The organism is Halomonas korlensis (assembly GCF_900116705.1).
Taxonomy (GTDB): Bacteria; Pseudomonadota; Gammaproteobacteria; order Pseudomonadales; family Halomonadaceae; genus Halomonas; species Halomonas korlensis.
In genome coordinates, this window is sequence record NZ_FPBP01000006.1 from 167,784 (window position 1) to 211,660 (window position 43,877).

At 60.0% G+C, this 43,877-nt stretch carries 44 protein-coding genes and 3 pseudogenes; 31 read left to right on the plus strand and 16 right to left on the minus strand.

What is annotated here, in order from left to right; translation table 11 throughout:
- Positions 1–53 precede the first annotated feature (53 nt).
- On the plus strand, positions 54–1,364 hold the full coding sequence (locus BM341_RS10150) for an ATP-grasp domain-containing protein (RefSeq protein ID WP_089795526.1): 1,311 nt from the start codon (positions 54–56) through the stop codon (positions 1,362–1,364).
- Between the two features lie 113 nt (positions 1,365–1,477).
- The gene (locus BM341_RS10155) at positions 1,478–2,563 is read left to right on the plus strand and encodes a phospholipase D-like domain-containing protein (RefSeq protein ID WP_217646207.1); all 1,086 of its coding nucleotides are present in this window, start codon (positions 1,478–1,480) and stop codon (positions 2,561–2,563) included.
- A gap of 108 nt (positions 2,564–2,671) precedes the next feature.
- On the opposite strand, the gene BM341_RS10160 is transcribed toward BM341_RS10155, so the two are convergent.
- Positions 2,672–2,890, minus strand: a complete 219-nt coding sequence (locus tag BM341_RS10160; protein ID WP_089795530.1) for a DUF2795 domain-containing protein — start codon at positions 2,888–2,890, stop codon at positions 2,672–2,674.
- 305 nt (positions 2,891–3,195) lie between these two features.
- Between BM341_RS10160 and BM341_RS19650 the strand changes: the two genes are divergently transcribed.
- From BM341_RS19650 to BM341_RS19520, 4 genes and pseudogenes are all read left to right on the plus strand, one after another.
- On the plus strand, positions 3,196–3,324 hold the full coding sequence (locus BM341_RS19650) for a hypothetical protein (protein WP_281246494.1): 129 nt from the start codon (positions 3,196–3,198) through the stop codon (positions 3,322–3,324).
- Between the two features lie 180 nt (positions 3,325–3,504).
- The gene (locus tag BM341_RS10165) at positions 3,505–4,617 is read left to right on the plus strand and encodes a DUF3182 family protein (RefSeq protein ID WP_089795532.1); all 1,113 of its coding nucleotides are present in this window, start codon (positions 3,505–3,507) and stop codon (positions 4,615–4,617) included.
- Positions 4,618–4,633: 16 nt separating this feature from the next.
- On the plus strand, positions 4,634–5,371 hold the full coding sequence (locus tag BM341_RS10170) for an alpha/beta hydrolase family protein (protein ID WP_217646208.1): 738 nt from the start codon (positions 4,634–4,636) through the stop codon (positions 5,369–5,371).
- Between the two features lie 30 nt (positions 5,372–5,401).
- Positions 5,402–6,076 (plus strand): annotated as a pseudogene (locus BM341_RS19520) (substrate-binding periplasmic protein); the annotation flags it as partial.
- Between the two features lie 87 nt (positions 6,077–6,163).
- Here the strand turns inward: BM341_RS19520 and BM341_RS10180 are convergent.
- From BM341_RS10180 to arfB, 3 genes and pseudogenes are all read right to left on the minus strand, one after another.
- Positions 6,164–6,292, minus strand: a pseudogene (locus tag BM341_RS10180) (transposase); the annotation flags it as partial.
- Positions 6,293–6,635: 343 nt separating this feature from the next.
- Positions 6,636–6,725, minus strand: a pseudogene (locus BM341_RS19525) (transposase); the annotation flags it as partial.
- A 59-nt stretch (positions 6,726–6,784) separates the two neighbouring features.
- Entirely contained in the window at positions 6,785–7,195 is a 411-nt protein-coding gene (gene arfB, locus BM341_RS10190) for an alternative ribosome rescue aminoacyl-tRNA hydrolase ArfB (protein ID WP_089795538.1), read from the minus strand.
- A 193-nt stretch (positions 7,196–7,388) separates the two neighbouring features.
- Here arfB and BM341_RS10195 point away from each other — a divergent pair, with 193 nt between their 5' ends.
- Genes BM341_RS10195 through BM341_RS10230 form a run of 8 tightly spaced genes read left to right on the plus strand, consistent with a single transcriptional unit; the run spans position 7,389 to position 14,059 of the window.
- Positions 7,389–10,181, plus strand: a complete 2,793-nt coding sequence (locus BM341_RS10195) for a monovalent cation/H+ antiporter subunit A (RefSeq protein ID WP_089795540.1) — start codon at positions 7,389–7,391, stop codon at positions 10,179–10,181.
- Entirely contained in the window at positions 10,181–10,519 is a 339-nt protein-coding gene (locus BM341_RS10200) for a Na+/H+ antiporter subunit C (RefSeq protein WP_089795542.1), read from the plus strand. Before BM341_RS10195 ends, BM341_RS10200 begins: the two co-directional genes overlap by 1 nt.
- The gene (locus BM341_RS10205; protein ID WP_089795544.1) at positions 10,516–12,039 is read left to right on the plus strand and encodes a monovalent cation/H+ antiporter subunit D; all 1,524 of its coding nucleotides are present in this window, start codon (positions 10,516–10,518) and stop codon (positions 12,037–12,039) included. The genes BM341_RS10200 and BM341_RS10205 overlap by 4 nt, the downstream gene beginning before the upstream one ends.
- Positions 12,036–12,569: a Na+/H+ antiporter subunit E gene (locus BM341_RS10210; RefSeq protein ID WP_245784241.1), complete on the plus strand. Its 534-nt coding sequence runs from the start codon at positions 12,036–12,038 to the stop codon at positions 12,567–12,569. The genes BM341_RS10205 and BM341_RS10210 overlap by 4 nt, the downstream gene beginning before the upstream one ends.
- Complete coding sequence (locus BM341_RS10215; RefSeq protein WP_089795546.1) at positions 12,566–12,835, plus strand: K+/H+ antiporter subunit F; 270 nt, start codon at positions 12,566–12,568, stop codon at positions 12,833–12,835. The genes BM341_RS10210 and BM341_RS10215 overlap by 4 nt, the downstream gene beginning before the upstream one ends.
- Complete coding sequence (locus BM341_RS10220) at positions 12,832–13,176, plus strand: Na+/H+ antiporter subunit G (protein ID WP_245784242.1); 345 nt, start codon at positions 12,832–12,834, stop codon at positions 13,174–13,176. The genes BM341_RS10215 and BM341_RS10220 overlap by 4 nt, the downstream gene beginning before the upstream one ends.
- On the plus strand, positions 13,173–13,550 hold the full coding sequence (locus BM341_RS10225) for a hypothetical protein (RefSeq protein WP_089795550.1): 378 nt from the start codon (positions 13,173–13,175) through the stop codon (positions 13,548–13,550). Before BM341_RS10220 ends, BM341_RS10225 begins: the two co-directional genes overlap by 4 nt.
- Positions 13,547–14,059 carry a metallophosphoesterase family protein gene (locus BM341_RS10230; RefSeq protein ID WP_245784243.1) on the plus strand — a complete coding sequence of 171 codons (513 nt, stop codon included), beginning with the start codon at positions 13,547–13,549 and terminating at the stop codon, positions 14,057–14,059. Before BM341_RS10225 ends, BM341_RS10230 begins: the two co-directional genes overlap by 4 nt.
- 32 nt (positions 14,060–14,091) lie before the next feature.
- On the opposite strand, the gene BM341_RS10235 is transcribed toward BM341_RS10230, so the two are convergent.
- Together BM341_RS10235 and BM341_RS10240 are read right to left on the minus strand one after the other, a co-directional pair.
- The gene (locus tag BM341_RS10235; protein WP_089795553.1) at positions 14,092–14,865 is read right to left on the minus strand and encodes a DUF1499 domain-containing protein; all 774 of its coding nucleotides are present in this window, start codon (positions 14,863–14,865) and stop codon (positions 14,092–14,094) included.
- Positions 14,866–14,930: 65 nt separating this feature from the next.
- Entirely contained in the window at positions 14,931–15,629 is a 699-nt protein-coding gene (locus BM341_RS10240; RefSeq protein ID WP_089795555.1) for a pirin family protein, read from the minus strand.
- Between the two features lie 176 nt (positions 15,630–15,805).
- On the opposite strand from BM341_RS10240, the gene BM341_RS10245 reads away from it, so the two are divergent.
- From BM341_RS10245 to BM341_RS10290, 10 genes are all read left to right on the plus strand, one after another.
- Positions 15,806–16,234, plus strand: coding sequence for an NUDIX hydrolase (locus BM341_RS10245; RefSeq protein ID WP_089795557.1), 429 nt, complete (start codon positions 15,806–15,808; stop codon positions 16,232–16,234).
- 276 nt (positions 16,235–16,510) lie between these two features.
- The gene (nfsA, locus tag BM341_RS10250) at positions 16,511–17,242 is read left to right on the plus strand and encodes an oxygen-insensitive NADPH nitroreductase (protein ID WP_089795559.1); all 732 of its coding nucleotides are present in this window, start codon (positions 16,511–16,513) and stop codon (positions 17,240–17,242) included.
- Positions 17,243–17,294: 52 nt separating this feature from the next.
- Positions 17,295–18,188 carry a dihydrodipicolinate synthase family protein gene (locus tag BM341_RS10255; RefSeq protein WP_089795561.1) on the plus strand — a complete coding sequence of 298 codons (894 nt, stop codon included), beginning with the start codon at positions 17,295–17,297 and terminating at the stop codon, positions 18,186–18,188.
- Between the two features lie 84 nt (positions 18,189–18,272).
- Entirely contained in the window at positions 18,273–18,848 is a 576-nt protein-coding gene (locus tag BM341_RS10260; RefSeq protein ID WP_089795563.1) for a nucleoside deaminase, read from the plus strand.
- Between the two features lie 832 nt (positions 18,849–19,680).
- Positions 19,681–21,270 carry a cbb3-type cytochrome c oxidase subunit I gene (locus BM341_RS10265; RefSeq protein ID WP_089795565.1) on the plus strand — a complete coding sequence of 530 codons (1,590 nt, stop codon included), beginning with the start codon at positions 19,681–19,683 and terminating at the stop codon, positions 21,268–21,270.
- 3 nt (positions 21,271–21,273) lie between these two features.
- Entirely contained in the window at positions 21,274–21,897 is a 624-nt protein-coding gene (locus BM341_RS10270) for a cbb3-type cytochrome c oxidase subunit II (protein ID WP_089795567.1), read from the plus strand.
- Positions 21,894–22,550 carry a c-type cytochrome gene (locus tag BM341_RS10275; RefSeq protein ID WP_089795569.1) on the plus strand — a complete coding sequence of 219 codons (657 nt, stop codon included), beginning with the start codon at positions 21,894–21,896 and terminating at the stop codon, positions 22,548–22,550. The genes BM341_RS10270 and BM341_RS10275 overlap by 4 nt, the downstream gene beginning before the upstream one ends.
- Complete coding sequence (locus tag BM341_RS10280; protein ID WP_089795571.1) at positions 22,550–23,368, plus strand: c-type cytochrome; 819 nt, start codon at positions 22,550–22,552, stop codon at positions 23,366–23,368. The genes BM341_RS10275 and BM341_RS10280 overlap by 1 nt, the downstream gene beginning before the upstream one ends.
- Positions 23,365–24,510, plus strand: a complete 1,146-nt coding sequence (locus tag BM341_RS10285; RefSeq protein WP_089795573.1) for a c-type cytochrome — start codon at positions 23,365–23,367, stop codon at positions 24,508–24,510. The genes BM341_RS10280 and BM341_RS10285 overlap by 4 nt, the downstream gene beginning before the upstream one ends.
- Positions 24,511–24,515: 5 nt before the next feature.
- A complete protein-coding gene (locus BM341_RS10290) occupies positions 24,516–26,759 on the plus strand; it encodes a heavy metal translocating P-type ATPase (protein ID WP_175507845.1) in 2,244 nt (747 codons plus the stop codon).
- On the opposite strand, the gene BM341_RS10295 is transcribed toward BM341_RS10290, so the two are convergent.
- The 5 genes from BM341_RS10295 to dsbD all read right to left on the minus strand — a co-directional run bounded on the left by BM341_RS10295 (position 26,719) and on the right by dsbD (position 32,386).
- A complete protein-coding gene (locus BM341_RS10295; RefSeq protein ID WP_089795576.1) occupies positions 26,719–28,116 on the minus strand; it encodes an ATP-binding protein in 1,398 nt (465 codons plus the stop codon). The genes BM341_RS10290 and BM341_RS10295 overlap by 41 nt on opposite strands.
- On the minus strand, positions 28,113–28,799 hold the full coding sequence (locus BM341_RS10300) for a response regulator (RefSeq protein WP_089795578.1): 687 nt from the start codon (positions 28,797–28,799) through the stop codon (positions 28,113–28,115). The genes BM341_RS10295 and BM341_RS10300 overlap by 4 nt, the downstream gene beginning before the upstream one ends.
- A 115-nt stretch (positions 28,800–28,914) precedes the next feature.
- Entirely contained in the window at positions 28,915–29,670 is a 756-nt protein-coding gene (dsbG, locus tag BM341_RS10305) for a thiol:disulfide interchange protein DsbG (RefSeq protein ID WP_089795580.1), read from the minus strand.
- 29 nt (positions 29,671–29,699) lie between these two features.
- Entirely contained in the window at positions 29,700–30,521 is an 822-nt protein-coding gene (locus BM341_RS10310) for a TlpA family protein disulfide reductase (protein ID WP_089795582.1), read from the minus strand.
- Positions 30,518–32,386, minus strand: coding sequence for a protein-disulfide reductase DsbD (dsbD, locus tag BM341_RS10315; RefSeq protein WP_089795584.1), 1,869 nt, complete (start codon positions 32,384–32,386; stop codon positions 30,518–30,520). Before dsbD ends, BM341_RS10310 begins: the two co-directional genes overlap by 4 nt.
- Before the next feature lie 185 nt (positions 32,387–32,571).
- Here dsbD and BM341_RS10320 point away from each other — a divergent pair, with 185 nt between their 5' ends.
- Entirely contained in the window at positions 32,572–33,675 is a 1,104-nt protein-coding gene (locus BM341_RS10320) for a L,D-transpeptidase family protein (RefSeq protein ID WP_089795587.1), read from the plus strand.
- Positions 33,676–33,956: 281 nt separating this feature from the next.
- On the opposite strand, the gene BM341_RS10325 is transcribed toward BM341_RS10320, so the two are convergent.
- The gene (locus BM341_RS10325) at positions 33,957–35,348 is read right to left on the minus strand and encodes an MBL fold metallo-hydrolase (RefSeq protein ID WP_089795589.1); all 1,392 of its coding nucleotides are present in this window, start codon (positions 35,346–35,348) and stop codon (positions 33,957–33,959) included.
- 368 nt (positions 35,349–35,716) lie between these two features.
- Here BM341_RS10325 and BM341_RS10330 point away from each other — a divergent pair, with 368 nt between their 5' ends.
- Complete coding sequence (locus tag BM341_RS10330) at positions 35,717–35,941, plus strand: amphi-Trp domain-containing protein (protein WP_089795591.1); 225 nt, start codon at positions 35,717–35,719, stop codon at positions 35,939–35,941.
- 241 nt (positions 35,942–36,182) lie between these two features.
- The gene (locus BM341_RS10335) at positions 36,183–37,148 is read left to right on the plus strand and encodes a zinc-binding metallopeptidase family protein (protein WP_089795593.1); all 966 of its coding nucleotides are present in this window, start codon (positions 36,183–36,185) and stop codon (positions 37,146–37,148) included.
- A 111-nt stretch (positions 37,149–37,259) separates the two neighbouring features.
- Here BM341_RS10335 and BM341_RS10340 read toward each other — a convergent pair whose 3' ends face one another.
- Positions 37,260–39,119, minus strand: a complete 1,860-nt coding sequence (locus BM341_RS10340) for a PHA/PHB synthase family protein (RefSeq protein ID WP_089795595.1) — start codon at positions 39,117–39,119, stop codon at positions 37,260–37,262.
- A 232-nt stretch (positions 39,120–39,351) separates the two neighbouring features.
- Here BM341_RS10340 and nfo point away from each other — a divergent pair, with 232 nt between their 5' ends.
- Complete coding sequence (nfo, locus tag BM341_RS10345) at positions 39,352–40,206, plus strand: deoxyribonuclease IV (protein ID WP_089795596.1); 855 nt, start codon at positions 39,352–39,354, stop codon at positions 40,204–40,206.
- Between the two features lie 162 nt (positions 40,207–40,368).
- Here nfo and BM341_RS10350 read toward each other — a convergent pair whose 3' ends face one another.
- Entirely contained in the window at positions 40,369–40,857 is a 489-nt protein-coding gene (locus tag BM341_RS10350; RefSeq protein WP_089795598.1) for an AAC(3)-I family aminoglycoside N-acetyltransferase, read from the minus strand.
- 179 nt (positions 40,858–41,036) lie between these two features.
- The gene (locus BM341_RS10355) at positions 41,037–41,381 is read right to left on the minus strand and encodes a DsrE/DsrF/TusD sulfur relay family protein (protein WP_089795600.1); all 345 of its coding nucleotides are present in this window, start codon (positions 41,379–41,381) and stop codon (positions 41,037–41,039) included.
- Between the two features lie 129 nt (positions 41,382–41,510).
- On the opposite strand from BM341_RS10355, the gene BM341_RS10360 reads away from it, so the two are divergent.
- Together BM341_RS10360 and BM341_RS10365 are read left to right on the plus strand one after the other, a co-directional pair.
- Positions 41,511–42,167 (plus strand): ArsR/SmtB family transcription factor, encoded by a 657-nt coding sequence (locus tag BM341_RS10360; RefSeq protein ID WP_089795602.1) that lies wholly within the window; start codon positions 41,511–41,513, stop codon positions 42,165–42,167.
- A 27-nt stretch (positions 42,168–42,194) separates the two neighbouring features.
- Positions 42,195–43,025 (plus strand): sterol desaturase family protein, encoded by an 831-nt coding sequence (locus BM341_RS10365; RefSeq protein ID WP_089795604.1) that lies wholly within the window; start codon positions 42,195–42,197, stop codon positions 43,023–43,025.
- 17 nt (positions 43,026–43,042) lie between these two features.
- On the opposite strand, the gene BM341_RS10370 is transcribed toward BM341_RS10365, so the two are convergent.
- Complete coding sequence (locus BM341_RS10370) at positions 43,043–43,276, minus strand: DUF3820 family protein (RefSeq protein ID WP_089795606.1); 234 nt, start codon at positions 43,274–43,276, stop codon at positions 43,043–43,045.
- A 122-nt stretch (positions 43,277–43,398) separates the two neighbouring features.
- Between BM341_RS10370 and BM341_RS10375 the strand changes: the two genes are divergently transcribed.
- Positions 43,399–43,877, plus strand: a 479-nt coding sequence (locus BM341_RS10375; protein WP_245784244.1) for an SLC13 family permease, incomplete at its 3' end; no start/stop codon positions are given.

Below are 43,877 nucleotides of genomic sequence, written 5' to 3' on the forward strand. Positions count from 1 at the left end.
GGAAAGCAAGCGGGCTTGGCCAAGCGCTTGTAAAAAGCCATGGAGGCAGAAAGATGACACGTAACGTATTTATCCCGGCGTTGGAGAAACAGCAACGCAGAGAACTCGAAACACTGCGTAGTGCAGAAGAGCTTGCATTTTATGGCTTACTGGATGTGGAAACGTTGGTCGAACCGGAATCGTTTTCTTTTGACCGGCTGCTTGAACAGGCCCGCCACGAGCTGCAACAGGCCCTCGACACTGTTGGCTCTGTCGATGGCATCATTGCCCACTGGGATTTTCCTACCAGCGTTTTGGTGCCGATCCTGTGCAAGGATTACGGCATCCCCGCTCCGCCGCTTGAGAGTGTGCTTAAATGCGAACACAAATACTGGAGCCGGATGGAACAGAAGCAAGTGATCCCTGAACATGTGCCTGGTTTCTGCTCGGTCGACCCTTTCGCGGCGGATCCTCTGGGGCAGGTAACGCTCGACTATCCGTTCTGGCTCAAGCCGGTCAAGGCCTTTTCCTCCCAGCTTGGCTTCAAAATCGAGAATGCAGAGCAGTTTCATACGGCTATCAGCGAGACGCGTGAAACGATTCATCATTTTGGCGATCCGTTCAACGAGGCACTTGGCCACATCGAACTGCCTCCCGAGATTCAACAGGCCAACGGGAACACCTGTATTGCCGAGCAAATTATTTCGGGCATACAGGGGGCACCGGAGGGCACCATGTTCCAAGGAGAATTCAATGTGCACGGGGTGTTCGACCAGCCCGTGGATGAAGGCGCCACCCTGTTCGACCGCCTGGAGTATCCTTCCAGCCTGCCGGAGCGGATTCAGCGGCGAATGCTAGATGCCAGCAAGCGCTTCCTCGAGCATATCGGCTTTGACAACGGTTGCTTCAATGCCGAGTTCATGTGGGACGAGGAGAGCGATCAGCTGTGGCTGGTCGAGTTCAATACGCGCATTTCCCAGTCGCATAGCGAAATGTTCATCATGGTCGACGGCATGTCCAACCACGAGGTGGCCCTTGACATTGCCCTGGGACAGCGCCCCTCGTTAGTCAATCGGCAAGGCCAGTTTCCGGTAGCCGCTAAATGTCTCATCCCCCATAAGCACGAGGATGCCATCGTCAAGCGCGTACCCAGCCAGCAAGAGTTGGCTGAACTCAGCGAGCGCTTTCCTGGCACCATGATCAAGCTGGACATCGCGCCGGGCATGCAGCTGAGTGACCTGCCGAATCAAGACAGCTTTTCGTATCACATCGGTACGATCTATCTTGGTGCGGATAGCCACGAGGCGCTACGAGAGCGGTACCGCACCTGCCTGGATGCCCTGCATTTTGAGTTCGACCCCGTATTGGAACAAAGCGAACAGTGATTTCGACAAAGCCATGCCTACGCGCTTCAGGCGCCGAGGTTAACTCGTTCCAGTACCAGAAGGTGCTGGAGGGAACCCTAGGTCACTCCTTTAGCGGCGGCAATCGAGTAAGAGTGCTGCGCAACGGCATCGAAATATTTCCCCCCATGATCGAGGCCATCCGTCAAGCATGCTTCAGCGTGGATCTCCTCACCTTCGTCTATTGGAAGGGGGCTGTGGCACGGCGGTTCGCCGATGCCTTGATAGAGCGCGCCAAGGCCGGGGTACGGGTGCGTGTCATCCTGGACGCTATCGGGGCACTAAAGATGTCGAAGTCGCTGATCGAACAGATGCGGGCAGCGGGTGTGCACGTTGCGTGGTTCCGCCCACCTGCCCGCTGGCAATTTTGGAAATTGGACAACCGCACACACCGAAAGGTACTCGTCTGCGACGGACGAATCGCCTTTACCGGGGGGGTCGGCATTGCCGAGGAGTGGGAGGGCGATGCACGCAACCCCAACGAATGGCGGGACACCCATTTTCAAGTTGAAGGGCCCGCTGTCCCCGGGCTACAGGCCGCCTTCCTCGACAATTGGGTGGAGGCTGGCCGGCCAATGCAAGATGATGTGACCCAGATCGGCTACGCCGAAACCCTCCAGCCGCTTGGCAAGAGCCATATCCAGGTGGTCAAGACGACCGCTGCGGTGAACTGGAGTCCCATCGCTACCCTGTTTCATGTCTTGCTCACTCTGGCGCGTCATAAGGTGCGCATCACCACGGCCTACTTCGTGCCTAACGCTGCGATGGTGCAGCTCCTGAAGAAGACGGCCCAGCGCGGTGTGGATGTACAGGTCCTGATTCCTGGCCCGCATCACAACCATCGGATGGCCCAGTTGGCGCAGGAAGATGAATACGTCCCGCTCATGCAGGCGGGAGTCCGGATGTGGAGATACCAGCCCAGCATGCTGCACGCCAAGATTATCACGGTAGACGATGTGGTCGCCTGTGTCGGGTCGGCCAATTTTGATCAGCGCTCCATGAGCAAGGATGACGAGTTGGCCTTGCTCATTCTGGACGAGGCGGTGTTGAGCGAACTCGACCGCCACTTTGAAGAAGACCGTACTCGCGCTATGGAAATGCATGCCGAAGATTACCACCAGCTTGATCTGTTCAGGAGGGCAAAGACCACAGTCGCCAGCCTGTTTCGAAACCAGACGTGATGGAAGGGCTTGGCATGTAGGCATCGCTGTTCGAGAAACTTTTCATAGCAATTGCTAGTGCCCCACCGTGGAAAAAGAAGGTAGCGACTCCCAGTCCGGTGCGGTCCGCTAGGCTGTAGATGATCCCTGTAAACTTTTTCCCGACGTTACATCGGCCATGCTGCCATATTCCTGGTCGGGCATGTTGCGTATGATATCAAGGACATCCTCTCCTGCGCCGTTATCCTTGGCATGTCGCTCAAGGCCGGTGCGGCTTGCAGGAAAATCTATTCCACTAAGGTGATGCGTCACGTTAGCGGGGGATTGGCCACCGAGTCCTCGTGTCATGAGCTTTCCTCCTATTAAGCCAGAAGATAGCGAGCATGTTCCCGTCTCTGATAAATAGAAGGCATCGACCGAGGGCACAAGGTATTTGGATGTACGTTCTACTCTTGCTTATTTAATTTCTCCTTGCCTACAGGGGTAAGCTTTCATTTTAACCGAATTTAAATAAAAGTTAGTTTTTAACCTACCCTTATTCTTCTTTAAAAAACATATGTATCAAGTAAATTGGCTAATATAAGGTAGTTGGCCTAGGGTTCATGAATATACCGCTGCCTTGAACCATTTGCCATCGCGAAACGGAGGCCGGCATGGCTGACAAGCGCAGGGCAAGCAACGAAAGCAGGGGTGTTAATGAAGCGGGCAAGAGAAGTGGAGATACTACCTCGCAAGCCCATGGAAAAGAATTCTATATTGATACCGTCCTGAAGGGCGGTTAGAAGGGAGGCAGGAACAGCAACAGCGGCGGGCGCAACTTTTAAGGAGAGTTTGCTGCGGCTGCTGGGTGGTTAATTGCCCAAGGAGGCTTCGCGCCGCAGGGAGGTGGCCTAAACTCGGAGGTTCTAGCTGCAGGACTGTAGCCTAGGCGAGGCGGCATCACGGGACGACAAGGAAAGTCAATGACACGAGAAAAGCGAGGGAGCGTGGTCGTTTATACGGGGCCTGAACAGGAACCCGAACATCAGCGAACTTCGCACCACGAGGTTGCTCGGCGTCTCGCCAGTCTCCTGGGGCGGGCTTTTGCCGGTGAGTATGATGCCTCCGCAAATTACCGGGAATCACTATATTTCGTCCCGATAGATGCCATCGTTATAGATGAAGCCCGCCGATTGGGTATACGGGATGAGCATGACCTGTTCGGCGGTGTCGTATCGCAACCTTTCATGGCCACCAAGGCAATCGCACATCCGCTGTGTGGTAACCATGCGACAGCACCGCCGGGATGGTCCGAGGACTTCTGCCGGCGAGTGAGCGACGCCGTGCTTACCGGTTACTCGGCGTTTTCCCTTGAAGATGCCCATGCGGCGGGACTGCGCCTACTCGAGTGCGGTCCGGCGCGCATCAAGTCGGTACGGGCCACCGCCGGACGAGGGCAGGCCGCCGTTAGCGATGCTGCTGACCTCACTCGAGTATTGAACACACTGGATGCCGAGGAAGTGGCGATTCATGGCCTTGTGCTCGAAGAGCATCTCGCTGACGTCACGACCTATAGCGTCGGGCAGGTCCGCGTTGGGGAATACCAGGCTTCCTACTACGGTACGCAGCACCTCACCGAAGACAATGAAGGTGCCATGGTTTACGGCGGCACGGATCTGGTAGTCACCAGGGGCGATTTCGAAGCGCTGCTTGCGTTGGAGCTTCCCGTGGAAATCCTACGCGTGATAGCGCAAGCCTTGGTGTTCGACACGGCGGCGACAGAGTGTTTTCCAGCCTTTTTCGCCTCGCGCCGAAACTACGATGTGGCATGCGGGAGCGATGCACGGGGTAATCGGCGAGTCGGTGTGCTGGAGCAGTCGTGGCGCATCGGTGGCGCGAGCAGCGCCGAAGTGGTTGCGCTTGAAGCCCTGCAAGCGACACCGGCCCCGCGAGTCGTAAGCGCTTCATCGCATGAAATCTACGGCACGAAGAAGACACCACCTTCGGATGCCACCATTCTCTATAGCGGGGTTGATGCAGACGTAGGGCCGATAACAAAGTGCGTCACGGTGAACGCTTATGACGACAAGCAGTGAAAGGATCAAGATAGCGGTGGAGAGCGAACAGGTTAACGGAACTGTTCTTTCACCTGAATCCAGGCTGCCCGGCGTGTTGTTCGTGCATGGTTGGGGTGGCAGCCAGGAGAGCGACCTCATTCTGGCCAAGCGCATCGCCGCCCTTGGCTGTATTTGCCTGACCTTCGACCTGCGCGGGCATGGCGGAACAATGGCGCAGCAACAGACCGTCAGCCGGGCGGATAACCTACGCGACGTTATCGCGGCTTACGACGTACTGGCCGACAACCCCGATATCGATCGCTCCGCAATTGCCGTAATGGGCAACAGTTACGGTGGTTATCTGGCCTCGATGCTGACCACACAGCGTCCGGTGAGATGGCTGGCGTTGAGTGTGCCCGCGCTGTATCGGAATGCGGAGTGGGATGTGGCCAAGCACCACCTCGACCGGGAGGACCTCGCTCAATATCGCATCACACGTGTGGATCCGACAGAGAACAAGGCGCTGGCCGCTTGTTCGCGGTTCGAGGGGGATGTCCTGCTCGTCGAGGCCGAGCATGACCATCTGATTCCGCACGAAACCATCATGAACTATCGCCGGGCCTTCGAGAAGGCACACTCGCTGACGCATCGCATCGTGGATGGCGCCGATCACGCCATGAGTAGCGAAACCTGCCAGCAGGCCTATACGTCCGTCCTCTCCTCTTGGGCGATGGAAATGATCGTCGGGCGACGTATCGGCTTCATGGAGTCGAGCCTGTTACGCACCCCCTGAGCGGAATCATGCGTAGATCAGGAGGTTGATATGCAGATCCGACGAAGCGAACAGGGGCTCAGGAATGGCGGTTGGGGGTGGGCTGGAAGGCTACTGATTGTCGCGGTGCCCGCATTGGCAGGCTGCGGCTTTCCCAACGATATCGAGCATACCACCGAGAAGATACGCGGCGGTGTGCTGAATGTCGGGCTGGCGGAAAATCCCCCTTGGGTGATACGTACTGATGCCGGCCCTGCCGGGCTCGAGCCGGAGATCATCCAGGAACTCGCTGAAGAACTGAATGCGGAAATTGAATGGCATTGGGATAGCGATAGCAACCTACTAGCCGCACTGCAACATGGCCAGCTCGATCTGGTTGCCTGCGGGTTTACCGAGAACTCACGCCTTAGCACGTTCGCCGCGTCTACCAAGCCCTATTACGCAAGCCGTTATACCGTGGGCGTTCCCAAGGGTGAGGAATTGCCGGCTTCGCTTGAAAACCTAAAAGTTGCCATGCATCCCGTGGGTCACTTCAACAAGCCGCTACGCGACGAGGGGGCAAGGCCGGTGCAGGAGGCTAACCTCGCCGGTACCGACGGGGCAGTGGCTGCGCCAAGCTGGTGGCTCAGGGCGCATGGGTTTGAGCCGGGCGATTGGCAACTGGCCACCGACAAGCATGTCATAGCCCTGCCGAAGGGAGAGAACGCCTGGATGATGACCATGCAGCGTCATCTCAACGGTTACGACAATATTGGTCAGCGCTTTGGACTGGGGAGTCACCCCGCCACGCTCTTCAGAGAGCTGCTTTACTCATCGCCTGAGGGCGTTTTCGCCGACATTCAAAGAACGGCTGGCTTCGGCAACAGAATAGCCTTGGTCAAGCACCAGACAGGCCGCTTCCTGCTTGAACTCCGGTGTAAAAGATCGTCGTTTCCTGGTCATTAGACACCTCGTGAACGGTGGCAATGTTACCATCTACGTTGGTGTCCGGTTTCATTGGACCACTACAGTACTTCGGGGGGGGGGGGGGCGAACTGATAGGGCAGACCACGCCGAGGGCAGCGATGTATGCTGCGCCGGGCGATGATCGGACGTATGCCGAAGCGGGTGCAGTCGTGATGCAGTGGATCACTGTCGTAGCCCTGGTCCACGACCACGTACCGACAGCGCTTGCGAGGACGTCCCCGATCACCGGGCAGATGTACCTACTCAAGCAGACCGATGAACTGATGTGAATCGGCCCGATGCCCGGCAGACAGAGTGAAGCTCAACGGGACCTCCGGGCGGCGGCCACCTCCGTGACGGGGTGGCCTCGTTCCGTCACCCGCTTGGCGGCTTCGATCTTGAATTCCTCGGTATATCGCTGGTGGCTCATGGGACCTCTTGGGTGCCTTCAGTATAAGGCCTGGAGGTGTCTACGAAACCCGGGGCGATTCACGACACTTTTCCGCGTAGCGACTTGGTCTTGCCCTTGCGGGTCTTATTATCGACCCGGCGACGCTGGGAACCCTTGGTGGGCTTGGTGGGCCGGCGGGTCTTGTGCTGTTTCGCGGCACTTCGGATCAACGCCTTGAGGCGTTTCAGCGCATCTTCCTTGTTCAGTTCCAACGTGCGAAAGCTCTGTGCCTTGATGATGACGATGCCTTCCTTGCTGATGCGCTGATCGGACAGCGCCATCAGTCGCTCCTTGTAGAAGGGCGGCAGACTGGAGTGGAGGATATCGAAACGCAGATGCACCGCCGAGGCGACCTTGTTGACGTTCTGCCCGCCCGAACCCTGGGCGCGGATCTGGCTGATATCGATTTCCCAGTCGCCCAGTTCCACCGTATTGGAAATGGTCAGCATGGTGTGTCTCGTCTTGATGTGAGGTGGCGCGCGCGCCCGTTTAAGGCTTTTGACCAATAGAAGACGACGTTCGAACGCGTATTGTAGGGCATATGCGGGATTGGATCCTTCATGAGTCGCGCGGACACCCCTTGGCGCCATACGGAGGGCAGCGTGTCTTCGTCTTTACGACCCAACAGTCAAAAGAGTTCTCATGTCGCTTGGACTTGTCATTCTGATCCCCCTGCTGGGCGCCTGCTTGACCGCCTGGCAGCGTGAAGGGACGTCACGCAACCTGGCACTGATGGCGGCGCTGCCCGCGGTATTGAGCCTCGTTCTGCTGCTGGCATGGCTCCCCGAGGTGCTGGCCGGTGTCACCCAGGTGCAGCGGCTGGCCTGGATTCCGTCGTTGGGGCTCGAGCTCAGTTTTCGCCTCGATGGGCTGAGCTGGCTGTTCGCGATGCTGATCATCGGCATTGGCTGTCTTATCGTGTGGTATGCGCGCTACTACTTCGCCGGCAAGCCCGGCGCGGGCCGTTTCTTTACGCTCATGCTGCTATTCATGGCGGCGATGCTGGGCATTGTGCTATCGGAAAACCTGCTGTTCATGCTGGTGTTCTGGGAGCTGACCAGCCTGGTCTCCTTCCTGCTCATCGGCTTCAATACCGACAGCCAGGGCGCGCGGCGGGGCGCGCGGATGTCGCTGGTGATCACCGGTGGTGGCGGCCTGATGCTGCTCGCGGGGCTGGTGCTGCTCGGCCAGGCGGTCGGCAGCTATCAGCTGACCGACGTGCTGGCCGCGGGGCCGATGCTCCGGGCCCATGACCACTATGGGCTGATCTTGGGCCTGGTGCTGCTCGGCGCCTTCACCAAGTCGGCCCAGTTTCCGTTTCATCTCTGGCTGCCCCACGCGATGTCGGCGCCCACGCCGGTATCGGCCTACCTGCACAGCGCCACCATGGTCAAGGCCGGCCTGTTCCTGATGGCGCGACTGCACCCGGCGCTCGCGGATACCGAGCTGTGGTTCAGCCTGGTCACCGTGACCGGCATGCTGACGCTGATGGTCGGCGCCTTCGTGGCCATGTTCATGCACGACATGAAGGGTCTGCTGGCTTATTCCACCGTGTCCCACCTGGGGCTGATCACCCTGCTGCTGGGCCTGGGCACCCCCATGGCGATGGCGGCCGCGCTCTTTCACCTAGTGTGTCATGCCCTGTTCAAGGCGCCGCTGTTCATGATGGCGGGGTACGTGGATCAGGCCACCGGCACGCGGGACATGCGCAAGATCAACGGTATGTGGCGATTCATGCCGGTGCTGATGGGGCTCTCCGCGATTCCTGCCGCCGCCATGGCCGGGCTGCCGCTGATGAGCGGCTACCTGAGCAAGAAGATGCTGTTCAGTGAAAGCCTGCAGTTGGCCACGCCCGACTGGGCCGTGGCGGTGATTCCGGTCTGGGTGACGCTGGCGGGGCTGTTTTCGGTGGCTTACTCGATCCGTATCTTCCATAACGTCTATTTCAACGGGAAGCCGATCGATCTGCCGATCTGGCCGCCCCGGGAGCCGCGTTACGCGGCGCTGGCTCCCATCGCGCTGCTCGCCATGCTGAGCCTCGTCATCGGCCTGATGCCGGCGGAGGCCTATCGGTGGCTGGTGCATCCGGCGGTACTGGCCGCTCGCCAGACTCTGCTGCCGCAGTACGAGTTCGACCAGCTCGGTGCAGCGCTGCCCATGGCGATGAGCCTGGTGGCGATGGCCGGTGGTCTGTTGTTCTACGCTATCCGCAAGCCGCTGTTCCGCTTGCATGCCCGGCTGCCGGAGGTGGATGCCAAGGAGATCTTCGACTGGATCATGCGCTGGGTCATCGAGCTGTCCCAGCGTCGCGTCTACCAGCTGGAAAACGGCTCCCTGCAGCGCTACCTGATGTTCCTGCTGGTCACGGCGGTGATCCTGGTAGGGCTGGAGCTGATCCGGTTGCCCGACTGGCGCGGCCCCTTGCCGCTCACCGCCATTGATCCGCTGACAGCGGTGGCGGCCGCTGTGCTGTGCCTGTCCGCGATCGGGGTCGCGCTGTTCCATCACTACCGGCTGCCGGCGCTGCTGCTGTTGGGCGTGACGGGGCTTTTCGTCACCCTGACGTTTGCCCGTTTCTCGGCCCCCGACCTGGCCCTGACACAGCTATCGGTGGAGGTCATGGCCGTGGTGATCATGATGCTGGCGCTGTCCTTCCTGCCGCAGCAGTCGCCCAAGGAGTCGTCGGGTGCCCGCTTCGGTCGCGACCTGGTGATTGCCGGCCTCGTCGGGGCCGGCATTGCGACGCTGAGTTTCGCCATCCTCACCCGGCCGTACGAGAGCATCGCCACGTTCTTTCTCGCCAACAGCCTGCCGGGCGGCGGCGGGACCAACGTGGTCAACGTGATCCTGGTGGACTTTCGCGGCTTCGATACGCTCGGCGAGATCACCGTGCTGGGCATCGCGGCGGTGGCGGTCTATGCCTTCACCCGCGACCTGCATCTCAAGGAGCGGGTCGCCGGCTCGAGCGCCGGCCATTGGGTCGCCGAGCCCCATCCGATTATGCTGAGCATGGTCGCAAGGCTGGTGCTGCCGATCGCCCTGCTGGTGTCGGCGTATATCTTCCTGCGCGGGCACAACATGCCCGGGGGCGGTTTCATTGCCGGGCTGATCACCGCCGTCGCGCTGACGCTGCAGTACATGTCGGGTGGGTTGGTGTGGGCGCAGGAGCGCATGCTTACCCACTTCCGGCCATTGATCGGCGGCGGCGTGCTGATCGCCACAGCCACCGGCCTGGGAAGCTGGCTGTTTGGCCGGCCCTTCCTGACCTCGGCGTTCGGGCATTTCGACTGGCCGCTGGTCGGAGAATTCGAACTGGCCACGGCGATGCTCTTCGACCTGGGGGTCTATACCACCGTGGTGGGCGCCACGCTGCTGATCCTGGCCAACCTGGGCAAGTTGATGACCGTTTCCGGACCCGGCAAGGAGGTCGGCTGATGGAGCTTTTATATGCCCTCACCCTGGGAGTACTCACCAGCTGCGGAATCTACCTGCTGCTGCGCGCCCGGACCTTCACGGTGATCCTCGGTCTGACCCTGCTGTCGCATGCCGTGAACCTGTACCTGTTTGCGTCGGGACGTCTGGCCACCAGTGCGCCGGCGATCGTCGGCTTCGCGGATCATTCCGCCGACCCGTTGCCCCAGGCGCTGGTGCTGACCGCCATCGTCATCGGCTTTGCGATGACCGCCTTTGTGGTAGTGCTGGCGCTCAAGGCCGCAGTCGAACTGCGCAATGACCATGTGGACGGGGAAAACCCCGATGAGGACCGGCCGTGACGCATCTGATGATCCTGCCGATTCTCATTCCCCTACTGACTGGCGCGAGCCTGCTGCTGCTCTACCCGACGCCGGTGGGCGTGCAGCGGTTGGTGAGCATCGCCAGTACCGTGATGCTGACGCTGCTGGGGCTGTGGGCCGTCAGCACCGCCGGGTCAGGCGAGCTCACGCTCTATCACCTCGGAGACTGGCAGGCCCCGTTCGGGATCGTGCTGGTGCTCGACCGACTCAGCGCGATCATGCTGTTGCTGACCGCGGGGCTGAGCCTGTTCTGCGTGCTGTATGCCAGTCGCGGCATCGACCGCCAGGGGGCGCATTTCCACGCACTGTTCCAGTTCCAGCTGGCCGGGATCAACGGGGCCTTCCTGACCGGCGATCTGTTCAACCTCTTCGTGTTCTTCGAGATCCTGTTGATCGCTTCCTATGCGCTGCTGCTGCATGGCGGTGGCCGGGCGCGCAGCCGCGCCGGGTTGCATTACGTGATCATCAACCTGGTGAGTTCTGCCTTGTTCCTGCTGGCGCTGGGCACCCTCTATGGCCTCACTGGCACCCTGAACATGGCCGACCTGGCGCTGGCGGTCGCCGCGACACCCGCGGCGGGGCAGCCATTGCTGACCGCCGCCAGCATGCTGCTGTTGGTGGTGTTCGGCATCAAGGCCGCGGTCCTGCCCCTGCTGTTCTGGCTGCCGCGGGCCTACTCCGCCTCGAGCGCCCCGGTGGCCGCACTGTTTGCCATCATGACCAAGGTGGGTGTCTACGCCATCCTGCGGGTGTTCCTGCTGGTGTTCGGCCTGGGCGAGAGCCCGGCCAACCAGGTCGCCTGGGGCTGGCTGTGGCCGCTGGCGCTGTTGACGTTGGGGCTGGGGGGCATCGGCGCGCTGGGCTCGGCGAGCCTGCGCACCATGACCGCCTACCTGGTGATCCTGTCCGTCGGCACGCTGCTGGCAACGATCAGCTTCGTCACCGCCACCACCCTGGGCGCCGCGCTGTTCTACCTGATCCACAGCACCTGCATGACCGCCGTGTTCTTCCTGCTGGCCGACCTGCTGGGCCAACAGCGCGAGCAGGGCTACGACCGCTTCTCGGATATCGCCCCCATGGGGCACCGCTGGCTGCTGGGTGGCATCTTCTTCATTGCCGCAATCAGCATGGCGGGCTTGCCACCCTTCAGCGGTTTTATCAGCAAACTGTGGATTTTGCAGGCCACCTCTGGCGAGCCGCAGGGCTTCTGGCTGTGGGGCGTGTTGCTGGCCGCGGCCCTGCTGATCCTCGTTGCGGTCAGCCGGGCCGGCAGTGGCTGGTTCTGGCGACCGGGAAAGATGACGGCACCACGACCGCTGGATCGGGTCTGCGTGTGGCTGGTATGCCTGATGATCGGCGTCAGCGCCGGCCTGTCGGCCCTCGGCGAGCCGGTGATCAACTACCTTGAACTGACGGCCGAGCAGCTGCTGGTCCCACAGGCCTACATCGATACCGTGCTGCCGGAATCGGCCCGTCTCGCCAGGGAGGTGGCGCCGTGACCCCCCAGCCGCATTCTCGCCGTTTGCTGAATCGAGGCCTGCGGTCTCGGCAGTTCTGGCTGCCGCGGCCGCTCTTCTCGCTGTTCCTGGCGCTGCTCTGGCTGCTGCTCAATCACTTTAGCGTGGCTCACCTGCTGCTGGGACTGGTGCTGGGCGTGGCAATTCCCTTCGTCACCCATCCCTTCTGGCCGGAGCGAGCCAGGATCAAGCGGCCTTGGCGGGTCTTGCGCTATGTGCTGGTGCTGCTGGTGGATATCTTCTGGTCCAACCTGATCGTCGCCGTGCGCATTCTTCGGCCCGAGCGCCACCTGCAACCGGGTTTCTTCCGCTACCCGCTGGAGCTCGACGACGAGTTTGCCATCACCATCCTGGCCAGCACGATCTCGCTGACTCCGGGGACGGTGTCGGTCCATTATGATGCCGAGGCGCATACGCTGCTGGTTCATGCGCTGCACCTGGAAGATGAGGCCGCCACCATCGCCGGCATCAAGCAACGCTATGAACAACCGCTGAAGGACATCCTGCGATGATTGCCACCGTCATACCGATCGCCCTGACGCTGTTCACGCTCGGCGCCCTGTTGAATCTCTATCGATTGGTGATCGGGCCGGACATTGTCGACCGGATCCTGGCGCTCGATACCCTGATGATCAACAGCATCGCTCTGATCGTGTTGGCGGATATCCGCATGGGCCTCGGCGTGCTGTTCGAGCTGGCGCTGCTGATCGCGCTGATGGGATTCGTCAGTACCGTCGCCATGACCAAGTACCTGCTGCGGGGGGACGTCATCGAATGAACACTATCGACATGTCCTGGCTACTGGAGCTGGTGATCGCCGTGTTCCTGCTGTTCGGTGCCGTCGTGGCGCTCGTCGGCTCCTGGGGCCTGGCGAAACTCCCCGATCTGTTCATGCGCCTGCACGGCCCCACCAAGGCCAGCACGCTCGGCGTGGGCTGTACGCTGATCGGCTCACTGCTGTATTTCAGCCATCAGCAAAGCGGGGTCTCCGTCCAGGAAGCGCTGGTCACGATGTTCCTGTTCGCCACTGCGCCGGTCAGTGCCCACATGATGGCCAAGGCTGCCCTGCGTCGACACCTCAAGTGCGTCACTCGCACTCGAAATCCTCCAGGCCCATGATCGACACCGACACTGGCAGCCCCGCCTCGCTGGCCGAGCGGGCCCGGCAGATCCTCGAGACGACGCCCGAGGCCCAGCTGCCACTGACCTACCAGCAGTTGGCCACCGCCCTCGGGCTGCAACCGCCCGGCACCATTCAGCGCGTCGCCGCGGCCCTCGAAGCGCTGATGCGCGAGGACGCCCGCGAGGGAAGGGCGTTCGTGGCGGCATTGGTGGTCAGCCGCCGGGGGGAGGGCGTACCCGCCGCAGGTTTCTTCGAGCTTGCCGTCGAGTTGGGGCGCTTCCCGGCGCAGCCGAGTGAGCAAGCCGCCGCCTACCGGCGTGAATTTGCAGAAGCCCTTCGACAGCGCGGGCAGGGCGATATGCCACCATGAGCCGGCACTCGATGGTTTCATCCACCATTACCTCGTTCTCCCTCGCCTCGCCGATCGGGGTGATCGCCGATACCCATGGCCTGTTACGTGACGAGGCGCTGTGCCTGTTGGCCGACTGCGAGTTGATCCTGCATCTTGGCGATGTAGGTCACCGCGAAGACGACGAGCGCATTCTCCAACGCCTGAAAGGGATCGCACCGCTCTACGCCGTGCGCGGCAATATTGATACTGCGGCCTGGGCCGAGCGCCTTCCCGATACCCAGGACCTGGTGGTCAATGGCTGGCGGCTGCATCTGGTTCACCGGCTTGCCGATTACGACCCCCGCACGGCCTGCGACGCGGTGCTTCACGGTCACTCGCACAAGCCGCGCTGCGAATGGCAGGACGGCAGGCTGTTGTTCAACCCCGGGGCAGCCGGCAAGCGACGCTTCTCGCTGCCGATTACCCTCGGCAAACTATGGGCCGATGCGCGCGGGTTGCGCGGGGCGATCATTCATCTGCCGCTCTGAGCCAGGCCCGCTGATCAATAGCTTGAGCTGCGTCACGTCGGCTCGACGCGCTTCGCCAGCCCCGCCAGGTACGCCCGTATCCGCGCCGCGTTGGTACCTACGTCACTGGCGCCGAGCCGCGAGGCGGAGCGTACATCCACGCGTACGCCGTCGCCGGTCTCGGTCAGGCGGATCACCACGTCGTCCTTGAAGCCGAACCAGGTCGTGGTGGCGGTGGCCTCGATGGTGTCGTCGCTGACCGAGGCGATCTCCCAGCCCGCCTCGCGGGCCTCGGCTTCGGCGGCCTCGAGCACCTCGGCCAGCGGGGCGTCGACGTTCCACGGCTGGATATCCGGGTAGGCCTCGCGCTGTTGGCGGGCGGTCGCCTCGCCGGGGTAGGCCACGGCATTGGGCGCGGCCTCCCGCGCCGCGGCCAGCGTTTCGAAGGCGGGTGGGTTGGCGGTATCCGTGGTGATGTCGTGGATCGGCGGCACCGACTGGGCGCGCTGCAGGTGCATCCAGGGTATGGCGACCATGCTGAGGCTGGCGATGATCACCAGGACGCTGAGCAGGGCGGGCCTCAGGCGTCGGTACAGCGCGGCGATGATCAGCGCGACCAGCCCCACCGCCGCGCCACCGATGGCGATGTAACCGCCATAGCGCAACATGCTGAAGGCATCGCCCAAGGGCAGCAGCCCGGAGCGATAGGCGGGGCCGGCGCCGGCCATCGACAGGGCCGCGACGATGGCGAGAATCACTCCGATCAGGGTCACCCGGAAGGCGAGCCATTTGCCTCGGGGTGGGGCACTGGAGCGGCTTGTGGTCATGCCGGTTCCTCGTGGAAAGACGGTTGGGTGGGCAGGGAGAGCGCCCGGCTAGCGCATATCAAACACTAGCCCATATCAAACAACAGGGCCTCGGCCGGCGAGGTCGCCTGCATCACGATGCGCTCCTCATCGGTAATGGCCATGCCGTCGCCTGCCTCGAGAGGCTGGCCGTTGACCTCAAGCGCACCGTGGGCCACCTGAATCCACACCTTGCGGTCGGGCGTGGTCGGGTGCTCGACCTTGCTTCCCTCGCTGAGCCGCGTCGCGTAGAGATCCAGGTCCTGGTGGACCACCACGGACGCCTCGCGACCGTCCCGGGAGGCGACCAGGCGCAGGCGGTCGGTCTTCTCCTGCTCCGGAAAGCGGCGCTCCTCGTAGCTCGGCGCCAGGCCCCGGCGCTCGGGATGCAGCCAGATCTGCAGGAAATGCACCCGCTCCTCGTCGGAGCCATTGAACTCGCTATGGGTAATGCCGGTGCCCGCCGAGAGACGCTGGACATCACCCGGCCGGATCGTCGAGCCGTTGCCGAGGCTGTCCTTGTGCGCCAGGCCGCCCTCCAGCACATAGGAAATGATCTCCATGTCGCGATGGCTGTGCGTGCCGAAGCCCTGGCCGGGCTGCACGCGGTCCTCGTTGATCACGCGCAGCGGGCCGAAGCCCATGAAAGCCGGGTCGTGGTAGTCGGCGAACGAGAACGTATGGTAGCTCTCGAGCCAGCCGTGATCGGCGTGGCCGCGCTCGTGTGCATGACGGATCTGAAACATGCCGGCCTCCTGAAAATGTCGTGTTCGATTGATGCGACCAGCATGCCACGCCCCCTGTGCTTCGGCGAGTCACTCTTCGGCGAGTCGCCCTTCGGCGAGACACCCCTTGGCGAGAGACCACTCGGCGAGGTACCGGTGTTAGTCTTTGCGGAGAAGAGTCAGGAGCCGTCGACCCCATGCAACCCCCAACACATCCCGTGCCCGCGGTGCTTGCCGTGGTGGCGCGCGAAGGTCGCGTGCTGCTGGTGCGCCGCGCCAACCCGCCGGATGCCGGCCGCTGGGGCTTTCCCGGCGGTCATATCGAGTGGGGTGAGAGCACCCAGGCGGCTGCCGTTCGCGAACTGCACGAAGAAACCGGCGTATGCGCACTACCGGGCGAGGTGCTCACGGTGCTGGATATGATCACCCCCGCGGATGGCGAGCATCGGCACCACTTCGTCCTTATCGCCGTGCGCTGCCAATGGGTCGCTGGTGAGGGCGAAGCCAACGACGACGCCCTGGATGCCGGCTGGTTCACACCACAAGAAGTTGCCGGCCTCGGCGCGACCGCAAGCGTCGATGTCGAGCGCCTCGCCAGGATGGCGCTGGCGCTCAATGCACCCTAGCCGCGTCATCTCGCTGGGAGCCGTAACACGGCGCCGCACGCGGCAATCGGCTGGCCCTTGTCGGCATCTGGGGTTACCTTGTTGGCTTTGCGATGCCTGGAAGGGCGATACGCTTTGCCTGAAAACTGCCTGCGCTCGATCATTCGGCGTTAAAAATCGGCTCAAAGACCTCATTTACACCACGTAAACTCCGCCTTTTCGCCGATTTTTGCCTTGTCTGACCATCGCTCTGCGACTTTTCAGACAAAACTTAGTCATCCACCTTTGCGAGCCACCATGAACCACGTCATTGAACTGATGAAATCCCACCGTTCGGTCCGCAAGTTCAGCGACCGTCAGATCCCCCGCGAGCTGCTGCTGGAACTTATCCGCGCCGGTCAGGGTGCGGCGACCTCCAGCCACGTTCAGGCCTACAGCGTTATCCACGTCACGGACCCGGCGAACCGCGAAACGATCGCCGAGCTCGCCGGCGGACAGGGCTATATCGCCAGCTGTGCGGATTTTCTGGTGTTCTGCGCCGACATGAAGCGCCCCACCGAAGCCTCGGAGCGTACCGGTGCCAACGTCGTGCGCGGCATGACCGAGCAACTGCTCGTTGCCAGCGTGGACACCGCGCTGATGGCGCAGAACGTGGCGACCGCTGCCGAATCCGAGGGGCTGGGCATCTGCTACATCGGCGGCATCCGCAACAATCCCCAGGCGATCAGCGATTTGCTGCGCCTGCCGAAGCATGTCTACCCGGTGTTCGGCATGTGTCTCGGCTACCCGGCCCACGACCCGGACGTCAAGCCACGGCTGCCGGTCGAGGCGATCCTCAAGGAAGACTATTACGCCGACGACCGCGAGCATGTCGAGGCCTACGACGCGACCATGCAGGCTTATTACCAGACGCGGAAGGGCGGCCTCAAGGACAGCACCTGGTCCCAGAATCTCGCCCCGCTTTTCGATACCAAGCTGCGCCCCCACATGCGCGAGTTTTTGGTCAAGCGCGGCTTCGAGATGAAGTGATAAGCGCCTAGGACCAGCCAGGCGTTCCATATCGACACAAGGATCATCGAGCATGTTCACCGGCCTGAGCGCATTTCCCTTGACCCCGATGAGCGAGCGGGGCATTCAGGAAGCGGCATTCACCCACCTGATCGAGTCCCTGACGGCGGCGAGGGTGGATGCCATCGGCGCGCTGGGTTCGACGGGCAGCTACGCCTACCTCACCCGCGCCGAACGCGCCCGCGTTGCCAAGCTTGCCGTGGCAAGTGCTGGCGACACGCCGGTCATGGTCGGTATCGGCGCGCTGCGTACCCGCGATGTGTTGACGTTGGCCGAGGATGCCCAGCTTGCAGGCGCCAGTGGGGTGCTGCTGGCGCCCGTGTCGTACCAGAATCTCAACGATGATGAGGTCTTCGGCCTCTACGACACGGTCTGCCGCGCGCTTTCCGTACCGCTGTGTGTCTACGACAATCCCGGCACGACCCACTTTGCCTTCAGCGACGAGCTGCACGGCCGCATCGCTCAGCTGCCGCAGGTGCGCTCGATCAAGATTCCCGGCGTGCCGGGGGATGTCGAGGCGGTCAGGGCGCGTGTCGAGCGGCTGCGCCGGTTGATTCCCTCCGACGTGACCATCGGCATCAGCGGCGACCCCTTGGCCGCCACCGGCCTCGCCGCCGGCTGCGATGGCTGGTACTCGGCGATTGGCGGACTCTACCCGCGAACCATGCTCGCGATCACCCGCGCCGCCCAGGCAGGCGACACCGAGCAGGCACTGGCGTTATCGGCACGGCTAACCCCCCTCTGGGACTCGTTTCGCCAGCACGGCGGCAGCCTGCGCGTCATCGCCACCGCCGCCGAGCTTCAAGGCCTCGTCAGCCATCCCAGCCTGCCGCTTCCGCTCAAGACGCTGGAAGGTGCCGACCGGCAAGCGTTGGCGAACGTACTGGAGACGCTTGAGCTGGAGTAGCGCTATGCGGCGCAGCTGGCGGTATTGATACCAAGCTCGAGAAGCAAACCTCAGCATGATGCTGAATGGCCAATGGGAGACGTCATGGAAACCTTGTTGAACGCACGCACGGAGGTGGGGGATTCGGTACTGGCAGCCATCGCGCATATGCCGACTGCCAGCATGCCGGTGCTGATGGATGATGGCTTTGCTCGACAGCTGACCGATGCCGACGTCATGCGAGTAGCGGTACTGCTGGCGCAGAAGAGCTACGACGAAGGAGGTTGCCCCATCGGCGCGGTGATCATCGACAACGCCACGCGCCGGATTCTCGGCAAGGGCCACAACACGCTGGTGCAGGAGAATCATCCCTACCACCACGGAGAAACCTCCGCCATCCGCGATGCTGGTCGCATCGACTTCGGTCAGACCACCCTTTTTACCTCTTTGAGCCCCTGCGAAATCTGCGCGACGCTGTTGCACATGCGAGGCTTCTCGCGCGTGGTGGTGGGCGATGTCACCAATGCCTCGGGTACCGAACCCCTGCTGCGCGAAAAAGGCGTTAAAGTCGAGGTTCTGGAAGACCCACGCGGCATCGAGCTATATGCCCGCTTTCGTGCCGAAAGGCCAGAACTGGACCTGGAAGACTGGAAAGGGCGTCGTGCAACGCAAGGGCCATGACATCCGGGTGGTAGGGGAACTAGCCATCTTGCCCAGCAGATTTGACCACCTAAGACTGCAAGGCCCATCCCGCACTCTTGGCTATCTTCAGAGCTGCCTGGTCTGGTTGTGAGAGGCGCCGCTCTCCTGGCCTTGGTTAGAGGATTGGTGCGGTGGCACTCTCGCCGTTGCGGGATTTCTTCTGGAGAGCCTCCTTCCGATGACTTTCATCAGGATGTGGTTAATGGTCATGACATCTATGCATCACCTCCAGTTGGTTGCTGGAGACTGCACGTGTGTCTCGACGACCCAGCGATATCAGCTGCTGGCTTTCTCAGGGTCTGATGTCGGAGTGGCGTGAAGTGATCGACCCGTGGTGCCAGAACCCTATCGCCGCAAGGCACTGCCGCACTCGCTAGAAAGGGACCCCTCATGGAGGAACCAGTTTAAGTACGGTTCGGACAGGCAAGCGAGCAATTAACCCTTGCCTGTACGAGCAGCCAACTCTTGCCTGTAAAAGGAGGAGTGGTTTTAAGTTATTTATTCTTTCTTATTAAATTTAATTTATGATTTAGTTGATTTCGGCTGTGGTTAAGATTTAGGAAATCATTGGTCCAAATAAACTATAACATTTCGAAATTAAGTCATTATTAATGTTTTTATTTGGTATAAATTATGTCTTTTTCTCGATTCAGCTTGACTTATATTTAACTTGGTTATAGCTTTATAGCTCTCTTAGGTTACGTCTTTTTTGAGACCTCCAGCTTTGCTCATTAACGAGTGATGCGCATCGTAATTGCGCTATAGACCTTGCCGGTCAAGCTCAAGAAGAGGTCATTAGTCCGGAGGCTGAATGGGTTTTACTATCGGGACTCTGCTGGCGTTTAGTTTCGCAGTATCGCTCATTGCCTTGGCGGCTTTGATTTGGGCGATATCGCGTCGGCAATTCAATGTTACTCAACGCGATGCAATGATGATTCTTCCTGAGGGGGAAGAAGGTAAGGTCGACGACCCTACCTCGCATGCAAGCGATGGGCATGCGGCGCCGGAATCGCCACCAATGACCCGTGAGTGGCGGCGACTGCTGCTGTTCATGTTCATATCCGCGATCGTCTGGCTACTTGTCGGCTCAGCGTTCGGTTTGATCGCCTCATTGAAGTTGCATCTCCCAGACTGGCTGAATGGCAGTCCCGAGCTGACTTTCGGTCGGGTACGGACCATGCATCTCAATGCCGTGGCCTATGGTTGGCTCTCCTTGGCTGGAATAGGCACAGCACTTTGGGTGTTACCTACGATATTTCGTACCCCACTGCGTCATCCGACACTGATCTTGTTGGGAGGATTGTTATGGAATGTGGGCGTGCTTGCCGGACTTCTGGCGGTTGCCTCCGGATGGACCGAAGGCCTCGAGTGGCTGGAGTTTCCGTGGCAAGTGGACTTGGTGCTCGCGGCCGGCGGGGCTTTTCTGGCCGTCCCGCTGATCATGACGGCAGCCGCGAGAACGGTGGGTCATATTTACGTGACCGGGTGGTACTTGCTTGCCGCGATGGCCTGGTTTCCGATTCTTTTCGTGTTGGCGAACCTTCCGGGAATACATTCTGGTGTTCAGGAAGCGACCGTCAACTGGTGGTTTGCACATAATGTTCTGGGGTTGTGGCTGACGCCTTTGGGAGTGGGTGCCGCCTATTACTTCATTCCAAAAATTATCGGTAAGCCGATCTTTTCCTATCGTTTGTCATTGATTGGCTTCTGGGGGCTTGCGCTGTTCTATAGCCAAGTGGGTATTCATCATCTCATCGGTGGTCCTGTCCCCACTTGGGTGGTCACGCTCTCGGTCGTGCAATCGGTCATGATGCTGATACCGGTAATCGCGGTAGCCATCAACCAGCATGTCCTGTGGATGCGCAACTTGGGCGCCTTTCGGGTGAGCTTGCCACTGCGATTCATCGCTATCGGTGCGCTGATGTATACCTTTGCTTCTGTGCAAGGTTCTCTGGAAGCACTTCGGGTCATCAATACAGTGACTCACTTTACTCACTATACCGTGGGTCATGCGCATCTGGGTGCCTACGCGTTCGTGACGCTGGTCATGTTCGGTAGTTTCTATTACATGCTCCCGCGCATTACTGGCAAATCCTGGCCCATGCCCTACTTGATAGGCCTTCACTTCTGGCTGGTGTTTCTGGGATTCCTAATTTACTTCTTTGCGCTGACCATTGGCGGCTGGCTTCAGGGGCTGGCCATGCTTGATGGCTCGCGTGACTGGCTTGAGAGCATGCAATTGACGGTTCCCTACCTTGAGGCGCGCTCTATTGGCGGTTTCATGATGGTGCTCGGCCATCTCCTGTTTGCCGTCAACGTCCTGTCGTTGATCCTGGGGCGTGGTGCCCGGCAAGGCGCATCACAGCAAGACGTCCGAGTGACAACGGAAGCGGGGGCCTGACCAATGAATAGAATACTGCCTCTCGTTATCGTGGCGCTTGCCATACTGGCCTTTGCCACTTTGCTGCTGGTGGCAGCACCGGCTGCCCAAATCACGTCGGTTGAACCACCTGAGGACTTGCAGCCTTATACGCCTGCGCAAGCGCGAGGGCGTGACCACTACGTTAGTCTCGGGTGTGTCTACTGTCACACCCAGCAGCCTCGCGATCCTGCCCAGGGGCCGGATGCCCAGCGTGGCTGGGGACGTCCGTCGACCCCGGCCGATTATGTCTACGATCAACCTCATCAGTTAGGGACCATGCGTACCGGTCCGGACCTTCTCAATGTCGGTGCCCGGCTTCCTTCCCGGAGTTGGCAGCTAACCCACCTCTACCAACCGCGAGCGATCACCCCCTCCAGCCTGATGCCAGGGTTCCCCTTTTTGTTCGAAGAGAAAAACAGCGCCGGCGAAGGGGATGTTGTCGTGCCAGTGCCCGAAAGATATCGACCGGAGGGCAAGGTCATCGTGGCGCGTCAGGAGGCACTCGATCTAGCGGATTATTTGCTCAGTCTAGACCGCACCTATGAAGCGACCCGGCTCGACCTGCGTGACAACGGTTTCCAGGCAGAAGAGGCGGGTAACCGATGAGCGAACGGCGCCACAAGACGAATGACGGCCAGGAGCACGCCGCGGAGGAGTTCGAGCCATACGAAATGCACAACCCTGTGCCTTGGCCACTTATCGCGTTGGCGCTGGCATTGGCGGTCTGGGGGATATTGACGCTTTACTCGACTCAAGAGGCTGCACAGGACACTCCGCCGGTACAGCAAACACAGGGCCAGGCCCAATCAGGTGGGCAACAGGCTAAAGGCCGCAGTGAAGCGGGTGAGGCGCTCTTCAGCAGTCATTGTGCCACCTGCCATCAGGTTAATGGCTCGGGCATTCGGGGTGCCGTGCCGCCGCTGGCGGGATCTCCTTATGTGACGAATTCAGCGGATGTCCCCATCAGCATCGTTCTGTTTGGAATCGAGAACGAAATAGAAGTGGCCGGCAACACATATAACGGCCTTATGCCCACCTTTGGACATACCCTAGATGATGCTCAGATAGCGGCAATCGTCAGTTATATCCGTGGAAACTGGGGAAACGATGCCATGCCGGTTGAGTCTTCTCTCGTCAGTACCTTGCGTGAGCGTTTTGCCGGCCGCGACCAACCCTGGAATGGCGGTGCTGAGCTGGCGCAGCTATTCGATACAGGCGCGACCGATCAGACGTCGGCAAACCTAGAGGAGACTCGGTAATGCTAGCCAAACGTTGGCCTATCGCTGTGAGTGCCATAGTGGTCATCATTTCGCTGGGATGGCTGGTCGCCAGGTACGGGAATGATTCATCGGTCAGCGATGCTGCTGAACCAAGCCTTGAGAAAGCCGCCGTTGCCAATCCGCTCACCGATCCGCTTTATGCGGATTCACTCGGGGAAATCGCTGCCAAAGCGAACCCGGAGAATATCAGTGACATCGTGAGCGCTGACAGGGGCGATAGCTGGGCCTGTGCTTCCTGCCACGGGGGGCAGGGGCAGGGGGCAGGTTCGGTGCCACGTCTTGCTGGCTTGCCTGCGGGTTACATTACTAAGCAACTGCATGATTACGCCGACGGGCGCCGACTCAACGACAATATGCAACACGTCGTAAGTAGTCTCAGTGACGAGGACATGGCAGCGCTGGGTGCGTATTACTCACGGCTTGAAGCCCCTGGCGATACCCAGCCACAGCTCGGTGGCAATATCGAACGTGGCCGTACTCTGGCGCTGGAAGGAGATTGGGCCATTGATGTGCCGGCCTGCTTTAGCTGCCATGGCTCATCCGGCTGGGGGGTAGGGCAGTCCTTTCCCTCATTGGCAGGTCAGCATTCTAGCTACACCTACATCCAGCTGGCCAACTGGAACAACGGCAAGCGCAACAATTCGCCTATACAACTTATGCGAGACATCGCCCAAAAACTCTCCGATTCCGACATGCGCTCAGTGGCAGATTTCATGGCAACCCTTTCGCCACCTCAAACACTGGGTATAACCAGGACAAGTGACGATGGGTCTCGTACGGAGGTTGAAATACCATGACAGACAAAACGCCGTACCGAGAAAGATCCGCGACACGCCGGCTGGTCTATGGGGGGCTGGGGGCCGTGATTTTCTTCGGCATTGGCTCTCTAATCTACGACTTCGGATTGTTCAGCTGGATGACCGGTACCAGAACAGTTCTCTCTGAATCAGAGCAGCATTTGAAAACTGCTACGCAGGCGCGTCGTCAATTGGAAGAAGAGCGCACGGCTCGTCGCGATAATCCCGACGCACCAGCCCCTGCACAGCCGACAGGTGAAGCAGGATACTTTGTGCCTCCGGGAGACGAAGAACTACCGGACGGGCCCTTTGGCGAGTCTGTCGAACGGGGCCGAGAAATCTTTCGTAATACGGGCACGAATGCAGGTGAATTCGTGGGCAACGACCTCTCTTGTGCCAATTGTCATCTCGATACCGGAAAGAGGGAAAACTCGGCGCCCATGTGGGCCGCCGCCATTCAGTATCCCGCCTTTCGGGGGAAGAACCAGATGGTCAATACCATGGAGGACCGGGTCAATGGTTGTTTCACCTACTCAATGAACGCTCAGGACTCAGAACACGGTGATGCACCGCCACCTGGCCATCAGGTTTACAAGGACCTACAGAGCTACTTTTACTGGCTTGCCGATGGCGCGGCGTTAAATGAGGATTTGCCGGGCCGCGGGTATCCATCAGTGGAAGAAACCGACCAAGGCTACGATTGGCAGCGCGGCCAGCAAGTCTTTACCGACAACTGCGCTGCCTGCCATGGTATCGATGGGCAAGGGCAGCAGGATCTAAACGGGCGCACTATCTTCCCACCCCTCTGGGGGCCGGGTTCGTATAACTGGGGGGCTGGTATGCATCGTATCAATACCGCTGCTGGCTTCATCCAGGCCAATATGCCTCTCGGTAAACCCAACAGTCTGACCGACCAGGAAGCCTGGGATGTGGCGGCATACATCAATAGCTTCCCGCGCCCTGCCGATCCGCGCCAGACGGACAAGATGGATGTCAGTACGGCCGATGAGCGATTCCACGAAGGAAGCATCAATTACTATGGCGATACCCTGCACGGCGTCCTCTTGGGCGAGGGCATCACGCAGGAGAGATGGGAGCGCTTTTTACGCACTGCCCCCTTCCACGAGCCAGGAGTGGATTGAAGCGCATGGCAGGACAGGACCTCGAGGACACCTTCGCGTTGGCAGCCCTGCAGGAGACCGGTCGAGCCCTTTTATCCATCGATGGCCTCTGGTGTCCAAGCTGTGCCGCTGCTACTGAGCGCGTCATCCGCGCTGCGCCTGGCGTGTTCGAAGCCAGTGTCAGCTTTGCCACATCGGCGGTGCTGCTGCGCTGGGATGCTTCTGCAGCAGATCTGTCGGATATCGCGCGGCGTGTCGCCAAGCTGGGATACCGAATCGGCCCGCCGGTCGGCACCGATGAAACGGTAGCGCGTATTGATCGTGAAGTCGGGCGTCTCAGCATTCGGCTTGCTGTGGCGGTACTGTTCGGCATGTGGACCATGCTGCTTTCGCTTCTGCTGTATCTCGGCAACGATGCCGTGGTCGGAACCGAGACAGGCTGGTGGATCGCGCTGGCCGCGTCGGTCGTATCGATACCGGTTGTGATCTTCGCCGGTTGGCCCATCTTCCTTGCGGGATGGCGTACCCTGCGCACCGGCGTACCAGGCATGGACGCACTGGTCAGTCTTGGTGTGCTTGCCAGTCTGGGCCTATCTTACTGGCAGCTTACTCAGGGTCGGATAGATGTTTATTTCGACACTGCGGTAATGCTGATTGGGTTGTTGACGGTAGGACGGTTGATCGAGGTGCGCACTCTCCGCCACGCGGCTCGCGCTATCGGGGCATTGCAGGATGTGCTTCCGGAAACGGCCGTTCGCATTAGTGCAGATGGTAAGGCGAATACCGTGCCGGCCAAGGATGTGTCCGTAGGCGAGTGCATTCAGATCCAGGCAGGTCAGCGTATTCCCTTGGATGGGGAGGTGGTGTCCGGCGGCAGTCAACTTGATCGTTCCGTTTTGACCGGTGAATCGCTGCCGAACTGGGTGTCGGTGGCGTCACCCGTCGAAGCCGGTTGTATCAACCTGACCAGCGCCTTGGTAGTAAAGGTGACCCGCGGCGTGGGTGAGCGCGAGATTGACCGGATCGGAGCGCGAGTCGCTGAGGCCGCGGGCGCCAAGGGAGGTACCCAGCGTCTGGCAGACAATGTGGCGCGATTCATCGTTCCAGCAGCCCTGGTGCTGGCCTTGGTCGCCTTGCTTTTCGGCCTGCTGACCGGTGAGTCATTTCAGGATGCGTTGTTACGGGGAGTCTCGGTACTCGTCATCGCCTGTCCTTGCGCCGTCGGTATCGCAGTGCCGGTGGCCTATGTCGCCGCTGCCAGCCAGGCGGCCAGGCAAGGAATTCTGTTTCGTCATCCGGCTGCCCTCGAGGCTCTCGCAGGGGTGCGTGCCGTGTTTTTCGACAAGACAGGTACCCTCACTGCCGGACGCTTGGCGGTCTCCAGAGTGACGTGTCATGTCTTGGACGATGCCAGGTTTGCGAACGAAGAGGCGGTGATTGCCCTGGCAGCCAAGGCGGAACTGGGCATCGATCATGCGATTGCCAGGGCCGTGAGAAAGGCTGCAGGCTTGTCACAACACGCGGTTGCAGATGACGCGTCGCCTGAGCGGTTCGAGCGTGGCGTCCGCTATCACGATGCACAGCATGGGGTGGTGCTGCTGGGGACGCGCGATTTTCTTTATCAGCAGGGGGTCGCCCAGCCGGCAACGAAAATTGCCGAGGTCGATAACGGAACCGCAATGGCGATCGAAATGGCGGTGTCGGGGAGATGGCTAGCGACTATCGAACTGGAAGACAGCATCCGTGACGACGCGGCAGAGGCTATTTTGCGCCTCCGCGAGGCCGGGATTGCTTGTCGCATCGTCACCGGTGACAGCTGGGCGCCTGCCCAGGCAGTCGCCAGCCAGTTGGGCATAGCGTCGGATCATGTGCACGCCGGTTGTTCGCCCTCCGACAAGGCAAGCCTGGTGCGAGCCTCGACGACCTCGGTGGCGTTCGCGGGCGATGGGGTCAATGACGCACCTGCGCTCGTGGAAGCGGACGTGGGATTGGCAGTAGCTGACGCCACGACGACGGCAACAGCGGCTGCCAGCGTCGCCGTTGCCAATGGCGGTGTGGCGCGAATCGCCGACGCCGTGCTCCTCTCCCAGCGAGCACGTACGGTGATGCGTCAGAATATGTTCTTTTCCATCGCATACAATGCGATTGGCTTGAGCCTGGCTGTTGCAGGGACTATCCCTCCGGTCGTCGCCGTGTTGGCGATGACGGCCAGTTCCCTGAGCGTCGTACTCAACGCCACTCGGCTTTCTTCGTCTCCTGCCGTGAAGTAGACAGCCTAGGTTGACGCTTCTCGCCGGTGCCACGCCCGGGCAGCGATATACAGGCTTGCAGTCCGCCGTCGGGGGGCCTTGAAAAGCTGAGTTCTCCTTCGAAGCGCTCGGCGATGGCAGAGACGATGGCGAGCCCCAGACCACTGCCGTGATGCTGACTTGCGCGCCAGAATCGTTCGGTGAGATTTTCCAGAGTAGCGTCCTCAACCCAGGGGCCCGGATTTCTGACACACACATTGACCCGCGGTGATAACTCAAGCTCGCCCTCCTGCCATGAGGCCTCGACGGCTATCGGTTCATCCGAGCCACTGTGTCGCAAGGCGTTATCGATAAGGTTGCGAAGGGCTGCTACCGCTAACTCGCGGGGCATGCCCAACTCGGTGCCAGGTAATGGCCCCTGTACGTGAACTCGGTCCGTTTGTGCCGGCGGTCCTGCATCACGGACTGCCAATGCGATGACCTCTTTTATCGTGCAGGCCTCACCGTCTTCAAACGTTAACCGCCCCTCTACCCGAGCCAACAACAAGAGTTGTTCCAAGGTACGCACCAAGCGTGCAACTCCTTCCTCGGCACGGTTCAATGCGTTCTTTGCAGCGTCACCGTCCACTCGTCTCGCGACCTGGAGATGGGTTTTTATTGCTGTCAGGGGGGTGCGGAGCTCATGCGCGGCGTCACTGGTAAAACGCTGCTCACGTACCATTGCCTGGCGGACTCTAATCAATAACGTGTTGAGTGTACCAATCAAGGGACGCAATTCGTTTGGCGTGCCCTGAAGGCTGAGGGGCTCCAACGCGTCCGGATGGCGTTGGGCCAAGGCGTCACGCAGACGTGCGAGCGGTTTCAGCCCACGCAGTATCCCGAACCATAGTGCGATCATGCTGCCCATGAGAGCCGCCAGGAAGGGGACGACGGCGACCTTGATGACATCGCGCAACAGAATGTCGCGCTCATCCATACGATCGGCAGTGGTGATGGTGAGGCCGTCGTGTTGATAGGTGAAGACTCGCCAGGTCGTGCCGGCTTCTTCGCGATAGGAATAACCAGACGAACCAGGAGCGAGAACGGTATCCATCTCGGAGTGGGTGCGGGCGATGACCTCACCGCGTGGCGAATGGACCTGGCATGCCAAGCCTTCTATAGGAGGTATGGACAGCGCCGTGCGATCAACTTGATCCCAGACATCCGTTGGAAGTTGTTCCAGAAGACCGGCAACCATTCGTGCTGACTGGGCGAGGCGTTTATCCAATGTCTGTTCTACCTGCGCATGCAGGTCGCGTAGTTGCCAGGCGGCTGCCAGTCCCCACAGTATTGCCAGTGTCAGTCCTAGCGTCAGTAATAGGCGGGACCTGAGACTCATCGTATATCCGGGGGTTGGATAGCGCGGGGATCGCCGAGGCGGTAGCCGAGACCTCTTACCGTCTCCACCACACCCGGTCCCAGCTTGCGTCGCAGATGGTGAATATGAACGTTCAGCGCATTACTCTCCACTTCATCGCTCATACCGTACAGCCGGTCCTTGATCTGATCGACGGATAGTATGCTGCGAGGAGACTGCAGAAAGACTTCAAGTAACATCAACTCACGGCGCGGCAGCGAAATGGGCTGATCGTCAAACGTGACGCTGCGGGAGGTGGGGTCTAGGCGCAAACGCCCATGCGCGATGACAGGGGTCGACCGGCCCGCGGAACGCCGCAAGAGAGCATGAAGCCTTGCCACCAGTTCATCGAGGTCGAAGGGCTTGGTCAGGTAGTCATCGGCGCCGGCTTCCAGGCCCGCCACCCGGTCCGGCACGGCGTCCCGAGCGGTCAGTATGAGTACCGGGACATCCTGTTGCCTGGCTCGCCACTGCTTGAGCAAAACAAGCCCATTACCATCCGGCAGTCCAAGATCCAGAATCACCACATCGCTGGAAACGATGCTCATGGCGGCGCGTGCTTCGTCAAGGGTGGCGACATGATCCACGACGAAGCCATAAACGTTCAGCCCTGTCTGGATGCCTGAGGCGACCAAGGAGTCGTCTTCGATCAGAAGTACATGCATGGTGCCTGCTCCATGAGGGGGGCAACATACTAATCATCGTTCATTAAGCCAGCATTAGCGCGTCCTGGATGGCATGACAATTCATGTCAGCTGTATGCATGGGGACATTGTGGCGTTATGGGGAAGAACCTCCCATCATTTCTGTTAATCGATCATCTCTTGGCAGCCCCTGTACCACTTCAACCCTATCGCCGACCTGATAGAAAGTACTCGGAGTGGCCTGTAAACCATATTCCTGCATCAATTCGTGGTTTTCATAGAGGGTCTGCTCGACCTCGGAAGTGAACGGCCCGTCGATAGGTGGCGTATCGCCTTGATTGTGGTCATGAAGCGCTTCTTCCGGTGCCTCGGAGGAGAGAATCGCCATGGCTTTTTGTGGGCTATCCTGCTGGAGGATGCCTACCAGGATGTGGCGTAGCTGAACCTTTCCGGCCTCGACCCATGGTCGGGTCTCCTCCCATAGCTGTTGACAGAACGGGCAGTTGGGGTCCGTGAAGGTATAGACAATGTGGGGAGCATCGGGGTCACCATCGAGCACCCAATGACTCTCTTGCAGATCGGCCCAGGTCGCTGCGTCTTGCGGGCCTCGCACCAAGGAGCTCAGGGGGTCGCTCGATAGGTTATTACCCTCGGCATCGACGAGGTTGCCTACTACCGCATGCTCGCCATCGCTTGTCAGGTAAATGGCCACTTCCTGGCTCTGATAACTGGCGGCATAGCCGGTGAGGCCACTGGGCGCCTCGAAGCTGCCATGGATGGTCAACCCTTGCTCGGCGATTGCTTGTACAGGCGCGGGCCAATCCTCTGCAACCGCATTGGGAAGGCCTCCCGTCATCAGGGCCATGGCAAGGGGGACAAATCGAAGGGGCATCGCAACAATCTCCTTAGGGTAGCGTCGGGTCAGCGCAGGGGTTCGAGCCCGCGTTCAAGCGTGGCGCGTGACAACTCGCCAAAATGCGTATCAACAAGCTGTCCTTCTGCGTCGTAGAAAAGGGTTGTCGGCATGGCCATGGCGCCGGTTTGCTCGCCTACCGCCAGTTCCGGGTCGAGCAAGACATTGGCCAGGGACAATGATTCCGCTTGAAGGTAGCGTTCGATGCGAGCGCTATCTTCGCCCTGGTTAACGAATACGAAGGTGATGTCCTTTTCGTCTTGCTGGACGGCTTCGAATACGGGCATTTCGCGACGGCATGGGGGGCACCAGGTCGCCCAAAGATTCACGACCAGCGGCTTGGCTTCTGTCTGTGAGAGGCCACTGAGAGAGATCGGCTCGCCATCCATCGTCCATAGCGGTGTTTCCGGTATGGGACGGGATTGCTCGTCGAGCAGAACCAGACTTCCCGCCGTTAGGCCCCAGGTCATGATCCCGGCGCCAAGGGCATAGCTCAGCGGTTTCCGCTGCTTCGGCGAACGCCATAATGCCCAGGCAACCCATGCAAGCCCAAAAAGCAGGCCGCCAATAACATCGAAACCGCCGTCGCGAATGTCCACCATGGCGAGAAGCCCGTCGTAGGCCTCATGGTAGCGGACGACGAAAACCAGCCGTGCACCTGCCACAGAAACCAGCAGTACGTTAAACAGGGTGTCACTGACGGCGGTTTTGTATCGTCGTCCCACGAAAGCACCCACAATTAGGGCAATCGCCAACGCGAACATGATCAACAACTGGCTCAGGCTTATTCCCACCGGACCGATAGCCAGACTCTGGTTCAGTGTGCTCAAGGGTTTTGCTCCTCTTTAGTGGATGTCTGAGAGTCAGGCATCAGACCGGCGTGTTCCAGATTGGCGAGAAATTCCTCAGCGTTTAATTCACCAATGATGCGCTGCCCCCGGCGCTCCTCTCCGTCGGGGCCAAACAGCATGATGGTAGGGGGCCCCAGGATGCCGAATGCCTTCATGATTTCCCGGTCATTCGCGGAGTTGTCGGTAACATCAGGCTGAAGACGAGTGACATCATTCAGGGCCTGTTGAACATCGGCGTCTCCGAATACCTCGCGCTCGATAACTTTGCAGGAAATACACCAGTCGGCGGTGAAATCGACCATTGTCCATTCCCCGCGTGCGCTGGCCTGCTGAATGCTGTCCTGTAGCTTCTCCAGGGTCTCGACTTCTTTGAACTCCAGCGTTGCCGTTTCAGCCGCTTGGGCGTTGGTTGCATTGCCCTGTAAAAACCTCAGAGGTTGACGGAGGTCTTGGCTGCCGCCGGCGGCTCCAATGATCCAGACCATGCCCCATAGCCCGATGACGAGCGCCATGCTACGGCTGATCAGAGCCCTAGAGGGCAGTGCTGTTTTTGCTGCCACATGCCATAGAGCCAGGGCGAAACCGATCGCCAGAACACCCCACAAGCCGAGCATTACCGGGGTTGGCAGGATTCGTTCAGCAAACCATATCGCCATGCCCAGCATCACGAAGCCGAACAGGATTCTGACTTTTATCATCCAGGGGCCTGGCCGGGGCAGGAGGCGGGGGCCTATCAGCCCAACCAGTAACAGGGGTGCGCCCATTCCCAGGCCGAGGAACAGCAGGGCAAGACCGCCTTGCAAGACGTCTCCACTATCGGCGATATACAGAAGGGCTCCAGCGAGAGGGGCCGTCATGCAAGGCCCCACGAGCAAGGCCGACAGCGCCCCCATGATGGCGGCGCTAGCCATTCTCCCGCCTTGTTGCTGTTGTTGGAGCCGATCGAGTCGATGGCGTAAAAAGGCCGGAAGCTCCATTTCGAACAACCCGAACATTGCCATGGCCAGGGCAACAAAGAGACCGGCAAATATGCCGATGAAGACGGGGTTCTGGAACAGCATCTGAAGATTCGCTCCCGCCAGCGCTGCTGCGACCCCGAGAAGGGCATAGGTCAGGGCCATCGGGATAACGAATGCCAATGACAAAAGTAAGCCGCGACCCGGTTGGCGGCTACCCCCGATGATCAGGCTCGACAGGATCGGCACCATGGGTAACACACAGGGCGTAAAGGTCAAAAGCAGTCCCATGCCGAAAAAGGCGGCAAGGGTCCACAGTGTATTGCTGGAGGCTAAAGAGGCAGCAAGGCGCTGATCATCTGCCATTGAATCATTGACAGCGGCAGCGCTTGGAGCACTTTGGGAAGAAGACAAGCTGTCGGGCAGGGACGCGGCTGTCGATTGATTGGTATTTCCTGACAAGTCGGCAAGCGTCACGGTCTGGCGCTGGGGCGGATAGCACAGGCCGGCCTTGGCGCATCCTTGCCAACTCAGTTCGAGACGCTGCGCTTCTTGGGGGTCGAGGCGTACTTCAACGCTGTCATAGTAGACTTGAGACTCACCGAAAAACTCGTCGGTGATGAGTTCCCCTTCTGGCAAGGCGGGTCCCGCAATGGAGGAGGATTCGCCTTCGATGTTGAGACGATGTCGATATAAATAGTACCCATCGGCGATATCCCAGCGGAGCACAATGTCCCCACCTTCTCTGGAAGCAGTGAGGTGAAAGGCTTCATCCACGGGAAGAAACTCTTCCTCGCCTGCTTGTAAAGTCGAAGTGAAAACTAGGAGAAGCGTAGTAAGAATTGCCAATACATAGGGAGGCAATCGATGAAGCTTATAAACTTGCATATAGCTGCTCCAGCCAGTTGGATGCAGCATTATGGAAGCGTGACATTAACTGAGCATTAGTGGTTAAAAGTTTTTTAAAGAGCATTTTTTGGCTTGTTGTCTGCCAAGTTTATATCTCTTTACCAGTTGAAAAAAGATAAATAATCGTGAATACTGCGCTTGTTTTTTGGTCATGCGGAGCTGTTATGAAGCGCTTGTCTTTATGCCATCTTGGTTATTGTGTTGGGGCTGGAAAAACAAGCCGCGTCTGTGCATTAATGGTGCTGGTTATTTTCTTTCAGTCTGGCTCGGTATCGGCAGAAGAGAGTCGGCCAACCGGGGCAAAGTATTCTTTGGTGGATCATACTCGTATCGTTGGCGAGAACTACTTCACTGTTCTGAATGAGGACAAGCCTTTGCTGGATGTCGCAAAGGAACATGGCGTCGGCTACGAAGAAATTCGAGCCGCCAACCCCGATGTCAGCATCTGGATGCCAGGCGTAGGCACCGCAATCCGTATCCCTGCTAGACATATCCTGCCAGCAACGCCTCAAGAAGGCATTGTCATTAATCTTGCTGAATTAAGGCTCTATTATTATCCCCCGACAGGGGAAAATGAGATGCCAATAGTAGAAACGTACCCGATCGGCATCGGTCGTGATGGCTTCAATACACCGCTTGGTGTCACCAAGACCACGATGCGTCTTGAAGACCCCGCCTGGTACCCGCCCAGCTCCATGCGGGAAGAGGCGGCGCAACGCGGGGACCCACCCCCAGCCGTGGTCCCCCCGGGGCCCGACAACCCGCTGGGAAGCCATGCCATACTGCTGGATATTCCTGGCTATCTCATCCATGGCACCAATCAACCGGATGGCATTGGTATGCGGGCCAGCCGTGGGTGCATTCGCATGCACCCCGAGGATATCGAAAACTTGTTCGAGCGCATTCCTGATGGTACTCAAGTCAACGTTATTAATGAGCCCTTTAAAGCTGCCTGGGATGAGGGCCAGTTGTATGTCCAAGTCTTTCCACCATCTTCCGGGAGCGAAGATGAGTTGGGGCGCTTAGTTGACCCGCTGGAAACCTTGGGAAACGTGATGAAGGAAAGTGTCGAGTTAGATCACGCGCATGTCCAGAAGCTGATCATGCAGGCGGATGGCAATATACATCGAATTTTCCCGCATTCAGAGGAAATGAAAAATCGTGAAACATCGATCCTTGTAAGTATTTACGATGAATTGGAGACAATGCCACAGGGCTTCTATCCGTACACAGAAAAAGGTGAAGCCTGGAAGAGCCCAAAAAACTGATTACATATATGGCTCAGCCAGCTTCAGAAGCCGGTATGGCATTGGCGGTGCTCTCGCCGCCACAGTCAGCAAGCAGGCCAATGGGTAGCCGGCCCCGCTTGCCTGCGGAGTTCGGGAAGGAGGGCGGCGCCCGCGCCCGCGCCACAATCAGCCCCTACCCTGGCAACAGGTTATCCATCTGTGGCCAGGAGCCGTTTCAGGCGGGTGGCCTTCTTCTTGTCTTGATGTTCAGCTGGAGCAAACGAGGCCTGCTTCCTCCGGGCGCCGCTGGACCGCTCGGTTCAGCTAGTTTGAACAGGAAGATCAGCGGCGTTCCACGCCGCCCATGACCCCAGGGTATTCGCCACGTCGGAGAAGCCAGCTCGCTTCAGAATGCTGGCGGCAATAGAGGCACGATAGCCTGATCCGCAGTAGGTGACGGTGGTCTTGTCCGGATCCAGCTCGTCAAGCTGATCGGCAAGATGGGCGACGAAGATATGCTTTGCGCCGGGCACTCGACCACTGGCAACCTCATTCGGACTACGCACATCGAGCACCTGAACATCGGATTCTTCGCGCCGGGCGTTCAGCTCATGGACGGTCCACTCCTGCAGCCTGTTCAGCGGCAGTGCTGCGTTCTGCCAATCCGTCATACCATTGCGCAGGTAGCCACGGATGTCATCCAGACCGATGCGGTAGAGCTGGGTAATGGCTTGATGGACATCGTCTGCCGACTCACCCACCAGAAGGATCGGGCGGGAATCATCGAGCATCCACCCCGCCCAATTGACGAACTCGTTACGCAACGCAATGTTGATCGCCCCCGGCACGTGCCCACCGCCGAACGCCAGTATCGAACGGATGTCCACGACCTGCATGTCGGCGTTTCCGGCTAGTTCCTGGAAGTCTTGCGGCGACAGCGGCGGGGGCAGCGATGGGCCTTCCATCTGTGTTGCGGGACAGACGTTCAACTTCTTCAGGCGCGCATAGTGACGCGGCGGCTCCGGCATATCGGCAAGCAGCCAGTCGATGAACGCCTCTTCGCTACGCTCTTCCCGCAGGGCGGGATTAAAGAGCCGCTCGCTGCCAAGCGTAGATTGACGTCGGTCACCTATCGACTTGCCACACGCCGAACCGGCACCATGGCAGGGATACACTTCTATCCGGTCGCCCAGTGATAAATAGGAATCGAAGAGACTGTGGAACAGCTTGCCAGCCAGCTTCCGCTCACTGCCCTCTCCAAGCAAGTCAGGGCGCCCAACGTCCAGGTTGAACAGCGTGTCGCCGGTGAACAGTGCGATGGGCTCGCTGCCCTGCTGCGTATCGAACAGCTGCAGAGAGACGTGCTCTGGCGTATGACCGGGCGAATGCATGACCTGCAGCCTTACCTGACCGAGCTCCAGTGTCTCGCCATCGTTGACCTGGCGAAGATCGAACTGGTAGGCATCGGAACGGCCACCAATGATCTGCGCGCCGGTGCAGTTCGCCAGTGCCTGGGCACCGGATACGAAATCAGCGTGAATGTGTGTTTCGATGGCATAGGCGATCCGCAGGCCCTGCGCCTTTGCCATTTGCAAGTAGATATCGATATCGCGACGAGGATCGATTACCGCAGCCACTGCCGCCTCGCTGTCGCCGACCAGGTAGGAAATCTGTGCCAGACCATCTGTATAAATAGGCTCGAAAACAAGCATCGCTACCTCCATTAGAAATATGAGCGGAATTCTCCAATTTGCTGAAAACGAGTCTGCCTCGCCATCCAATATAGCTATCAATTCAGCAAACTGAACGGCCCCCCGAAATTCGGGCCAGGCGTTAAACCCTGATCATTCCATAGCGTCTCGGCATCTACATCTATGGAAGCCGCCTTGAAGAGCAGGCAGGATGAACGGTGATATACTGTCGAGCTATACTGGGTTTTCATGGAGTTTCAGTATGTCGGTGTGCGAGCGATTTTCGATATAATACGAATAGATGAGCAGATAGGTTTATTAAGTATCAGAGTATGTAGTCGAAACACTGTCATCCGCAGCTGTTCCCAGATCATACTAAAGGAGGAAGCATGAACACGAAGCCAGAACGAGACGTGGAAAAAGGTTATCCAAAGGCCGACTTCGTGGCCAAACTGCGACGTCTAGCCGATGCCATAGAGAACGGAGATCGTTTCGATATTCAGATTGAAGGCGAGCGTATCTATGTGCCGGTGCGTGCCCAGTTCACCATTGAACACGAGCGCTCGGATGACGAAGAAGAGATCGAGTTTCAGATCAAATGGTCCAGGCAGTAAGATATTCCTCTGGCCGGGTTGGGATATTTAAAAAAGCTGAATTACTGCTTGGTCTGTTTAGTCGTACCCGGGGATGAGATGTTTTCTTATCCTTGCCATGCGCCGTTATTACTAATGGCCATAAAGATCAGAATCCTTGTACTTGGTTAGCATGTTAAAATTCTAATCTTGAAGGGCGTCTGGACTTCCCAGGGGCGGCACCTCCAGACTGGGTTTTCCTATCTTCTGGAGCGCCAGGCTCATGCGAGTTTTTTCCAACCCGGTCGGTTCCGGCTCACTCTGGTTTGATAACCTGGTGACTGCCGATGGCTTCCCGGTCGCTTACGATCCGCAGGCGCGAGCCTTTCTGCCCATGCCGCCTTTTTGTGCCAACCGTGAGGTCATTGGCTGTAACTGGATCGCGCCCAAGCAGGGTGCCTTCTGTCGATCTTGCGCCATGACGGCACTGGCGCCCGACCCCTCGATTCCGAATGCCATCTCCAACTGGTCACAGACCGAAGCCGCCAAGCGCTGGGTCATCGATAACCTGGGCCGCTGGCACTGGTTCCGCCCCGAGGATCCTGGCGCGCCACCGGTATTTCACATGCTTGCCGAGGGGGCAACCCCGGTTCCCATGGGGCATGTGGGGGGTGTGGTGACGATCAGCGTGGCCGAGGCAGACCCGGTATTACGCACCATCCGTCGCGAGGCGCTGGAAGAACCCTATCGCACCATGATCGGGCATATGCGTCATGAGATTGCGCATATGCTGTGGTGGCGCCTGAGCCTGCGCGATGATTTTCTGGATGCCTTCCGTGGGATGTTCGGTGATGAGCGCGCGGATTATCCTGCTGCACTCCAGCGCCACTATCATGACGGCCCGCCGCCTGACTGGAGGCAACGCTACCTGACGACCTACGCCTCCGCTCACCCCCATGAGGATTGGGCAGAAACGACTGCCCACCTGCTGCACCTGACCGACATTACCGATAGCTTTGTCGCAGCAGGCCTGACCTCTCCGCAGTTGCCGCATCCGGGCTGGGACGCCTATGCCGAGCCGGATGCCGAACGCCTGGTTCACATCGCAGCATCACTGATTGCCGGCGTCAATCACGTCAACCGCTCCATGGGGTTGTCGGATCTCTACCCGTTCGTGCTGTCCGGTGTAGCGCTGCAGAAGCTTGCCTTCGTGCATGACTGGCTGCGCCGGGGAGCACAGGGACGTTGAGAGGTTAGATGGCCTGAAGTGAGCCGTAGGCTTGTAAATGGTGCGCGGTATTATCCGCTTTTCGTTGGCAGCGAGGCGGCGATTAACGCACCCCTCGATGCCACCGGACCCTCACCCACTGGCCTTGCTCGCGTCGTCGACCCGCACTCGGACGTAGGCGCCCGGTGCCTCCTCGATAGGTGGGAAACGCTCGCTACCGGGCTCGCGGGCGGGCACCTGACCGCCGGCGCGGCGTTGGAGCCACTTGCGCCATTCCGGCCACCAGGACCCCGGGTGGTGGGTGGCGGAGGCCAACCAGCGTTCAGGATCGCGGGGCAGGTGACCATAGCTAAAGTAGCCATACTTCGCCGAGTCAGCCGGATTGATGACCCCCGCGATATGGCCGGACCCACCCAGGATGAAACGCGGGCGGCCTCCCAACAGGTGCGCGCCGCGGTAGCTGGATTGCCAAGGTGCGATGTGATCCTTTTCGGTGGCAACGAAGAATGCCGGGGTGCGCACCTTGCCCAGATCGATGGCTTCCCCCGCCAGGGAAATGCCTCCCGGTTCAGTAAGGCGGTTTTCCAGGTACATGTTGCGCAGGTAGAAGCTCTGCATGCGCCGCGGCATACGGGTGGAGTCGGAGTTCCAGTAGAGCAGGTCGAAGGCCTTTGGATCGCGGCCGAGCAGGTAGTTGTTGATCACGAAGCCCCAGATCAGATCGGCGGACTGCAGCAGGTTGAAGGCGTTGGCCAAGTGCGTGCCCTCCAGATAGCCGCGCTGCTCCATGTGATGCTCCATATAGCGGATCTGTTCCTCGTCGATGAACACCTCCAGCGGCCCCACCTCACTGAAGTCGAGCAGCGTGGTGAAGAAGGTGGCACTGTGCACCCGCTCATCGCCCCGGGCGGCCTGATGCGCCAGGGTGCAGCCCAGCAGGGTGCCGCCGATGCAGTAGCCGATGGTGTTGAGCGTCTCCTCGCCGGTGACTTCCTTTACGATCTCCATGGCCTTGAGGGTGCCCTGGGTGAGGTAGTCGTCGAAGGCCACCTCGGCATAGCGTTCGTCCGGATTGACCCACGAGATGATGAAGACCGTTATCCCCTGGTCGACGGCCCAGCGGATGAAGGAGCGCTGCGGGGTCAGGTCCAGGATGTAGAACTTGTTGATCCAGGGCGGGACGATCAGCAAGGGGCGGCGGTCGACCTCCTCGGTAGCCGGCGCGTATTGAATGAGCTGCATCAGCTCGTTCTGGTAGATGACCTTGCCCGGGGTCACCGCGATGTTCTTGCCCAGCTCCAGCCCGGCAGTATCGCTCTGCTTGATGCGCAACAGCCCCTCGCCCCGGGCCATGTCGTCCATCAGGTTAGCCATCCCCTGCAGCAGGTTGGCACCGCCGGTACGGACCGTGGCCTCGATCACCTCAGGGTTGGTGGTGGCATAATTGCTGGGGGCGAGGGCGTCCATCAGCTGACGGGCATAGAACTCGATCTTTACCCGCTCGTCCCGGTCCAGCTCCTCGGTAACCTCATGCACCCCCTTCAACCACTGTTCGGCGGTCAGCTGGTAGGCCTGGCGGAGCGTGTCGAAGTAGAGGTTCTCCTCCCAGCCCTTCCCCTTGAAGCGCTTGTCTCGCGGGGCGGGCTCGGCGGCCGGTGACGGCGACTCGCCGAACAGGCGCTGGGTGGTGTTCTGCCACAGCGTCGTGTAGCCCTGCCACAGCTGCTGCTGGAGCTCCAGGGCGCGTTGCGGATGAAGCAGGAACTGCTGACCCAGACTGGCGAGCGACTTGGCCGCGACCGCCGGGTCGGGCAGGGTGAAGAAATCTCCGCGCGTCTGGCGCTCGAGCCAGCCCTGCCAGGCCCGGGACGATCCAGTCGACAACCGCTCAAGGGCCTCGGCGTAGCGCTGTGCCAGCTCGTCGGGTGACGTCTCATGAGGTGGTGTCGTCTTGTCGCCTGGCTTCGCTGACGATGGTTTCTTGTCATTCATGGCCTTGCCCCTTTTTTGTGGGTGCTATTCGCTAACAGCATCGTCCGAGCCATGGCCGCAGCCAGACCGACGAGTTGGGGCTGATGCGCTGCCCCATCTGCCGCAACCTACCGTTTCAGTATCGTAGGGGCTGGGTGAGACGCAACCGAGCAGGGTTGTTCCCGGCTGATGGGGACCCATCACAGTGCTATCGTAAGTCCTCCCCCTGAGCCGCGATGAAAGGAAACGCCGCATGAAATATCTCGGAGCCCACGTCAGTGCCGCCGGTGGCCCCGAACAGGCCGTGCTGCGTGCCGTGGAGATCGGCGCCGACGCTTTCGCGCTGTTCACCAAGAACCAGCGTCAGTGGCACGCCAAGCCGCTGACCGACGAGGCCATCGAGGCCTTCCGCGCGGCCTGCCGCGAGCACGGCTTCGGCCCGGGGCAGATACTTCCCCACGACAGCTACCTGATCAACCTCGGCCACCCGGAGGCCGCCGGGCTCGAGAAGTCCCGCGCGGCCTTCCTCGATGAATTCCAGCGCTGCGAACAACTCGGGCTCACCTTGCTCAACTTCCATCCTGGCTGTCACTTGAAGAAGATCAGCGAACGCGAGTGCCTGGCCCGTATCGCCGACTCGATCAACCATGTGCTCGCCGAGACCCGGGATGTCACGGCGGTGATCGAGAACACCGCCGGGCAGGGCACCAACCTCGGCTGGCGCTTCGAGCACCTCGCCGAGATCATCCACCAGGTCGACGACAAGTCGCGGGTCGGGGTGTGCATCGACACCTGCCACGCCTTCGCCGCCGGCTATGACCTGCGCACGCCGCAGGCCTGTACCGCGACGCTGGACGAATTCGATGCCGTGGTCGGCTTCGAGTATCTGCGCGGCATGCATCTCAACGACGCCAAGAGCGAATTCGCCAGCCGCGTCGACCGCCATCACAGCCTGGGGCGAGGCAACATCGGGTGGGACGCCTTCACTACGCTCATGCGCGACCCGCGCATCGATGATATTCCCCTGGTGCTGGAGACCATCGAACCGGCGCTGTGGGCCGAGGAAATTGCCTGGCTACGGGCCCAGCAGCTCGACGCTGCCGAGTAGCAGATTTCCTGGGAGGCCTAGGGCCGACACTCGCCTCCCACCGGCTGGCCACTCGCCTGCGGCTCGCGGCGGAATGCATGCAGGTCAACAGCGATTTCAGTACCGCGCAATGGCGGCGGCCGGCCGTGGCGAATGCGGCCAGTGCGAATGAAGGCGAGGTGATCATTGACGAGACGGCCTGAGCGGATTCGTTCCCTCGACCGCGATGTCAAAATGCAGCACATCCTCACGCACACCGAGCTTTGTATATAGCGCGATGGCAGGCTCGTCTTCGACGCCCTTATCGGCCTGAACGAAGATCACGTAGGCCCCGCGCGCGGCGGCGACTCGCTTCAATTCTTCAATCAGCGCCGTGGCGATGCCTTGCCGCCGGTGCGCCACGCAAACGGCCAGATCGTAGAGGTAGATTTCGCTGCGCTCTTGCTCGAACTTTCTGAGTTCATAGGCGGCGATCCCGCCGATGACGTCACCGTTCTTCAAGGCGGCCAGCGCAATGAAGGAATCGCCGCCCAGCAGGCGTCTTAGATACGCCGCACTCGGGCGGTTCTTCGTGTAGGTCGCCACGTCGTGGAAGGCGTCGCCGAAGGTCGTCGACAGCGCCTCCATCAGATCAATATCATCGGCCGTAAGATGGCGAATCGTTAGCGACACGAATGCCTCTCTATTTCTTGGACGGGGCCGATGGGCTATCCGCTACCCATGCCGCCCAGGCTTGCCCCGGTGATGAACAGGTCTGGCTGGAGACCAGGATGGCCACGTTGCGCTTTTCCCGGCCTGCCGGTTCCAAGGGCGTCTTTGAGATACGTTGATTCAGCTCAGCGAGACAAGGCTCAGAATACCAGCACCCTGTCGGCCTGCTCGGTAGCCTCGGCCAGGGCGTCCATGGTGCTGCGCTCAACCCCTTCGACGACTTCATCGTCAGTGAGCCCGCGCGCGTCCATGCAGGTGCCACACAGTAATACCTGCCCCTTCGCGGTGGCGCGCTTGACCATCCGCTCAATGTTGTAGAAACCGTCCGGCGTCTTCTGCCCCGCCTTGGCGCCGGATACGGCATCTCCCATCAGGAAGACCGTCACTTCGCCGTCCCGCTTCAGCAGGGCATGAGCGAGGCGTAGGCCGTTGTAGAGCCTTTCGGTGCCATAAGGGGGATCGTTGATGATGATCAGCGTCTGCATGGTGTGCCTCCTTGCTATCATTCTATTGATCGATAGAATGGTAGCGGGTATGGCAACCTGTCAAGCAGTTACATAGGCCGCTTCAGCCCGCACTCAACCGTTAGAGATGCACTGATTAGAGATGAACCGATGACATCGCAACAAGACCTCCTTGATACGTTGGCGCAGGTCGCCCGAGCTTTGGGGAATGGCCATCGCCTGGCATTGCTGGAGCGTCTGGCCCAGGCCGATGCGTCGGTGGAGACGCTGGCCACTACTGCCGGCCTTACTGTCGGCAACGCCTCTCAACACCTCCAGCAGTTACGACGGGCAGGGCTTGTCACCGCCAGCCGCTCGGGCAAGCAGATGATCTACCATCTGACCGATGAACGCATCGTCACCCTGATGGGCCTGCTCAGGCAGGTCGCCGAGACCAATCTGGCCGAAATGGAGCGTCTAGTCAGTCAGTTGTTCGCCGACGACGATGCGAAGGGCGCCCTGGAAGCGGTATCCCGGGACGAACTGCTGGCAGGTCTTAAAAACGGCAAGGTCGCACTGCTGGATGTGCGTCCCGAGGAGGAATTCGAGGCCGGCCACCTGCCCGAGGCGATCAACATCCCTCTGGAACAACTCGAAGACATGCTCGACAAGCTGCCCCACGACAGGGAGATCGTCGCCTACTGCCGGGGCGCCTATTGCGTACTCTCGCACGAGGCGGTTCAGCGCCTGCGACAACTCGGCTATCGCGTCAGGCGCTTCGAGGAGGGCTATCCCGAATGGAAAGCGGCTGGCCTGCCGGTGGTGTGACGAGGCGCACGATCATGCCTGAACCCGATGAATGACTCACTCCTGACCCATGAGCCGATGATCCGGGGCACCGTCTTCGCTCTGGTTCTGTTGGCAATGGTGGGGTGGGAAGTCGCCGCCAGACGGCGCCCTCAAGAGATACTTCGCCGAAAGCGATGGCCTGGCAACCTGTTGATCGTCGCACTCGATACGCTGGCGGTTCGCCTGGTCTTTCCCCTTGCCGCCGTTGGTGCTGCCCTCATCGCCTCCGAACAAGGCTGGGGGCTTTTCAATCGGGTCACGGCCCCCGCATGGCTCGCGGTGTTGGCGTCGGTTGTCGCGCTGGATCTGGCCATCTATTTCCAGCACCGGCTGTTCCATGCCGTTCCCTGGCTATGGCGGCTGCATCGCATGCACCATGCGGACCTGGAATTCGACGTCACCACCGGCCTGCGTTTCCATCCCCTGGAGGTAATGATCTCGATGGGCATCAAGCTCTTGGTCGTGGCTGTGCTGGGGGCGCCGGCCGTGGCGGTGCTGATCTTCGAAGTCCTGCTCAACGCCACCTCGATGTTCAATCACGGCAATGTCCGCCTGCCCGTCAGAATCGACCGCTGGCTGCGCCTTCTCGTAGTGACACCGGATATGCACCGTGTCCACCACTCCATCGTTCGCCGGGAAACGGACAGTAACTTCGGCTTCAACCTGCCTTGGTGGGACCGGCTCTTCGGCACCTATCGAGACCAACCCGCCGCCGGCCATCTCGATATGACGATCGGTATCGAGGACTTCAGGAACGTTCATGACCTCAGGCTGGACCGCATGCTGATTCAGCCCTTCTTGAGCCCTCGAAGGCAAACCAAGCGCAAGCGGCTTTGAGATGCCGACGCGGGCGCTCAACGTGCTACGTCGGCACCATGCATCCGCCGCAGCGGATCGAGCAGGGAGCTCAGCCCGTTGTGGTCGATTTCCTGCATCAGGTGCAGCAACTGGCCAATCTCGCCGTTCGGGAAACCTTCACGGGCGAACCAGTTGAGATACGGGCCGGGCAGGTCGGCGATCAGCCAGCCCTCGTACTTGCCGAACGGCATCCGGCGTGTCACCAGCTTCTCCAGGTCTTCGGGGTTCATTAGGTGGCTCCATAACGGCGAAGGAAGGAAAGCGGCAAAGGGAAATGGCGAGGGGATATCCGATAGGCCGTTGTTCGATTCTTGAACTAGCATGAGAAAAAACAACGGGCGGAGACCTTAACATGGACGATCAGCCTCGCCAGCCGGAAGAATATGATGAAACCGCCGGCGGGCGCTCCGCCAGGATGACGTGGGGCCTGCGCGCCTTCGGGTTGCTCATGGCGCTGGTGGTGTGGCTCGCCATGGGCTTCGCCGAGGACCTGTCGTCGGACGCGCGCTGGGTCGCGACGATCGCCACGCTGATGGCGGTCTGGTGGATGACCGAGGCGATCCCGCTGTCGGCCACCGCCCTGCTGCCGATCGTGCTGATCCCGATGCTGACGGCGCGCACCGTCGGCGAGGCCACGGCGCCCTACGCCAGCTCCATCGTGTTTCTGTTCCTCGGGGGTTTCCTGATCGCCATCGCGATGGAGAAATGGAACCTCCACCGGCGCATCGCGCTGCTGACGCTGGCCCGGGTCGGGGTCGAGCCCAAGCGCATCGTGCTCGGCATGATGCTCGCCACGGGCTTTCTGTCGATGTGGGTCTCGAACACCGCGAC

Excerpts from the sequence above, each read along its gene's own strand:
- BM341_RS10150 (WP_089795526.1), top strand. The coding sequence starts at position 54 with ATGACACGTAACGTATTTATCCCGGCGTTGGAGAAACAGCAACGCAGA.
- BM341_RS10160 (WP_089795530.1), bottom strand. The coding sequence starts at position 2,890 with ATGACACGAGGACTCGGTGGCCAATCCCCCGCTAACGTGACGCATCAC.
- BM341_RS19650 (WP_281246494.1), top strand. The coding sequence starts at position 3,196 with ATGGCTGACAAGCGCAGGGCAAGCAACGAAAGCAGGGGTGTTAATGAA.
- BM341_RS10165 (WP_089795532.1), top strand. The coding sequence starts at position 3,505 with ATGACACGAGAAAAGCGAGGGAGCGTGGTCGTTTATACGGGGCCTGAA.
- arfB (WP_089795538.1), bottom strand. The coding sequence starts at position 7,195 with ATGCTGACCATTTCCAATACGGTGGAACTGGGCGACTGGGAAATCGAT.
- BM341_RS10195 (WP_089795540.1), top strand. The coding sequence starts at position 7,389 with ATGTCGCTTGGACTTGTCATTCTGATCCCCCTGCTGGGCGCCTGCTTG.
- BM341_RS10200 (WP_089795542.1), top strand. The coding sequence starts at position 10,181 with ATGGAGCTTTTATATGCCCTCACCCTGGGAGTACTCACCAGCTGCGGA.
- BM341_RS10215 (WP_089795546.1), top strand. The coding sequence starts at position 12,566 with ATGATTGCCACCGTCATACCGATCGCCCTGACGCTGTTCACGCTCGGC.
- BM341_RS10220 (WP_245784242.1), top strand. The coding sequence starts at position 12,832 with ATGAACACTATCGACATGTCCTGGCTACTGGAGCTGGTGATCGCCGTG.
- BM341_RS10225 (WP_089795550.1), top strand. The coding sequence starts at position 13,173 with ATGATCGACACCGACACTGGCAGCCCCGCCTCGCTGGCCGAGCGGGCC.
- BM341_RS10230 (WP_245784243.1), top strand. The coding sequence starts at position 13,547 with ATGAGCCGGCACTCGATGGTTTCATCCACCATTACCTCGTTCTCCCTC.
- BM341_RS10235 (WP_089795553.1), bottom strand. The coding sequence starts at position 14,865 with ATGACCACAAGCCGCTCCAGTGCCCCACCCCGAGGCAAATGGCTCGCC.
- BM341_RS10240 (WP_089795555.1), bottom strand. The coding sequence starts at position 15,629 with ATGTTTCAGATCCGTCATGCACACGAGCGCGGCCACGCCGATCACGGC.
- BM341_RS10245 (WP_089795557.1), top strand. The coding sequence starts at position 15,806 with ATGCAACCCCCAACACATCCCGTGCCCGCGGTGCTTGCCGTGGTGGCG.
- nfsA (WP_089795559.1), top strand. The coding sequence starts at position 16,511 with ATGAACCACGTCATTGAACTGATGAAATCCCACCGTTCGGTCCGCAAG.
- BM341_RS10255 (WP_089795561.1), top strand. The coding sequence starts at position 17,295 with ATGTTCACCGGCCTGAGCGCATTTCCCTTGACCCCGATGAGCGAGCGG.
- BM341_RS10260 (WP_089795563.1), top strand. The coding sequence starts at position 18,273 with ATGGAAACCTTGTTGAACGCACGCACGGAGGTGGGGGATTCGGTACTG.
- BM341_RS10265 (WP_089795565.1), top strand. The coding sequence starts at position 19,681 with ATGGGTTTTACTATCGGGACTCTGCTGGCGTTTAGTTTCGCAGTATCG.
- BM341_RS10270 (WP_089795567.1), top strand. The coding sequence starts at position 21,274 with ATGAATAGAATACTGCCTCTCGTTATCGTGGCGCTTGCCATACTGGCC.
- BM341_RS10275 (WP_089795569.1), top strand. The coding sequence starts at position 21,894 with ATGAGCGAACGGCGCCACAAGACGAATGACGGCCAGGAGCACGCCGCG.
- BM341_RS10280 (WP_089795571.1), top strand. The coding sequence starts at position 22,550 with ATGCTAGCCAAACGTTGGCCTATCGCTGTGAGTGCCATAGTGGTCATC.
- BM341_RS10285 (WP_089795573.1), top strand. The coding sequence starts at position 23,365 with ATGACAGACAAAACGCCGTACCGAGAAAGATCCGCGACACGCCGGCTG.
- BM341_RS10290 (WP_175507845.1), top strand. The coding sequence starts at position 24,516 with ATGGCAGGACAGGACCTCGAGGACACCTTCGCGTTGGCAGCCCTGCAG.
- BM341_RS10295 (WP_089795576.1), bottom strand. The coding sequence starts at position 28,116 with ATGAGTCTCAGGTCCCGCCTATTACTGACGCTAGGACTGACACTGGCA.
- BM341_RS10300 (WP_089795578.1), bottom strand. The coding sequence starts at position 28,799 with ATGCATGTACTTCTGATCGAAGACGACTCCTTGGTCGCCTCAGGCATC.
- dsbG (WP_089795580.1), bottom strand. The coding sequence starts at position 29,670 with ATGCCCCTTCGATTTGTCCCCCTTGCCATGGCCCTGATGACGGGAGGC.
- dsbD (WP_089795584.1), bottom strand. The coding sequence starts at position 32,386 with ATGCAAGTTTATAAGCTTCATCGATTGCCTCCCTATGTATTGGCAATT.
- BM341_RS10320 (WP_089795587.1), top strand. The coding sequence starts at position 32,572 with ATGAAGCGCTTGTCTTTATGCCATCTTGGTTATTGTGTTGGGGCTGGA.
- BM341_RS10325 (WP_089795589.1), bottom strand. The coding sequence starts at position 35,348 with ATGCTTGTTTTCGAGCCTATTTATACAGATGGTCTGGCACAGATTTCC.
- BM341_RS10330 (WP_089795591.1), top strand. The coding sequence starts at position 35,717 with ATGAACACGAAGCCAGAACGAGACGTGGAAAAAGGTTATCCAAAGGCC.
- BM341_RS10335 (WP_089795593.1), top strand. The coding sequence starts at position 36,183 with ATGCGAGTTTTTTCCAACCCGGTCGGTTCCGGCTCACTCTGGTTTGAT.
- BM341_RS10340 (WP_089795595.1), bottom strand. The coding sequence starts at position 39,119 with ATGAATGACAAGAAACCATCGTCAGCGAAGCCAGGCGACAAGACGACA.
- nfo (WP_089795596.1), top strand. The coding sequence starts at position 39,352 with ATGAAATATCTCGGAGCCCACGTCAGTGCCGCCGGTGGCCCCGAACAG.
- BM341_RS10355 (WP_089795600.1), bottom strand. The coding sequence starts at position 41,381 with ATGCAGACGCTGATCATCATCAACGATCCCCCTTATGGCACCGAAAGG.
- BM341_RS10360 (WP_089795602.1), top strand. The coding sequence starts at position 41,511 with ATGACATCGCAACAAGACCTCCTTGATACGTTGGCGCAGGTCGCCCGA.
- BM341_RS10365 (WP_089795604.1), top strand. The coding sequence starts at position 42,195 with ATGAATGACTCACTCCTGACCCATGAGCCGATGATCCGGGGCACCGTC.
- BM341_RS10370 (WP_089795606.1), bottom strand. The coding sequence starts at position 43,276 with ATGAACCCCGAAGACCTGGAGAAGCTGGTGACACGCCGGATGCCGTTC.